The organism is Hymenobacter sp. BT730 (assembly GCF_030542105.1).
GTDB lineage: Bacteria > Bacteroidota > Bacteroidia > Cytophagales > Hymenobacteraceae > Hymenobacter.
The window spans coordinates 1207035-1264705 of the sequence record NZ_JAUOFB010000001.1 but is presented as its reverse complement, the minus strand read 5'-3'; the positions used below and the strand labels follow the sequence as shown (position 1 = coordinate 1264705).

Sequence of the window (57671 nt, the reverse complement as noted above, 5' to 3'; positions counted from 1 at the left end):
CGGCAGCCCGGGGCTTTCCCCATAGATTCTTTGGTACTGGGTAGCGCCGCCTTGCTGGGCTCGGTGCCTCGGCTGGTGTTGGTCCTTGCCATAGCGGCGGTATTGCCATTATCGTTTATTTCGATGCCCCTGCTGCTGGGTCTTACGTGCTGGCCAGGCATGATGCGCCTGGTACGGGCAGAAGTGCTGCGCATTCGGCAGTTGCCCTACATAGAGGCGGCGCGGGCGCTGGGCCTGCCTAACCGGCGGATTCTTGCCCGCCATATTCTGCCCGGGCTCTGGCCGGTAGTGCGCGCTGCTTTCCCTTTTTACCTCACCCTCATTGTCACAACGGAGACAACTATATCCTTCCTGGGAGTAGGCCTACCTGCCGAAACGGCCAGTTGGGGACACTTGCTGAGTACGGCACGGCTGGCACCCACTAACTGGTGGCTCATTGTATTTCCCGGGTTCTGCCTCGTAGGCACCATCATCAGCTTACGTTTTTTGGCGCAGAAGCCGGTTTTTTCAGTCCCAATTTTGAAATAAGCCAGAAACCAATGTCACATTTCACCCGTGTTACTTCACCGCACGGTAGCCTCTAAGGAGGAATTCACTAGTACCCTCCCTTATTCGACCTATATAATTACATTTTTTTTATCATATCGACCGATAACACAGCCGTATTGGCAATATACTCCGCGTCACAAAAGACCCACAAACTTCCTTTCCTGCGGTGAGAGTCTGCCGTATCATTGTACAGCGAATAGGATCAGCCAGCTTAACTAAGCTACTCCGATTCATCTCTTCGCTTACCGTCTTATGCCTGCCCGGTATAAAAACTGCCATCAGGAATTTGTGATGCGCTGCCTGATGCTTCGTCTGCTGAAGCATCATACAGCCTCCTCTCCTTCTGACCAGGCTTATTTTACTCCGGAAGGCGACTTGATAACACGGGAGCAGGGAGATGATGCCTTACGGGATGGAACAGCCATCCTAATAGGAAGCTTACTGGTGGCAGAGCCGGAAGTTCCCCGCTACCATGTCCCGGAAAGGTGAATTTTTAAAGTGAATTAAAAAAATTGGTTCTTCTCTTACTGGTTAAGACAGAACTAGAATTGTTGCAATAGGTGTGTAGAAAAGCCGTGGATAATGTCCACGGCTTTTCTGCGTTTTAACCCTTTTCTAAGCAGTAAAAAAGCTCCTAAAACCTGCCCTAGGACAGGTTTTAGGAGCTTTTTTACTGCTTAGGATACGGCTATCTATTTCTCCAGTACCTTAAACTCGGTGCGGCGGTTGAGCTGCCGGCCCTGCTTGGTAGTGTTGGGCGCTACCGGCTGCGTCATGCCGTAACCGGCAAAGGTCAGACGACCTTTCTCAATGCCTTTGGTCACCAGGTAGTCTACTACCACCTTGGCGCGGTTCTGCGAGAGCTGCTGGTTATAGGCGGCATTACCTACATTATCGGTGTGGCCGGAAATTTCGATGCGGAGCTTCGGCGTTTCGTTCAATAGCGCAACCAGGCGCTCCAGCTCACCAGTACTTTCCTTGCGCAGCGTCGATTTATCGGTATCGAAGAAGATATTGTTCAGTACCACTTTCACGCCCACATCCAGGCGTTGCAGGGCAATATCTTTCACTACTTCGGAATAAGCCGCGCCGGCCGGCACGTCAAAGTTTTCGGAGTGAAAGAGGTAGCCGTCCTGCCGTACTACAATGCCGTAGTTGATGCCGGAGGGCAGGGAAACCAGATAGCGGCCTGACTGCGAGTTGGAGCGGAAAGAAGCAATAACCAGGTTTTTCTCATTATCCACCACATCAATGGCAGCTTCCAGCGGCTGCTTGGTTTCGGCATCCGTTACCACACCTTTCAGAATAGTAACCTGCGTGGTGGAGATAGGCACAGCAGCGGCCAGCACCGTTTCTTTCACCGGTGCTACCCGCGAGGCTAGCAGTTGGTCTTCGGTGCTTAGCATGGGCGGCTTTTCGGGGCCCAGGAAGGTAATTTGGTAGATGTCTTTGCCACCTTGTCCATCTTCCCGGATGGAGGAATAGTAGCCGTGGCGCCCAGAGGCGGAAATTACGAAGAACACATCATCATCGGGCGTATTAATGGGCCAGCCCAGGTTCTCGGGCTTGCTCCACTTGCCATTTTCGTACACCGATTTAAAGATGTCGTAACCGCCCATGGAGTTGTGGCCTTCTGAGCTGAAGTACATGGTTTTGCCATCGGGGTGCATAAACACGCCTTCCTCGCCGTAGGGGGTATTAATGCCCGGGCCCAGGTTCACGGCCTTACCCTTACCTTCAATCTCCACCTTATAAATATCCCGGCTGCCCAGGCTACCCTCGGGCTGGTCGCTCACAAAATACAGGAAGCGGCCATCGGGCGAGTACGAGGCAGAGGACTCATGGGCGTTGGAATTGATGCGCCGGCCCAGCGTTTGTGGCTTACTCCATTTGGTACCGCGCAGGTCACACTCATATAAGTCGCCGCCATTATTTTCCACGTAAATCAGCATACGCTGACCATCAGGCGCCAAGCCGACAGTGGCATCGTGGCCATCCGTATTCACCGGCTCATTCAGTGCACGAGCCGCACCCCACTGCTTGCCGGAACGTGAGGACTGGTAAATATCCTCGTAAAAGCCGCCGCTTTCGGGCTCTGTTTGCCCGCCCGTGGAATTATCGCGCCGCGAGGTAAACAAGATGACGGATTCATCAGCGGAGATTACCGGGCTGTAATCCGGGAAAGACGAGTTTACTCCTGGGCCGGCATTATCAATGAATACCCGCGCGGGCTTTTTCATCAATGCCAGCCCCGATTCACACTCCGCAATTTTCTTGCGTAGCTCCTGTTGTAGCCCCAAAGCATTTTTAGCTCCGGCCGGCGGCATAGCTTTTTTGTATTCGGCAATGGCTTCCGCCCATTTAGCGTTCAGGTGCAAACCTCGGCCCAGCAGGTAGTGCATGCGCGGGTCTACCTCGGCATCCAGCTCAAATGCTTTTTGCAGATAGCTCAGGCTGCGGGACTTAAAACCGGAGTTCAGATAACAGTCGCCGATTTTAAGGTTAAGCTGAGCGTTGTTGGGGTTAAATTTCTGGGCCTCGAGGTAGTTTGGCAGGGCTCGCTCATACTTAGGCGGATCGGCATTGTACCACTGGTCACCGGCTTTGATGTCGCGCAGAGCCTCCTTCAGGCCTTCTTTGTTATCGCCAAAACGGTCTTTGCTGAACTCCACACTTTGCGCCAGCGCATTAGGAGAAAGTGCTAACAGCGAGAGCACAAGGGCTGCAGGCAACATAAGCCTGGAAAGCCACGAGAAACCACGGGAAGACACGGAGGCGGAGAACGTAGAGTTAGTTTTCATTAGTAACAGGGCAAAGCGGCGCTTATTCACAGGAGGCATTGGCGTAGGCCGTACCACTTTCCAGACCTAGGTCGGCAGCTTTGCGCCAGTCCTGACAGGCACCATCGGCGTCGCGGAGCATTTCGCGGGCGTGGCCACGGTTCAGGTAAGCCTCCGCATAGCTGCCGTTCAGTTTAATGGCCCGGCTGGCATCTTCCGCTGCCTGCTTATAGTTCTCCAGCTTGAGGTAGGCCGCTGCCCGGTTGTTGAAGGCAAAGGCATATTCCGGATTGAGGCTAATGGCCTGGCTGAAATCCTCTACTGCCCCTTTATAGTTTCCGGCCTCGAAGCGGGCACTCCCGCGGTTGTTATAAGCCACGGCGTTATCCGTGCGCTTGGCCAGGTAGGCTGAGTAATCGGCCAGAGCGCCTTTCAAATCCCCTAGCCGCCGCTTGGCGCTGGCGCGGTTTAAGAGGGCCGAAAGTAGTTCGGGCTGCAGCTTCAGGGCCTGATCATAGTCCTGCACGGCGGCGGCAAAGTTGCCCATCTGGCGCTGTGTACTGGCGCGGTCGTGGTAGGCATAGGCGTAGTTGGGGTCAGCTTTTACGGCAGCCGTGAAATCGGCCAGCGCGGCTTTAAAGTCGCCTTTCTCAAAGCGCAGGTCGCCGCGGTAGTACCAGCTGGGCGCGTAGTCCGGCTTTGCTTCAGCCGCTTTGGTATAATCCTGCTCGGCAGCATCGGGCTGGTTGAGTGCCTGCCGGGCCTGGCCACGCCCAAAATAGGAGGTAAAACCGTTGGGCTCCAGCTTAATGGCCTGGTCGTAGTCCTGCACGGCCTGCTCGTACTCCTTTAGCTCGTAGCGAGTGGTGGCGCGGTTGTAATAGGCTTTGGCGAAATCGGGTTTGGCAGCCAGGGCTTTATCGAACTCCTGAATGGCCGAGCGGTAGCTTTTGTCAGCGAATTTGGCTACCCCGCTGTTGTAGTATTTCTCGGCCAGCTGAGCCGGTGGCAGGGTGCTGGCCCGCACGGTATCTACCTGGGCCTGGGCAGGTGTGGCGGCCAACCAGCCGGCACCTGCTACAAGCAATAAAGCAGTAAATCTTGTTATCATAGCCCATCTGCCGTGCTGGTGCCACGGCAAGGTTAAATGTACTTTCCTTTCCCAACACTGCCAACATCTACTCAAAGCTTTCCATAAAATTGAATTATATCTATAAGCGTCAGTATTTTATAGCTTAAAATCGGTCATCAGCAACCGGAAATTTAAAAAGCAGCCAGCCTCTGCTACCACACAAAACTTTTTGCCCGCTTTGGCGCTTTTACTTTCCGTATTTTTGCATCATTCTTTTCGCTCGAATTTTCTCACTTCAGCCTTTTTAGAAAAATGGCAACATATCCTGAATACATGGTGGCTCCTATCCGGCAAGACCTGGTAGAAGCTGGCTTTGAACAACTGATGACCCCCGAAGCGGTAGACCAGGCACTGATTCCCGCCGAGGGCACTGTGCTGGTAGCTGTTAACTCAGTATGCGGCTGCGCAGCGGCCAAAGCCCGTCCTGCGCTGAAAATGGCTCTGGCCAGCGCCGATAAGAAGCCTGCCAAGCTGGTGACTGTGTTTGCCGGTATGGAAACGGAAGCGGTAGCAAAAGCTCGGGAGCATATGCTGCCTTATCCTCCTTCGTCTCCCTGCATTGCCCTGTTTAAAGATGGTGAGCTGGTGCATATGATTGAGCGCTACCACATCGAAGGCAACGACATGATGCGCATTGTAGACAACCTGCAGGGCGCTTTCGCGGAGTTTTGCTAGTCTGCCTTCCGGTATAAACAGTATGTAGGTCACGCCTCAGCGCCTACACCAGCAAAACCCTTAGCACATTGCTAGGGGTTTTGCTTTTCTGTATATTCCAGATACCGTCCTTCTTCTCCCCTATTGCTATGTCAACCAATATCCTGCCGCTGCCGTGGGACTCCAGTTTTCTGGGCTTTCCGGTAGGGCGCTTACAGGGAAGTCACCTTTCCACCACTGAGCTGCGCGATACGTTGCAGGCAGCGCATGATGATGGTTGGGCCCTGCTTTATTGGATGGCTGACCCGAGCGATACGGCGTCAATGGAAGCAGCCCACAACAACCGCCTGAGTGTGACGGATAGACGCGGGCATTATGAGCTTACTTTTCCGGAAGGCTCTCCACAACCCTTGCCCTTAGGCGTATCTTCCACAGTCCAGCTTTCGCCCGCCCTTATGGAGCTGGCCCTGCAAAGCGGACATCAGTCGCGCTTCCGGATGGATCCGCACTTTGCCAAAGGCGTGTATGAGCGGCTATATGCGCACTGGATTGCCAACTCTCTCAGCGGTGAAATGGCCCACGATGTGCTCGTTTTCCGCACCACGCCCGAAAGCCCTGAAACCGGTATGCTCACCCTTTGTCGGCGCCCGGAGCATGTAGAAATCGGGCTGATTGCCGTGGACGCCAATGCGCAGAATCAAGGTATTGGCTCCTTATTGGTGGCAGGCGCCCAGCAGCGGGCGCTGGCCTGGGGCCGCACCAAGCTAGTGGCCGTTACCCAGCTCGATAACGACGGAGCCTGCCGGTTCTATGAGCGACAGGGGTTTCAGCTGGCGCGAGAAGAACATCTGTACCATTTGTGGCTGCAAGAAATCCAAAACTCATAAAAAGGCCCGTGCCTGATCAGGAACGGGCCTTCTATTAGTAGTCCGGGCTGCTTAGTTAGCGTACTCGCTTAGGAATTTAATGCGCATCAGGCGCAGGTCCTCTTCCGTGTAGTCATCCGTACCTAGCTCTTTGAGGGCTACCGCAATATTGTCGGTGCTGGAACTCATGAAGTAGTCGGTAATTTCCTCCTGGCGCTCCTGGTCCAGTACCGAGTCGATGTAGTAATCGAGGTTAAGCTTGGTACCGGAGTAGCAGATGTGCTCAATCTCTTCCATTAGCTCCCGCATTTCAATGCCCTTGGAAGAGGCTATTTCCTCCAGGTCCATCTTTTTATCGATCTGCTGAATGATGTAGATTTTGATTTTCGACTTGTTAACGGCTGATTTTACCACCACGTCGGCGGCCGTCATAATGTCGTTTTCCTCTACGTACTTCTTAATCAGGTCCAGGAATGGGGTGCCAAACTTCTGCGCCTTACCGTGTCCCACGCCCGAAACATGGGCCAGGTCCTCCATCTTTGTGGGGAAGGTGGTGGCCATTTCCTTCAGGGAAGGGTCCTGAAAGAGTACGTAGGGCGGCAGGTTTTTCTGGTGGGCCAGCTTCTTGCGCAGGGCCTTCAGCATATCAAACAGCGCGGCATCGTGGCCGGCGGCTTGCTGCACTTCCTCCTTCTCCTCCTTCTGCTGCACCTCCTTCTCGTAGTCGTGGTCTTTGGAGAGCTTGATGCTGTAGGGAGCCTGGAGAAATTCTTCGCCCTTGGGGCAAATTTTAATTACGCCAAAGTTCTCAATGTCTTTGCCCAGGAAGCCGGCAATCATGCACTGACGTACCACGGAGTGCCAGAAGGCAATATCATGGTCTTTGCCTTTGCCGTACACCGGCAGCTTGAAGTGGCCATAGCTTTCCACGTGTGGGTTGGTGAGACCAGTCAGCACAGTGGTCAGGTGGTCGATGCCAAAACGCTCCTCGGTCTGCACCACCGCTTCCAGTGCCAGCTGCACAAATTCTTTGCCTTCAAACTTTTCCCGGGGGTGGCGGCAGTTGTCGCAGAAGCCGCAGTCTTTCTCGAACTCCTCGCCAAAGTAGTGCAGCAGCTGTTTGCGGCGGCACACAGCAGAATCGGCGTAGTTCGCCATTTCCTGCAGGAGTTGCTTGCTGTTGTCACGCTCCGTTACGGGCTTGTCCTTGTTGAATTTCTCCAGCTTCACGATGTCATCGTAGCTGTAGAACATCAAACAGTCTCCTTCCATCCCGTCGCGGCCACCGCGGCCGGTTTCCTGGTAGTAGCCTTCTATGCTCTTAGGCGTGTCGTAGTGAATTACGAAGCGTACGTCGGGTTTGTCAATGCCCATGCCGAAGGCAATGGTGGCTACAATGACGTCGCAATCCTCATTCAAAAACGCATCCTGGTTGGCCATACGCACAGAGGCATCCAGACCAGCATGGTAAGGCAGGGCACGCACATCGTTTACGCGCAACAGCTCGGCTATTTCCTCCACCTTCTTGCGCGACAGGCAGTATACAATGCCACCCAGGCCTTTGCGCTGCTTCACGTATTGAATCAGCTGCTTTTTGGTCTGGTGCTTGGGCCGTACTTCGTAGTATAGGTTGGTGCGGTTGAAGGAGGTTTTGAAAACTGAGGCCTCATCCATCTGCAGGTTTTTCTGAATATCCTGCTGCACCTTAGGCGTAGCCGTAGCGGTGAGGGCAATAATGGGCACCTGCACGCCCAAACCATCTATAATGCTGCGAATTTTGCGGTATTCCGGCCGGAAGTCATGCCCCCACTCCGAAATACAGTGTGCTTCATCAATCGCCACAAAAGAAATGGTGGCCTTGTTGAGAAACTCAATCGTCTCATCTTTAGTCAGGGATTCGGGCGCCACGTACAGCAGGCGCACTTCGCCGCTGATGACATCTTTCTTCACCTTGTTCATTTCTGATTTTGACAGCGTCGAGTTCAGAAATGCCGCGTTAACCCCAAACGCATTCAGCTGATCTACCTGATTTTTCATCAAGGCAATCAGCGGGGAAATAACAATTGCGGTGCCGGGCAGCACCAACGCTGGCAACTGGTAGCACAAGGACTTACCAGCGCCCGTGGGCATAATCACAAACGTGTTGTGCCCCTCGATGACGTTCTGAATGATGGCCTCCTGGGTGCCGCGAAACTGGCCGTACCCGAAAACTTCCTTTAACTTGCCCTTCAGATCAGCCTGCTGTGTGACAACGGCTTTTTTTACGGCTGGCATGGACTTCCTCACTTCTCGGTTGGGGGATTGCAGACTTGAGCAGCAACACCACGTGTTGTCTACTCAATCTAGACAAATTTAGATTGAAACCGCTGAACGATACCAACTCGCTGGCAAAAAAAGTGCTTCTCGAAGAAGCCGATGCCATTCGGGGCGTGGCGGAAGCCATTGCCCTGACACCTGATTTTGCGCTCTGTGTTGCCGCCATCCTTTCCCTTCGTGGGCGTGTGGTCGTCACCGGAATCGGCAAAAGTGCACATATTGCCGGAAAGATCGTAGCTACGCTAAACTCAACAGGCACGCCTGCGCTGTTTATGCACGCTGCAGATGCCATTCACGGCGACCTGGGCATGATTCAGGCCGAAGATTTTGTTATTGCCATTAGTAAGAGTGGTGATACGCCGGAGATAAAAGTGCTGGTACCCTTGCTCAAGCGCAAAGGTGTACCGCTGGCCGCCTTGGTCAGCAACGCCGACTCTTATCTGGCGGTGCAGGCCGACTACGTGCTGCACGCACCGGTAGACCGGGAAGCCTGCCCGCACAACCTGGCTCCTACTACCTCCACCACTGCCGCGCTGGCCCTGGGCGATGCGCTGGCTGTGTGTTTGCTGGAGTCCCGGGAGTTCACTTCCGCCGATTTTGCCCGCCTGCACCCCGGTGGCACGTTGGGCAAAAAACTCTACCTGAAAGTAGGCGACCTAAGCCGGCAAAACCAGCAGCCCCAGGTACTGGCTGATGCACAGCTGAAGGAGATTATTCTGGAAATATCCGGTAAGCGCCTGGGAGCCACCGCCGTGCTGCAAGCCGCAGAGGGCCCGTTGCTGGGCATTATTACCGACGGCGACCTACGCCGCATGCTTACCACCTTTGCCGGCCGCCTGGAAGACGTCCGCGCCCGCGACATCATGACGCCTTCGCCCATGACCATTGAAACCGATGATTTTGCGGCTGAGGCACTAGTCCGGATGCAGAACCGCAACATTACGCAGCTGGTAGTTACAGAAAACGGCCAGTTCAGCGGCTTTATTCACCTGCACGACTTACTGCGCGAAGGCCTGGTCTAATCTCATGGTTTAGTCGGCGGGAAAAGCAGCTTCTTTCTTAGCTTGTTCACCGGAGCCGACAATTTCCTATCTTACTATCCGGTGTAAGTCTCTTTCCACTGCTCACGCTCGCAGCCAGTCTGCTTATGAACTCTAATACTTTCCTTGTGGTAATGGCGGGCGGCATTGGCAGCCGCTTTTGGCCATTCAGCCGAACCCAGCATCCCAAGCAGTTTCACGATGTGCTGGGGGTGGGCCGCTCCATGCTGCAGCTCACCGTAGACCGGTTCAAGGGCATCTGCCCCATGGAAAATGTGCTGGTGGTCACCAACCGCGACTACATCCCCTTGGTGCAGCAGCACTTACCGGATTTGCTCCCCGAGCAGATTCTGGGGGAGCCCATTGGCCGGAACACAGCCCCCTGCATTGCTTATGCCAGCTACCGCATTGCGCAGCGCAGCCCCAATGCCGTGATTATGGTAACGCCCGCCGACCACGCCGTGCTGCACGAGGACGAGTTCCGGCGCGTGATCCGGCAGGCCGTGGAGGCCGCCCGCCAGCATGATATTCTCATTACACTGGGCATTCAGCCCTCCCGCCCCGATACCGGCTACGGCTACATCCAGTTTCTGGATGAGGACGCCACTTCCATTGGTCCCCTGAAAAAGGTAAAAACCTTCACCGAGAAGCCGAATCTGGAGCTGGCCCGCATGTTTGTGGACAGCGGCGACTTCCTCTGGAACTCTGGACTCTTTGTGTGGCGGGCCGATGTCATCATTAAAGCCTTTCATCAGTACCTGAGCGACATTGCCGAAGTCTTTGATGAGGGCAGTACCATGCTGAATACGGTGCTGGAGGAAAACTTCATTTCCCGGGCTTATACCCGCTGCCGCAACATCAGCATCGACTACGGGGTGATGGAAAAGGCCGACAACGTGTTTGTACTCCCCGCTGACTTTGGCTGGAGCGACCTGGGCACCTGGGATTCCCTGCACCGCATGGGCCACCACGACGCCGAAGACAATGTAGTGGACGGCAATGCCCTGCTCTACGATACCCGGGAGTGTGTCATCAAAACGCCTTCTGAGCGCCTGGTAGTAGTCCAGGGCCTAGATGGGTATATTGTGGCCGAGTACGATAATGTGCTCCTCATCTGCAAACGCACGGAAGAGCAACGCGTGAAGGACTTCGTGGCTGACGTGAAGTCGAAAAAAGGCAACGGGTACAACTAGAAAAGAAAGAACAGGTCAATACCGATGCTTCATACAAGCAAAGAAAAGCCCCTATTGCATATGCAATAGGGGCTTTTCTTTGATAAAAGGATGGGCAGCGAAATCCGCGCCTTATCTATTTCTCAGTGTGCCTCAGGCGCTGGCGCAGTACTTCAAATAGCATGATGCCGCTGGCTACCGATACGTTGAGCGAGCTGATTTGTCCGGCCATAGGAATGCGCACCTTTTGATCAGCGAGGCGCAAGTATTCCGGCGAAATGCCGTCTTCTTCGCTGCCCATCAGGATAGCCACTGGCCCGGTTAGGTCCACTGATTCCGTTTCCAGGCTGGCATCGGCTTTCTCGGTACAGGCTACTACCTGCACACCGGACTGCTTCAGGAAGTCAATGGTTTCTTTCAGATTCGGCTCGCGGCACACCGGAATCAGGTTCAGGGCGCCGGCGGAGGTTTTCAGCGCGTCGCCGTTGATCTGGGCGGCACCGCGGCTGGGCACCACAATGGCGTGTACACCCATACACTCGGCGTTCCGGGCAATAGAACCGAAGTTACGTACGTCAGTAATACGGTCCAGGATAAGGAGGAGCGGGTTTTTACCTTCCTCATACAAGCCAGCCAGAATACTATCCAGGGGTTGGTAGTCGATGGGAGATACGAAGGCTACTGCACCCTGGTGGTTTTTGCGCGTAATGCCGTCCAGCTTTTCCAGGGGCACTAACGACACCGGAATGTTAGCCGCTTTGGCCAGGGCAGTAATATCCTGGGTGATGCTGTTTTTGGTAGTGCGCAGCAAATAAATTTTCTCCAGCGTACGGCCTGCGTTCAGGGCTTCCAGAATGGGGCGCAGGCCAAAGAGCATGTCAATGCTACGGTCGGCGGCCGGGCGGTGCGGGTAGCGGGGTTTGAAGTCGCCGCGCGACTCACGGCCTTCGCCCCGGTCCCCTTCCGGGCGACGGACAGGCCGATTATCGCCGCCTACGGGGCGGTTTTCGGCATCGTAATAGGTGCGGCGCTCATTCTGCGGCCGTTCGGGGCGGTCAGTCCTTTTCTCCATTGCTCCACGGCGGCCAGGCGGAGTGATTTATACACGAGCCGGCGCACCTGTTCTTATAGGGTTCAAATACAAAGGTACTGGGTTTACGGCAGCTTACGAGGCTGGTTCGCTGCTGGCAGTTTATAAGCCGAGAGTACCGCAATAAAAAAGCGGCTCCTGATGGAGCCGCTTTTTTATAATAAGTCAGCCGGATGTTTTACTGGCCCTGCTGCGGATAGTACTGCTGCAGAATCTGCATGGCCTTGGTGGCCCGCACCTGATCCTGCACACTATCAGCGGCGCGGTACACGCTCTGCAGCGCTACCAGATTTAGCTGCATATCTTGGTCGTGCAAGGCGGGATTATGCGTACTATAGTAAGCCAGTGCCTGCTGGGCGCGGTTGGTCATTACATCCATAATCTGATTGGCCCGGTTTGTTTCGCCGGCCTTCACCAGGGTTTCCACCAGTTGGGGCGTGTAGTAGTCGTAGGGTATTGACTTGTCTGGCATCACGGCCAGCGCTTTGTCGGCTACTTCCTTGGCTTTGGCTAGGTTGCCCGCTTTCAGGTACTCATTGGCCAGCCGCCCAAACTTATCCCGGTAATTGGCCGGGAAGCGCAGATTATTCTCGTCATAGAATACGCTGGGGTTGTCGAGGTTGCGGTAGGCAAATTTGTGCATCATGATGTCGTACATCTGATCCTTTACCACGTAGCCGTCGTCGCCGCTGCGGGGATTGTAGTTGGGGTCGCGGGCAGGCAGCACGCGGTAGGCCATTCCTTCCAGCTGGAAGTAAGGCTGCAGGCCCATATAGTCCTGGCTATTTACGGTGCTGGAGAAGTAAATAGGCCGCTCCCAGTTATTGCTGGCCAGCATATCCAGAATGGCCAGGTTCTTCTTTTCAATGGCGCCTTTGCCCATATCCCACTCCATGCGAGAAACCACCTGATTACGGCGCTCTGGTGCAATAATGCCAGTTTTTAGCACGGCGGCCGTATCAATAGGCAGGTAGAATTTGGTGGTGGGGAATGAGAGCAGGCTGGGCCCGCCTTCGCCGTAGCTTACCTGCAACAAGGGGCTGTTCTGCTTCACCAGCGAAACGAATTCCTTCAGGTTTACTTCCTTCACCGCCGGATTGGCGACATAAGGCAAATAATCATTGGTGCCTTCTACATAGTTCGCGCGCTCCATTGAAATAGGCAACGGCTGGGATTTATAAGCCCGGCGCTTCATCTGGTCGATGTACCAGTCAGTGTTCATGTAGCTTAGTACGGCCACGCGCACGTCGGTTCGCACGCCTTCCACTTCCTGGGCATACCAGAGTGGGAAGGTGTCGTTGTCGCCGTTAGTGAACAGCACAGCGTTGGGAGCCAAAGAGTTCAACAGGTTTTTAGCCGAGTCAGTGGAGTTGTACCGGTTGGAGCGGTTGTGGTCGTCCCAACCCTGAGCGGCCATAATGCCGGGCACTACTAAGCAGATAAGTGTAGCCACTGCGGCCCGCGTACCATCTGCTTTCACCACGTTGCGCAGCGCATCAGATAGGGCCAGTACCCCCAGGCCAATCCAGATGGAGAAGGCAAAGAAGGCGCCGGTGAAAGTGTAGTCCCGCTCGCGGGGCTCAATGGGCGGCTGATTGAGGTAGAAGGTAATAGCCAGACCGGTGAACAGGAACAGCAAACCCACAATGAGGGCGTTGCGGCTGTCTTTACGCACCTGAAAGAACAGACCTACCAGACCCAGGATCAGCGGCAGTGCCAGGAAGTTGTTGTAAGCCTTGCTTTCGGCAATACGCTCGGGCAGGCCATTTTTGCTATCCACGGGCCATACTACGCCGGCCTGCTGAATGTCACTTTCCCGGCCCACAAAGTTCCACATGAAATAGCGCCAGAACATGTGCCCAAACTGGTAGCGGAACATAAACGACAGGTTTTGCCCCATCGTTGGCTTCTTATCCTCGCGGATATCTACCCACTTTTTGTATTGATACACGTGCTCGGGCTGGGCACTGTAGATGCGCGGCAACAGCATTTTGTCGGCGTCATCATATTCATACTCAATACGCGCCGGGCCTTTCACATATTTGTCGCCTTTGCGCACGTAGCGGGCTGCTCCTTCCTTAGACCCGGTGGGCCGGGCATTGAACTGTGGTCCATAGAGAAGGGGCCGGTCGCCGTACTGCTCCCGCTTCAGGTAGCTCACGAAGGAAAGCACATCCTCCGGATTGTTTTCATTGATGGTAGGCTGGTAGCTGGAGCGAATAGGTACAATCAGATACGAGGAGTACCCAATCAGAATAAACATGAGGCTGAGAACAGCCGTGTTTAAGGCCCGGTTACCGGTACGGAAAGAATGGCGGAACACCAGCCAGATCAGTCCGCCAAACAGCAATAGGAAGATGATGATACCCCAGTTGAAGGGAAGGCCGATGCTGTTCACGAAGAACACCTCAAAGCCCCCCGCCAGCGAAGGCAACCCAGGAATAATACCCACCAGAATAACGCCTACAATCAGGCTGCTGATGGCCAGCGTAAGAACGGCACCCCAAAACGTGGGCTGCTGGGTTTTGCGGTAGTAGTAAATCAGGCCCAGTGCCGGAATGGTGAGCAGATTCAGCAAGTGTACCCCAATAGATAACCCAATGGCGTAGGCAATCAGAATCAGCCATTTATCGGCATCAGGGCCATCGGCGCGGTTTTCCCACTTCAGCATGGCCCATACCACAAAGGCAGTGCCCAGCGCCGACATGGCATATACCTCGGCCTCCACGGCATTAAACCAGAAGGAATCAGAGAAGGCGAAGGCTAGAGCCCCCACCAAACCGCTGCCCAGAATCTGCAGGGCCTCCCCGCGGGTAGGCTCTACGGTACGGTGGCGGTGCGGGTGTCCGGCCTGGTGCAGCACAATGCGCTTGGCCAGCATGGTAATAATCCAGAACAGGAACAGCACGGTAAACGAGCTGCTCAGTGCCGACAGCATATTCACCAGAACAGGCACCTTGGTTGCATCGCCAAACGAGAGCAGCGACATAATGCGGCCCAGCAGCAGGAAAGTAGGTGCTCCGGGAGGGTGCGGTACCAGCAGCTTGTAGGAGCAGGCAATAAACTCGCCGCAGTCCCAGAAGCTGGCTGTAGGCTCCAGCGTGAGCAGGTAAGTAATAGTGGCCACGGCAAATACCAGCCAACCCACCAGATTATTTAAGCTTTTGTAACTACGCATAGAAACGAAATCAGAGAAGGGCCAAAAGTAGAGAATAAATCCGGCCGCACCGCACCCCATAGTACCGGCCCGCAGAGGCACAGATGCAAAAAAAGCAGCCGGGGTTGCCGGCTGCTTTCGAAAGAGCTAGAAAGAAGAAATATGGACTAATTCCGCAGAACCAGCCGCTTGGTGCCCACTACTTTATCATTCTGCACCAGATTGCAGATATACATCCCGGCAGGCAAATCAGAAAGATTCAGCGGAAGGCCAGCCTCAGTTAGCTGGGGCTTCAGCGTAATGGCACGCACTTCCCGGCCAATGATGTTGGAGATTCTCAACGTATAGTCAGCACTGGATTTCTGATTAACGGTCAGCATCACCATGCCCCGGGAAGGGTTCGGATACAGTGTGAGGGCTGGTGGCAGCAATTTGGCGCCCAGTACCGGCGTGGCGGCATTTACAGTAATGGTACCAAACATGCCGTTTCCGGGGGTGCCGTGCAGCGTGCAGTGGTAGGGGAAGCTTCCGGCCGTAGCAAAGGTGCGGGAGGCAGTAGGAGTGGCCGCCGCCATGGTAAAGGCAGCAAACGCATTATTATCTGACACCACAGGATGGGTACCATTCTCCCACTGAAAGTTTACTATGTCGCCGGCATTAATGGTCAGAGACTGAGGATCAAACACAAAGTTCCTCACCTTCACAATATGGGTAGCCGCCGCAGCCGTCAGCTGCGCCAGTACCAGGGTAGCGGCAAAACAAAACCGAGTAAAAGTTTTCATGGCTTAGAGATAGAGGATGAAAGAGTAGTTTAACCGGCCCCATTCCTGGCAGGAAACAGCGCCGCATATAGTTGTATTGACAAGCACCGTGCCTGACTTTACAGGCAGGCGTCTTCCTACCAGATACCATCGGGCAAGAAACCGTTGCACCAGAGACACAGCATCTTTATAGAGATGTGCTCTATTAAAGTAATCGAATATATCGGCAAAAGGGTTGCTTTGCCCAGCAAAAAATTTTCAGCTAAATACAGAATTTAATTTCCTGCATTCCAAAGCTTTGCCGTTGCCCATTTATTTCCACAAGTAGCCGCCCGGTTTCCTCTATGCCCGCTATCTGCCCTGTTACTTGTTGGCCATTTACTTCAAAATAATTCCATTCCTGAAAGCGGTAAAGTACCTGTAAATAGGCGTGGCGAAGGGCCTCAGTCTGGCCAGCGCGCAGTTGCAGATACCGACGCTCCAGGCACTCCAGCAGGCGCTCGGCCAGCGCAGGCAAGGCATAGCGCCGCCCTGTAAGGCAGGCCAGCGAAGTGGCCGTAGGCACCCCAAACTCCAACTGGTTAACATTTATTCCAATCCCTACAATGCTGGATTGAATTCCTAGGCTGCTAAGTGTGTTCTCAATTAAAATGCCGCCCAGCTTTTGGTCGTGGTAATACACATCATTAGGCCACTTCAGCCGTAGGGCCGGGTCGGGTCCCAGCACGGTGCCGGCCCAGTCCAGTACAGCCAGCGCTACAGCCATACTCAGCTGGAACTGGTGCGAGGCAGCTAAAAACGTAGGCCGCCATACCACCGACAAGGTTAAATTCTCGCCGGGGGCGGCTTCCCAACTATTGCCTCGCTGCCCGCGGCCGGCGGTCTGTTTGTCTGTTATGACGGTACAGCCCTCCGTGGCGCGGCTTTTGAGAAGTAATTGTTGTGCCTCCGTGTTCGTGGAGGCACATTCGGCCAGCCAAATCACTTGCTGGCCCGTGAAGAGGGTTTTGGGGGTTAGTGCCTCCACCTGATTTTCGCTACTTTGTACATTCAAACCTAATAATACCACATGAAAAGTACCCTGATTCGGCAGGATTCGGACAGATTGGCAGAAGTAGTAGTACGCGGCATGCAGGAAAAGAAAGCGGCCGATATCGTGGTACTGGACCTGAAAGACCTTAAGAATGCGGTAGCTGATTACTTCGTGATTTGCTCCGCCTCCTCCGATACACAGCTTGATGCTATTGCCCGCTCAGTAGAAGAAGAAGTAGAAAAGCTCACTGGCCAAAGCCCCTGGCAAACGGAAGGCCGCATGCAGCGCGAATGGGTGCTGCTGGACTACGTGGACGTGGTAGTGCACATTTTCCTGCGTGACCGGCGCCAGTTCTACGCGTTGGAAGAGCTCTGGGGCGATGCCGACATTAAATACATTGAAGAAGCTGCCTCCGCCGTTTAAAGTAAAAGGCAGCCGGCTGCGTCTCTGCAACAAACCCGCCAGCGGTGGGTTTAGCCTTTGATTTTTGTTTTAGCCTATTTTCTTATCCATGTCTGATAAGACTCCCTTAAAAAAGAAAAAACCACTGTTGCCTACCCCACCCCCGCGGCCAGGTATGCAGCTTTGGGTATTAGCCGGGCTGGTTGTTTTCATCTTCGGGCTGCTGTATTTCAACCGAAGCAATTCGGCCATTGAAACCACGCAGCAGAAGTTTGAGCAAATGCTGCTGGCCGGTGACGTAAGCCGCCTTACACTGGTAAACGACCGCGCCGTAGAGGTAACGCTTAAACCCGAGGCCATGCGCAAGCCGGCGTACCTGCCGGAGTTGCAGCGCCGCGGCATGCTGGCTATGAATACCGGTCCGCAATACACCTTCCGGGTTATCGATGGCAAGTCTTTCAAAGAAGACTATGACAAGCTGCGCGCGACGATTCCGCGTGAGCTGCAGGTGGGCCTGGAAGTAGATACCCGCCAGGGATATGGTGATTTTATCACCAGTTGGGGCTTTCTGCTTATTCTGATAGTGGCTTTCTGGTTCCTGATGCGCCGTATGGGCGGTGGAGCCGGGCCAGGTGGTCAGATCTTCAACATCGGTAAAAGCCGCGCAGCCCTCTTTGAAGGGGGTGATAAAGTGAAGGTGACGTTTAAAGACGTGGCCGGCCTGGAAGAAGCCAAGGAAGAAGTAGAAGAAATTGTAGAGTTCCTGCGGAACCCTTCCAAGTTCACAGTCCTCGGGGGTAAAATTCCGAAAGGCGCTTTGCTGGTAGGCCCTCCCGGCACCGGTAAAACCCTGATGGCTAAAGCCGTAGCCGGCGAAGCCGACGTACCCTTTTTCTCCTTGTCGGGTTCCGACTTTGTAGAGATGTTTGTGGGCGTAGGTGCGGCCCGGGTACGTGACTTGTTTAAGCAGGCCAAAGCCAAGGCGCCTTGTATCATTTTCATTGACGAGATTGACGCCATTGGCCGTAGCCGTAGCCGGGGTAACATGCCTGGCGGCAACGACGAGCGGGAAAACACCCTGAACTCGTTGCTGGTGGAGATGGATGGTTTCGGTACTGACTCCGGAGTAATCATTCTGGCCGCTACCAACCGCCCCGATACCCTGGACTCAGCCCTGCTCCGTCCCGGCCGTTTCGACCGTCAGATCAGCATCGACAAGCCCGACATTAACGGCCGCACGCAGATTTTCACCGTGCACTTAAAGCCTTTGACGCTGGGTCCTGATGTAGATGCCCGTAAGTTGGCCGCCCAAACCCCTGGGTTTGCCGGCGCCGAAATTGCCAACGTCTGCAACGAAGCTGCCCTTATTGCCGCCCGCCGCGACAAGAAGATGGTGACCATGCAGGACTTCACCGATGCCGTGGACCGCGTAATCGGAGGCCTCGAGAAGAAAAATAAAATCATCAGCCCCGGTGAGAAGCGCATTGTGGCTTACCACGAAGCAGGCCACGCTATTGCGGGCTGGTTCCTGGAGCACGCTGACCCATTGGTGAAGGTGAGCATTGTACCCCGTGGCGTGGCCGCGCTGGGCTACGCGCAGTATCTCCCCCGCGAGCAGTTCCTGTATAACACGGAGCAGCTAACTGATGAAATGTGCATGGCCTTAGGTGGCCGTGCTGCGGAGGAGCTGGTGTTTGGCAAAATCTCAACGGGTGCCCTCTCCGATTTGGAGCGGATTACCAAGATGGCCTACAGCATTGTCACCATGTATGGCATGAACGCCAAGCTGGGCAACGTTTCCTTCTATGATTCTAAGGGGCAGAATGAATATGGCTTCTCCAAGCCTTATTCAGAAGCTACCTCCCAGATGATTGACGAGGAAGTGCGCACCATCATCGAGAATGCCTACATCCGCACCAAGGACCTGCTTACCGAGCGTCGGCACGAGTTGGAAATTATAGCCAAAGAGCTATTGGAGAAAGAAGTGCTACTGCAGGATGATCTGGAGCGTCTGGTGGGCAAGCGTCCCTACGACACCCAGACCAGCTACCAGGCCCACATGGCCGGCACTGACCGCTCCGAGACGCTGAGCGAAGTGAAAGAAGAGCACCCGGTTGCGCTAGGCAATGATTTGCCCGAGAACAACCTGCCGGGTGTGGATGACACTAACTCACCTAGCTCGAATGAGCCTTCTGGTGTACAAAGTGGTACCACTGTCTCGCCAGTGTAAAGCTACTAAGCTTATTTAATTGAAAAGCCAGTCCGTAAGGGCTGGCTTTTTTGTGGGCGTGCGCAGTGAAAAACAGACCTGAGTTAGTCCAGGCCTTTAATGCTGATATATTGCTTTTCATTGCGACGTCCTACACGCACAATGCTCCGCTCGAAATCTTTGGGATTGTTCAGCGTCTCATAAAACTCGTCTAAAAACCGGATAGCAAACATTTTTTCATCTTTGCTGAGGTAGTCACACGAGAGGTACACATTATTAAAGGCTGGCCTCCGCGCATTAAAAAGAGTGCGCATTTCGGTGTATAGCTCGTCGGGGAAGTTGTAGCCTCGGAAAAGACGCTGCCGTACGGAGGTAATCCCCAGTTGCTCGGGAGGCGTCGCATAAGGCGTCATCACCAGGCCGCTGTAATCAAAATCATGCGGTACGGGTATGCAGGGGGCGCGTTGGTCTACGGAAAGCAGGCGGATATTGTGGCGGTAGGGCACCGACCAGTCTGTATTGCCAATCATATATTGAAACAGCGCTACCCGGGCCATAGCTTCCTGGTTGGTGTACTGCATGCCAATAACCAGACGGCTGGGTACCACAACTGCCTGGTTGCGTTTGGCCATGGCCTTGGCATCTTCCAGCAAAAAAGCCCTATGTACAGTGGCTTTGCGCTTACCGTTGGCATCCTGGTAAGTTACACGGCACAGCCTGGCCCGGAAGCTCATGTCCGTTAGCACGTTGTAGAGTTTATACACTAAGTACTCGCGGAGTACATAACTATCCTCCAGGCAGTGTGTGGTTAGCTTTAGCTCTTCTACCGGGCCGAAGATGCTGGTTTGCGCGGCTCCCCGCGGAAACCGGATAAGCAACGGCGGAAACTCACAAACTGCCGGGTCTTTCCGCCGATGCCCGCGCACCCTGACTTGCACAGCCAGGGATTTAGTAATGCCACCTTCTTCCTGATACAGAATGGTAGCGGCGTGAAAAGCAGGCTTGTCGCCTCTATCTTTCAGCACGCTTTCCAGCGGTAGCACTAGCGTAAAGGGCTGCTCTTTCTCATTGAGAAAAAAAGGATTGCCGTTGGCACCTGTCTGCGCGTTTCGGCCGGAAAATACTTTCTCTTCGCCAGCCTGTACCAGCACGGACGTCCCCAGCAAAAAGCTGAGGCTAACTAGTAAAGTGAGCACCCGTACCATGAACTGGTGGTAGGCTTGGGCCGGTTCTACGCCGGTTTACTCCGTTAGCAACCTATGAGGTTGCGCAAAACATCACTGCGCCTTCACAGGGCGCGAGGCCAGAACCACTTGGTTCTTAAACAGGCTCTGTATTATGTTTCCCTCTCCTTGTGGAAAAGGGAAGCCTAGCAAATAAGCTACGGTAGGCGGAATATCGACCAGGGTATGTTGCTCGGCTATGGTTCGGCCAACTTTAAAATCAGGTCCCAGGCCCAGCAGACTGATGTGGCGGCAGCCTTCACAGTTGTCGCCATGGTCTACAAAGCCCGTGCTGATGCCGTTGAGGTGGCGGCCATGGTCGCTGGTAATGAGCAGGGTGGTGTTGTTTTTATAGGCCTTGGTCTTGCGCAGGAAATCATACAACTGCATTACGTACAAATCGTCCCGTGAAATTCCGCGCAGATAATAGGCCCAGTTGCCGGCATGGGCAAAGCCATCGGGCTCCATAAAATTGATGAGCACCAGATTAGGCTTGTATTGGGTGAGGATGCGCTTTACGGCTACCAGGGTCAGGGAATCGGAGCGGTAGCCGCTACCGGGGCCGCTTACGCCGCAATCCATAGAGGGCAGAAACTGGTCTTTCCACTCGGGGTTCAGCGTATTGCCCAGGATGTGCAGCTTGTCTTTACTGGTGATAAGCCAGGCCGCTGTGGCGGGTTTACCCGTGGCCTTGCGCCAGTATTGAAAAATAGAGGGCTGCTGCGGAAATTCGTCCCCGTAATTATCAATCGGCTGATTAATGCCCGTGGTAATGGCCGCGTGCCCGGAGTTGGTGTAGGTGAAGGCGTTATTGTAGAAGTTCGGCAGGAACACACCCCGGGGCTTTAGCCGGGTGGCCATATTCGGAATCATGCTGGTGCTGTCCCAGGTTTCGGAGTACCGCGGCCCATCAATAACCACAATAATAACGTTGCGGGTTTTGAGGTTCTTTTTGGGTGCCTCCGGAGGTACCGGCGCAAAAGAGAAGAGTAGCAACAGCAGAAAGCTGCCGGCATAGTTTAGCCAACCGGTGCCAGAAAGAAGGCGGCCCCGCCGCCCGAAGGTTGCTAGAAAGGGCATGGTACTGAGCTGAATAGAAAGCAGTTCTTGCTTTCAAGCGTTTACGTTACCAAATTGACGATGGACGTTAAATTCCTAACTATCAATCTATAAAATATTAGTGCCGGCCAACTCCACTATTCGCTAAGGGGTGTAGGTCTTACTCTGTTACCTTTGCGCTATGTCTCAGACCTCCCGCGACATTATGCTGCGCCGTATTCGCGAGTCATTGGCCAAGCCGGCTCCCCTGCCGGCCGCGCCTGACTTCACGGCGCCCCTGCACCCCACCACCGACGAAGACCTGGCCGTAGCCTTTGCCCAAAGCTTCCGGCGGGTGGGCGGCGCGTTTTATTACTGCGAGTCCGTGGAGCATTTTTATGACCAGCTCTTCCTTTATAAAAAGGAGAAGGGCCTGGAGAATTTGTATGTGTGGGAGCCGGAGCTGAAAAAGCTTCTCCACGCCGGTGGCCTCGTGTTTAATGGCGACGAAGCCGACTTCCTGCAGAAAGCCGATGCTGCCCTCACTACCTGCGAAGCTCTGGTGGCGCGCACTGGCAGTGTGCTGGTGAGCGGCGCTACCAGCAGTGGCCGCCGCCTGAGTATTTACCCCGAGCAGCACCTGGTTTTTGCCCGCACCTCGCAGGTAGTAACCGATATTGGCGATGCTCTGCAAGGGATGCGCGCCCGCTACGGCGCCGACAAGCTGCCTTCTATGTTTTCCCTGACCACCGGCCCCAGCCGCACGGCCGATATTGAAAAAACCTTGGTTCTTGGGGCGCACGGCCCCCGCGCCATTGCCCTGTTTTTACTGGATGACGCCCCCGAACCGACTGTCTGACCTGGCGCTGCCGCCCGGCCGCAAGGTGTACTTTGCTTCCGATTTTCACCTGGGTGCCCCCGATGCCGCCCGCTCCCTGGAGCGGGAACGGCGCATTGTGCGCTGGCTGGATATGGCCGCTCAGGACGCCGCCGCCATTTACCTGCTGGGGGACATTTTCGATTTCTGGTTTGAGTACAAGCACGCCATTCCGCGGGGCTTTATCCGGCTGCAGGGCAAGCTGGCCGAGCTAACCGATGCCGGCCTGCCCGTCACGTTTTTCACCGGCAACCACGATATGTGGATGTTCGACTACTTCACCAAGGAGCTGAACATTCCTATTCTGCGTCACCCCGTCAGCCAGCGCATAGGCGGGCAGGAGTTTCATATCGGGCATGGGGATGGACTGGGGCCGAAGGACCACACCTACAAAATGCTGAAGCGGGTATTTTCCTCGCCGGTAGCCCAGTGGCTGTTTGCGCGGCTGCACCCCAACCTGGGTATTGGGCTGGCCAACCGTTGGAGCCGCCACAGCCGCCTGCAAAACGCAGAGGCCGATGAGAAGTATTTCGGCGACGAAGAGTGGCTGCTGGTGTACTGCCGGGAGCTGGAGCAGCGCTACCACCACGATTATTACGTATTTGGTCACCGGCACTTGCCCTTGGATGTGCCCGTTACGCCCCGGAGCCGCTACGTGAACCTGGGCGAATGGGTCAATTATTGCTCCTACGCGGTATATGATGGCAATGAACTGGCGCTGCAGCATTTTGAGCAGGCATAGCATCCGGCGCACAGTAGGTAAAACCTGCTGGCTGCTGCTGTTTTCTTGCTTGCTTCTGAATGCCGGCTATGCCCAGACTGGCGTGCCGGCCGCGGCTTCTGTTTCGCCACCCTCGAAAACAGCCCCGGTAGTCAGTAAACCCCTGCCAACCACTCCCGATAGTCTGGGCTGGACGCTGGTGCGTACCATTCCGCTGGTGGCTCCTGCCCATGCCTCCCTGGACCGGCGCGGCACGCTCTACGTGGCCGATGGACAGAACAACATTCATCAGTACGCTGCCGATGGGCAGCCGCTCAACACCTACTCTCCTGCCCTGCCCGGCCACATTGCCCAGCTGGAAGCCTGGAACCTTACCAAGATCCTGGCTTTCTACGATGACCAGCAGCAGATCCTCCTCCTCGACCGTTTCCTGGCTCCCATCACCCAGGTGCGCCTCACCGATTACATTGATGGCCAGATCCGTACTGCCACGCTGGCCCCCGACAACAAAATCTGGCTGCTCAATGAGAGTGACCTCACCCTGCGGCAGTTTGATCCTACGCCGCAACGGCTGGTAGCCTCTACCCCGCTGGATGTGCTGCTGGGCCGCACCAAGCCCGACTTCCGGTTTATGCGCCACTATCAGAATAACCTCTATCTGATAGATTATACCAGTGGTATCTACGTGTTCGACAACCTGGGCACCTACCGCAAGAAGCTACCCTTTACCGGCCTTAGCCATGTGGGCTTCCGGGGCGACGAGCTATACTATGTAGCGAACGGAACCCTGCATTTCTTCCAGCTATATACTTTGGCAGAGCGAACCGTACCTATGCCCGCCACACTAGCCAAGACTACAACCCAGGTACTGTTTGGGGAGCAATTCCTTTATCTGCTGCTGCCCAACAGTGTGCAGGTGTATCGGCTATAGCCCGCCTTTCTTCTCATCCTTACTAAGTAAAAAGCATGGACCAGCATCGGCGGTACATGTAAAGACCTGCACAGCGACAGGTCTTTTCATGTACTGCCGATGCTGCCTGAATTCCTTAAGCCACTGCAGCGCAAGACAAGGCATTTGGCTACATTTGAGATGCATGCCCTGAGCTACCAGGCTGCTGTCTTTGCCCATTACCATTCCCTGCTTTATGCGCCTATCCTCTCTCTGCTCCGCTCTATCATTTTGGCTATTGATGCTGCTATGGAATGGAACGAGCTTGGGCCAGAGCAACTCGGCAAAGCCACAGCAAAAACAAGTGGCGCAAAAGCTGGCGCCGGGCTTACGCGCAAACATCCTCCAGTTTGAGAGCTGGCGGGTAAGCGTACGAGAGGGGCAGCAATTCCGTGGGTGGCTGCGGCAGCATCTGCCCCAGGCCCAACTCAAAACATTGGGAACCAGCGGCCGGCTTTTTCAAATATCCGGGTTGAAAGCAGACCAACTGGCCACGCTGGCTGATTGCCCCTGGGTGGAGTTCGTGGACGTGCCCAACCGCCGCGCCCGTGCCGAAAGTCTCATTCCCTCCTCCGACCTTACGCTCAATACCCTGTCGGCTGTGTGGTACCAGTTTCCGGAGCTAACGGGAGCAGGCCTAACGGCTTCTATTAAGGAAGAGGCGTTTGATACTACTGACCTCGACCTTCGCGGCCGGGCCCTCCCGTTTTCACTGGAAGGGCGTTTTGTCTCGCGGCACGCTACCGAAATGGCCACCATGATGGCTGGTGCCGGTAACACCGGCCCTCAGGGGCGTGGTGCGGCGCGGGCTGCCCGGCTTTCATCTTCTGATTTTGCTAACCTGCTCCCTGATGAACTTGCCGGCCTGCGGGCCGATAACGTATCGGTACAAAACCACTCCTATGGCGTGGGCGTGGAAAGCTACTACGGACTGGAGGCCAAGGCCTATGATGAGCAGGCGCGCGAACTGCCCTCCTTACTGCATGTTTTTTCTTCCGGCAATAGCGGCGACCAGACACCCACTGATGGGCCTTATGCCGGTTTGGCTGGCGTAGCTAACCTGACGGGGCAATTCAAGCAGTCAAAAAACACGCTTAGTGTAGGCGCTACTAACGGCATCAGTGAGCTAACGCCCCGCAGCTCCCGCGGCCCCGCCTACGATGGCCGCCTGAAGCCGGAGCTGGTGGCCTATGGCGCCGGCGGCACCTCCGATGCAGCAGCCTTGGTATCAGGAGCATCCTTGCTGGTACAACAGGCCTACCGCGAGCAATATGCCGGCCAGCTGCCTTCCTCTGCGCTGGTCAAGGCAGTTCTGATCAACTCCTCGGATGATGTGGATGCCGTCGGGCCCGATTTTCGCACCGGCTACGGCCAACTGGATGCTCTAGGGGCCGTGCAGACTGTGCAAGCAAAATCTCTGTTTAGTGGTAGTGCTGGCCAAGCTACCAGCAGCACCTTCACGCTGAATGTGCCGGCCGGCACCTCCCAGCTCAAATGCACCCTTGCCTGGCTGGACCCAGCCGCAGCTGCTAATGCCACTCAGGCTCTACTCAACGACCTGGATCTGGAACTGGTGGAAACTGCCACCGGTAAGAAGTGGCGGCCATGGGTACTGAGCACCACTCCTCGTCTGGACTCCCTTAACGTCCTTGCCCGCCGAGGGGCCGACCACTTGAATAATGTGGAGCAGATTACTCTGGCGGCACCACCCGCCGGGCAGTATCAAGTTCTGGTCCGGGGCTATGCTGTGCCTGATGGTCCGCAGGAATTTCACCTGGCCTATGAGTTGGAACCAAGCTTTAGGTGGACGTGGCCTGTGCAGGGCAGTCAGGTAGAAGCCGGCCAGCCTGCTTATGTGCGTTGGCAATGGTTAGGCAGCGCTACGCCTGCTACCCTACAATACCGCTACGAAGGGGCTACTACCTGGAATACTGTGGCTACCAACATCAATCTGCAGCAGCGCAGCTATGCCTGGGCCCCGCCAGATACTGCAGCGCATATTTATCTGCGCCTACAGGCCGGCAACCTTACCATGCCTACCAAGCCGTTTATCATCAGCCCCGAGGTGAAGGCCCGTACCGTGTACTACTGCGCACCGGAGGCGCTACTGGCCTGGCCGGCACAACCGGGCGTCATCGACTATCAGCTATACACGCTTCGTGGCCCGTACTTACAACCCTGGCGCGTAGTATCGGATACCACGCTACTGCTCTCCGATACCGATGCCCCAGGCCCTTACTTGGCAGTTGCGCCCCTGGTACAAGGGAAACCAGGTTTGCACAGCCAGCTCCTCAACTACCAGCAAGGCAGCAGCTGCTACTTCATTTCTTTTCTTCCCAGCCAGCTGGTAGCACCACAGCAAATTGATTTTGACGTATTACTGGCCAGCACCTACCAGCTGGTATCAGCTACGCTGGAGCGCCAGGATGCCTCAGGCCAATATGTAGCTCTCCAAACTCTTTCCCCGGTTACCCAGACGCAGTTTCACTTCACCGATGCTTCTCCCAATCAGGGTAGCAGTTTGTACCGCGTGCGCCTCATTACTACCTCAGGTCAGAGCTTTTTCAGCCAGCCGGAACGGGTATACTCGCTGGCGGAAGGAGACCTGGCCGTATTTCCGAATCCTGTGCAGGTGGGCCAAGTTCTAAAGGTAGCGGCCTCTGACGCAGCCCCGCTTCATTTATGGCTTTACGACGGTGTTGGTAAGCTACAGCGGGAAATAACAGCTGATGGTGTCATCAATGAATTAAACACTCATGGCTTAAAGCCCGGGCATTACATATTGCGGATAGAGACCGATAACGGCCGGCATTGGAACCGCCACCTATCTATTTTTTAACAGCAAAGGCACTACAGCTTAATAGCTGCAGTGCCTTTGCTGTTACCTATTAAGGTTTTCGGATCTTAGTAGAGGTAGTTGAGTGCTGTTTTATCATTGGTATTGAAGTAGCGATTCTGACCGCTGCCAATGCAGGCCAGCATCCAAGAGTTTGGATCGGCTGTAGTAGGCGTACCTTGAATGTGGATAGCGCCTACCGTGCTGGCACCTTCATTAGCGTATGCTCCATTACAGCTGTAGCTCCGATCCATATAGTCGGTGTGGCGGAAACCGATGCAGTGACCCACTTCGTGGGCGATGATAGTAGCCGCGTAGTTGATCTGGGCAGTGGTGGACACTGTGCCGATAGCACGCGTGTTCACTTTCACTGAGTTGTAAGGAGCACCACCGGAGGGGAAACCAGCTGAGGCTAAATAGCTGCCACTAGCCGTATTTAGAACAATGTTACCACCGGAAGCCACACGCGAGAAAGTCAGGCTTAGGTTCTGTGCGTTGTAGCGGCTCACTACTTCGTTGATTACGGCGACATACGAAGCCGGCATTTTGCTCGACAGCGAAATGGTGATGTTACGTGGAGCGGCTACCAGATTGGTAGTACGATACTGCTCGGCTTGGCCTACACGCAGCAGCTTGCCATTGCTGTAAGTACCAGCCAGGTCACGGTCGGTCAAACGAATGTCACCCTCTATTATATAAGCATCACCGTCACGTTGCACGTTATGGGTGCTGAAGCCTAAGGCTTGGATTTTAGCAATAGCCTCTGGTGAAACCTGATCTTTGGCTACTTCGGTCTTCTCAGAGCACGATGTGAGCAGTATTGCTGAGAGGGCCAGCGAACCAAGAGCGGAGGTAAAAGCAGATGTCTTCATAAACACAGAAATGAGTTGGGGTGGTTGAAACATTAAATTCGTATCAACTATTTACCATTATATGATATTAAAACAAAATAAATTTGCATTATTATAATAAAGTGCAATGTAATTACTTCTGTGCAATTCAAATTATTCAGGCAGGATTCTAACCGAATAAAAGGCACAAAAAAATACCCTGACCTAAGGCCAGGGTATTCTTTATTTGTTCCCGTTACTAAAGCCGGGATGCGGCTTAGTAGAGGTAGTTAAGAGCGGTTACGTCGTTCGCATTGAAGTAACGGTTCTGACCGCTGCCAATGCAGGCCAGCATCCAAGAGTTTGGATCCTGAGTTGAAGGCGTACCGGGAATCAGGATAGCACCCACCGTGCTGGCACCTTCGTTGGATACCGAACCACCACAGCTGTAGCTCCGATCCATATAGTCGGTGTGGCGGAAACCGATGCAATGACCCACTTCGTGGGCAATGATGGTAGCCGCGTAGTTGATCTGGGCAGTGGTGGACACCGTGCCGATAGCGCGGGTGTTTACATTCACCTGGTTGTAAGGATTACCGCCGGTGGGGAAGCCAGCCGAAGCCAGGTAGCTACCGCTAGCAGTCGTCAGAACAATGTTACCACCCGAAGCGACACGTGAGAATGTCAGGCTCAGGCCTTGGGCGTTGTAGCGAGCTGCTACTTCGTCCAGAACGGCAGCATACGAAGCCGGCATTTTGCTCGACAGGGAAAGGGTGATGGCACGAGGAGCAGCCACTAAGTTGGTGGTACGATACTGCTCAGCTTCACCTACACGCAGCAGTTTGCCGTTGCTGTTAGCACCAGCCAGGTCACGGTCGGTCAGGCGGATATCACCTTCTACAATATAAGCATCACCATCACGCGAAATATTCTGCGTGCTGAAACCCAGAGCCTGAATCTTGGCTACGGCTTCTGGGGATACACGGTCTTTAGCTACTTCGGTTTTCTCGGAGCACGAAGCAAAGACAGTTGCGGCCAGCGCCAGAGCGCCCAGTTTAGTGGAGAGGAAAGAAACTTTCATTAAAATAAAATGGGGTGATGGTGGAAAAATGTGAAAGAGTGTCAAAATGTAGGCATTCGGTATAGTACAACAAAATTAAATAGGTCCATTTTTACGAAAATGACAAAATCCTATTCAAAACATTGCCATTTTGCCATTTCTGCACTCGTCCTATTTCCCTTTTAACTGTAGGATGATGAAGAACTAAGAATACTGTGGCAACCCATTTAGCTGGATGATTTCAGGAGGCGCACTGCCCTCCTGAAATGCTTATCTTTGTTGAAACCGATTTCGTGCGGCTTCGGGCCGCCTCACTATATATAGTCTCAAGCCGTGGCTTGTTCCTCATGTTCTTCTGGTGGAGGTTGCTCTACCACTGCCGCCGGCTGTGGCTCCAAAGGGAGTTGCAGCTCGGGCGGGTGTAACCGCCTCAACGTATTCGACTGGCTGCAGGACCTAGACCTGCCAGTTGACTTTAAGGGTTTCGATATTGTGGAAATCCGCTTTAAGGGTGGCCGCAAAGAGTTTTTCCGCAATGCGCAGCATTTGCCCCTGGTTACCGGCGACGCCGTGGTGGTGGAAGCCGCCGGCAATGGCTGGCACCTGGGTCATGTCTCGCTGAAAGGCGAATTGGTGCGTCTACAGATGCGCAAAAAGAAAGTCCCGCTCGACTCCAAGGACATCCGCCCTATTCTCCGTGTGGCTTCGCCTCAGGATGTGGAGCGCTGGGAAGCCGTGCGCGACCTGGAAACCGGCACCATGTTCCGGGCGCGCTCAGTAGTAGATGAGCTGCGCCTGAAAATGAAGCTTTCTGATGTAGAATATCAGGCTGACCGCTCGCGCGCTACCTTTTTCTATTCTGCCGAGGACCGGGTTGATTTCCGGGACCTGATTAAGCGCCTGGCCGAGGAGTTTCGGGTGCGGGTAGAGATGCGCCAGATTTCGCTGCGTCATGAGGCTGGCCGCCTGGGCGGTATTGGCTCCTGCGGCCGCGAATTGTGCTGCTCTACCTGGCTCACGGAGTTTAAGAGCGTCAGCACCACTGCGGCCCGCTACCAGAACCTGAGCCTGAATCCGGCCAAGCTTTCCGGACAGTGCGGGCGCCTGAAGTGCTGCCTGAACTATGAGCTCGATACCTATCTGCAGGCCCTGAAAGATATTCCGCAGGTGCAGCGGGCTCTGCAAACGGAAAAAGGTGACGCCTTTCTGCAGAAGACCGACATCTTTAAAAAGAAGATGTGGTTTGCATTCCGGGGCGACAATAACTGGGTGATGCTGCCTACTGAGCGGGTGCGCGAAATTCAGGAAATGAACAAGCGCGGTGAAAAGCCGGAGTCACTGTTGCCCCCGGTAACGGAAGAGGAGCGCCAGCCTGAAGTGTCGGCCATTGTGGAAGGCAGCCTCGACCGCCTCGACGATAAGATAAAGGCCAACAAACGCGCCAAGCGGAAAAAGAAAAGACCCGAAGCCTCTGCCGAAGCTCCGGTCAGCACCCCGCGCCGGGAGCAGGCGCCGGAAGCACCTAATGCCCCGGCGGCCCCTTCTGCCCGGGCCGATGGACGGCCCCGGGGAGCGGCGGCTAAGCCGGCTAACCGGCGGCACCGCCCCCCACGCCCCACAGGCGAGGCGGGGGAAACCCGCCCGCCCCGACCCGAAGGCGGAACGCCTTCTGCCGGCAATGGCACCGAAAACCGCTCCGAACGTCAGGGCCGTAATGGCCGCCGTGGTGGGGGTCGCCGCAATGGCGGCGGTCAGGACGCTACCACTCCACCTGCTGTATGAAGCTAAAACTCTCTGCGCTGCCGATCAGCCTGTTTCTGTTATTGGGCCTTGCTGCCTGTGACCCCAATCAGGTATTTGAAAAGAACATTGACCTAAAGGATACTGCCGGCCAGCCTTATGTGTGGGTAGTACAGGAAAAGCCCACGTTTGAGTTTACCATCACGGATACCACGCAGCGGTATGATGTGTATTTCAATGTGCGCAATGCTTCTTCCTACGGGTACTATAATCTGTATATGAAGCACACGCTTACCGCCCCCAATGGTCAGGTGCTATCTACCCTACTGCACCAGGCGCTGCTGATGGATCCTAAAACCGGTGAGCCGCGCGGAAAAGGTGCCGGGGATATTTTTGATCATCAGTTTCTGGCCTTACCAGCCCAGCGTTTCCACCAGGCTGGACTTTATAAGATTACACTGGAGCAGTACATGCGCCAGGATGCGCTGCCGGGTATTATGTCCGTTGGCGTGCGGGTAGCAAAGCATACTACCGCAGAATAGCCTGCCTTTTTCTCCAGCCTGGCTTGGCTGTTTTAAAAGCCCCTCTCCTTTTAGTTGGAGAGGGGCTTTTTGCGTCTGGATAGGGATAAAAAATCCCGCTTCCTGAATGACAGGAAGCGGGATTAGGCAATAGGCGTATCAGATCCTGGAAGCTAGATGCGCTCCACTTTCACGGCATTCAAGCCCTTCTTGCCATCAATGACATCAAAGGTAACCCGGTCGTTTTCCCGGATTTCGTGCACCAGACCGGTCTGGTGAACAAAGATTTCCTGCGAGTTCTCATCCTGAATGATGAATCCAAACCCTTTGGACTCATTAAAGAATTTCACTTTGCCCGTTTTCATAATGGCGTTGGTTGTGAGGTAAATTAGGCGGTAAAGCTACTGTTTATTATGAGTTAAGTTCAAGTCTAGCGAGAATTATACAGTTCCTAGCGTGCTTGTTGAAAGCAATATTATCCACAAACTCCTATATAGTCAAGCTTTTATCCCAAGAAGTTATACAGTTTTTACAGTGGCATACCTAAACAAGGGCTTATGCAGAGCGTATAGATATAGTATTATAATTTCTTTTTCCCACCCTAAAAGTTAGAATTATGAATAACGACCCAAAAAATCAGAATAGCAGTTCATCTTCGCCCGACTCGTCGGCAAAAGGCTCCTCGGGTGTTGGTAGCAACACTGGTATGAGTGGTATAGGGACTGGCTCTTCTGCTGGCAATAACCCCTCTAATCCTGGCTCCTCTTCTATGGGCTCTATGTCTGGTGCAGGATCTTCTTCCGGCAGCATGGGCGCAGGTAGTGGCAGTATGCAGTCAGGCAACATAGGCCAGGCTTCGGGCACTTCTGCCTCGAGCCCAGGCAGCACCGATAAAAACAAGACCGGAGGCCAGGCTTCCAAGTCCGCTTCTTCAGCCAAAGCTACTGATGCCAAGCGTAGCACCAGCAGCAGTAAGCCTACAGGCTCGGCCAGTACCGCTACCTCTTCGCGCAGTGGCACTTCTGGCTCTACAGCAGCTAAGAAAAGCTCTTCCTCTTCTTCCCGCTCCTCCAAAGGCTCGCAAGATATGATGGGCAAGCAGGCTGACAACCAGAATAGCAGCAACTACGGCGGCAACTTTGGCAACAGCATGGAAGGCAGCTATCAGGACCGCGACCGGAACGAGAACATGCAAAGCGGCGCCAGTCGGGGCGAATTTGGCAGCCACGGTTATGGTAGTACCCAAGGTGGCTATGGCAATCAGTATCGTGAAAACGACCGTAACTACGGCGACAACCGTGGCGGCTACTATGGCAGCAACCAGCCAGCGGGTGGCTACAGCCAGCACTCCAGTTCTTACCAGGATTATGATGGGCGCGGAAACTACAACCAGGGCAATATGCACCAGGGTGGTATGAACCAGGGCCAGATGAATCAGAGTAACATGAACCAGGGCAACATGCAGGGTGGCTATGGCCAGCGTGACAGCTACGGCTATCAGGAGCGCGGCTATCAGCAGGACCAAAACCGCCAGGGTAACTACCGCCAGGACAACTTTGGTAACCGCATGCAGGATGATGACCAGCGCTGGGGTGGCAGCAATAGCTACCAGAACGATAATGGCTCCCGCATTGGCCGCGACCGGGGCTATAGCGAGGACTATGGTCGTTCTTCCATGAACAGTGGTATGAGCAGCAGTATGAATCGGGGTAGCAACTGGATGAGCGACCAGGACCGTCATAGCCAGGGCATGAACCATGGATATGACCAAGGCCGTAGCAGCTTTGGCAACCAGTACCGTAACCAGAACGAGGATTACCGGCCCATGCAGGGCAGCGGAGGCCGCCAGAACGAGTGGGGCTCGCAGGGTCAGCAACGGAATGATTCTGGCAACCGTGACCGGAACGAGCGCAACTACCAAGGCTATTCCGACCGGCCCAGCGACCATTTTGACTCGCGTAGCGGCTACAGCAATTCCAATTTCGGTGGCAGCTCGCGGGAAGGCTTCGGCTCCCGGGGTGGCTCCTACAATGATGAATACTCCTCCGGAAACCGCGACACGCGCGGTGGCTCTCCTTCCCGCGGCGACTATGATAGCTACAGCCAGGGCCGCAACTACGGCTCAGAGCGTCGCTCTCAGTATCGCAGTCAGCATGAGGATGATAGTGACTATGGCTCTGCCCCGCGCCGCAACCGCGGCCGCGACGATGAAGACCGTTAAGCGGCCATTAGCTGCTTAGAAAAAAGGCTCCTCATATGCTGTGAGGAGCCTTTTTTATTGGGTGCGTTAGCCTAGGCTGGAGAGAACTGCGGGTGAAAGTCCTGCGCAAACTGCTGAAATGTGTGAGGAGCGCGCCCGGTTAACTCCTGAATGGTATTCGTAATAGCCGCCGCGTACCCCGCCTTACCCAAAGCATTTAGCTCCATCATGGCATCGGTCATCCAATCAGGCATGTGGGCCGCGAGCATAGCCTGGCGGGCAGCGTCTTCGGGCACATCTACATATTCAATGGGCCGGCCAGTGGCATGACTAAGGGACTGGGCCACTTCCGCAACGGTCAGGGCCTGTGGCCCGGTCAGCGCATAGGCTTTGCCATAATGCTGAGTTTCCTCCTCGGCCGTGAGAATGGTGGCACACACGGCTGCAATATCACGCACATCCACATAGCTGATTTTCCCGGCGCCCAATGGCAGGTAAATACGGCTCTCATGGCGGATAGCGTGGCCGTGGTACACCAGGAAGTTCTGCATAAAGCTATTGGGGCGCAGCAGCGTGTAGGCTATACCGCTCTGCTCAAGGTACTGCTCTGCGGCGCGGTGCCAACGCCCCAGCTGAATTCCGGGGTCCTGGTCAGCACCTAGTACCGACAGCCGAATGATATGCCGGACACCGGCTGTACGCGCAGCATCCACCACGTGCTTTGCCTCTGCTACCTGGTGCTCATCGAGGGGGGTAATTAAAACCACCTTATCTACCCCCGTCAGGGCCACAGCCAGGGTCTGTGGGCGGGCAAAATCCATTTCTACCAGCTGCACGGTGGGGTTTAGCTTCTTCAGCCGGTCGCCTTTAATAAGGGAATGCACCCCGGCGCGCACAGTAACCCCACAATTAGACAGGGCCTTCACAACTTCGGAGCCTACGGTGCCGGTAGCGCCGGTAACCAGAATGGTGTGTGACATGATAGAGCTGGACTAAGGATGGACAGATGTTTTGGGTTTCAGCATAACAGCTGAACCACCCATTAAGATATGCCGGGTTACGGCATAGCTACTTCAGGCCGCCGCTTGACGTGATACAGCCGGCCTTTCTCATTGCTGATAACAAAATCCTGATTGTTGAGGTAGACCAAGCCCTCCGCCTGGCCGGTTTTCTCTACCGGCAGGCAGTATTTTTTACCCCGAAAGAGCTTGCGGCCTGGCTCTCCTTCAAACAGGTACACGTTACCATAGCCTAATAGCGCTACCTGGTGGCCATCGGGACTGATATCAGCGGCCGTAATCCAGCTATTGATGCGGATGCTGTCGGCAAGCGAAGCCACGTAATTTCCGGGCTGAGCCGGCAGCACGTATTCTTTCACCCACTTACCCTCGCCGCGGTTTTTCGTGAACAGGTACAGGGAGTCGTTGTGATAGAAAAAGGCCTCGCAGTCGAAGTTGCGGGCAGGCTTTTTCGGAGGGAACAGCTTTTGGTCGGGGTACCGAAACGCAATGGTATCTACTTTCTTGAAGTCGGAGGTGTGCAGGCGGTAGATGCGCAGGTCGCGGCGCTTGTTGCCATTGTTGCCAAAATCACCAATGAACAGGTAGCCACGCTTCCGGTCCTGGGCCAGGTCTTCCCAGTCTATGTTATTGGCATCGGGCACGCGTTGGCGCTCCAACAGGTCACCCTGCGCAGTTACTTTATACAGAATGGAGGTATTGCCCCCGTCGCCATGAGTCCATAAGTCACCATTATCATTTACCAGAGCCAGGCCGGAGCTTTCCACTACATCGTCCCGGTGCATAAGGCCCGCCTTTTTAACCTCGTAGGCCGCCGTCACTTTCTCGAAGTTGCCGTGCCCGGTATCGGAACTACAGCCACAAACCAAAGCATGCAGGAAAAAGGCCAGCGGAGCCAGCCGGTCGCGCAGATAAAAGAAGAGCATAAACGGGGTATTAGTCTCACCATACAAGAGGCGGGCTTCGCGCCCGTCTCTCCTCGCCTGACCATACGCAGCTAGCCGGATTTGGTCACGTTTTGTACACTCAAAACCATCATTCCATTTTATCTACGGCAGCTTCCCCATTCCGCCAGCGGCTCCCGGTTCAGTAAAACCGGTTTGCTGCTAACTAATTACGCAGGTCCCAACACAGAATCATCAATTTTAAAACCCCTATAGAAGCAGGCCGCTGCCTAGCCGATTTTCCTCAAAAACGCAGGTATGGGCGTAGCTTTTCCAGCGTAGCAGCATCCAGGATGCGGATAGGCCGCAAATCTTCGGGTTGCCGGAATGGGCCATGCTGCTCCCGGTAGGAAATAAGCACGCGCCCCAGCCGGGCACCCACGTAAGGATGGTCCCGCAGTTCTGCCAAGTCTGCCTGATTAATGTATAAGGAAGCAGGTACGTAGCCCTCTTTCACAAACGTGTACTTGCGCAGGCTATCTACCAGGTCGGGCGCCAGGTTGAATATCTCGCCTAGCTGCTCTTCCCGCACAAAGCCGCCCAGCCGCTCGCGGTAGGCCACTACCCGCGCTGCCAGCCGCCGCCCCACACCCCGAATTTGCTGGAGCTGCGTTGTATCGGCCGCATTCAAATCAAAGGGCGCCAGGTTCCGGGGTTTGCGTGGAAAGCGCGAAGCTGTTGTGAACCCGGCTTTATTAGCTTCTGAATGGGCTTTCCAGTCTGGACTTCCCGGGCGGGCAGCCCAAGCCGTTTTAGCGCGAGGCGGCTCTTGGTCCGGGAGCTGTATGTAGGGGGCCAGCCGCGCATACACTGCCGGCTCCAGGCCGTAAGCTTTCTGAATCTGAGATTTAGCTTTGAAGCCGCCCACCACGTCGCGGTAGCGCACCAACCGGGTGGCTACAAAGCGCGGTACGCCGCGGGCTTCCCAATCGGGAGCGGTCAGAGTGTTGGGGTTAAAGGGTTCCAGCGCCACCTGTGCAACTGCTGAGCGTTCAAACCGTGCCCGTTGCGGCCAGGTCTTCCGAAATTGGGGCTGCCGGTTAGCCGTTAGTTCGGCCGCTACCCGGTTAAGCTCTTGCTGGTCAGCAGCAGCATCGTAAGCAGGCAGCGCAGGCTGCAACAGATACGGCAGAGCCAGCCACAACCCCATCAACCCCAGCAGAAATACAAACCCGTTAGTTTCAGCACGGGAAAAGCCGAAATACCGGCGGATAGCCCGTAGTAGGGCAATAGGGCGCTTATCAGCCACAACACAGTAATAATAATAGTAAACAATAAAACACCTGCTGACAGGTGTGAGGAATCAGCAGCAATAGAGAAATAGCGCGAGGCAAGATAAAAAACGAGTAGGGCAAACCAAGGTTCTCACCCTGACTTTGCTTTCTCCCCTCTCCGGCTAGTAGAACTTGATTTAAGCTGTTTGCAGGGCCAGCAGCGCAATTCCGTCTTCAAAAGTATGCGGTTGATAGCCCAGTTCCCGGCGTGCTTTGGTAATAATGAAGCCCGTACGTGGCGGGCGGCGCGCCGGCTGGGTAAACATGCTGGCGTCTACCTTTTGAATGAGCGACTTATCCAGTTGGAAATAATCGGCCACACGGATGGCCATCTGGTAAGGGGTCAGAAGTTCGTCGCTGCTGATGTGGTAGATACCGGTGGCATTGTGTTTGGCCGCCAGCCAGCAGCCCTGCGCCAGATCTTCTGCCAGGGTGGGAGTACGGAACTGGTCATCGACCACCTGAATGGTTTTGCCGGCCCGCAACGAGTCGCGCACCCAGAGCACAATGTTGGTACGGCCGTAGTCGTGGGCGGTGCCATACACCAGTACGGTGCGCAGAATAGCCCACGGCCCGAGGCTGGCCTGTACTGCTTTTTCCGCGGCTAGCTTGCTTTGCCCGTAAAAATTGATGGGCGCCGGCAAGGCGTCTTCCGCCAGCGGCCCTTCTTCGCCGCTGAAAATAAAATCGGTACTAACGTGCAGCAGATGAATACCGAGTTGCGCGCAGGCTTCTACCAGGTATTCTACGGCCGTCACGTTTTGCAGCCAGCAGGCCTTCTGGTTCAGTTCGCACTCATCCACGTTAGTCATGGCCGCGGTATGGATCAGGTGCGTGGGCTGCTCCCGGGCCAGGACCTGCTGCACCTGCTCCCGGTTGGTTACGTCCAACGGCACAAAGCGCACCTCCGGATACAGACCGGCCAGTTTATTGGTCCCGCGTGAGGTAGCAATTAATTCTACCTCACGCTGCTGCCGGAGCAGGGCAACCAGCTTTTGCCCCAGCAAGCCATTAGAACCGGTCAGAAGGATGCGCATAGAGGTAGCTAAGGTCTTTTTATTGATACTGATAGCCGTAGAGCTCTGTGATTTTCTTCTTTTTAAGCTTCTCTACTTTCACCTTCATTTTCACATCCGTCAGTGGCCGGTCACGCTCGTCTTTGGGCTGCTGCGCAATTTTATCAACTACATCCAGGCCACTGATTACCTGCCCATACACGGTATAATTGCCATCCAGATGGGGCGTGCCGTTGTGGTTCTGCACAATGTAGAACTGCGAGGCACTGCTGGCTTTGGTGGGGTTTACGAAGTCGCCCTGGCGGGCAGCGGCTACGGCACCGTATTTATGGTGTAGCTCGGGCCGGATTTCGGCGGGAATGGTTTTCTCGCCGGCTGGGCCCATGCCGTCGTTGCTGGGGTCACTGTCCTTGGTGTTCGGGTCGCCGCCCTGCACCATGAATTGTGGGATGATGCGGTGAAAGGTGGTGCCATCATAAAAGCCGCTTTTCGCCAGCTTCAGGAAGTTGGCTTTGTGGCCGGGCGTCAAGTCAAAGAGAATAAGCCGGATGTCACCCTGCGGCGTGCTGATAGTGACCAGCTCATCTTTTTTACTGCGTTTAGGTACTTTGGCAGCCTGCAATGCAGAAACCACCATCAGAAGAAACAACCCTATCAGCAGGGCCCGGCGAAAAACATGGTTCATATAACAAAGTAAAGAGGTACGCTTGACAAAGACCTACGGGGCCTAGAACGGTGCGGTTCCGGCCGGTGGAAGTACTGTCGCGGGATTCAGCAGGCCGCAAACGACGGAATCGGTGAGCTGCCCGGTGCCGCTCCGGAAGTTGCCCCGCAGCAGTCCTTCCGTTTGAAACCCCAGCCGCTTAGCCAAAGCCAGGCTGCGGGCATTTTGAGGCTTGATATAGCAGAACACCCGCGCTAGCCCTAACTCTTCAAAGCCCCATTGCAGAGTTGCCAGCCCGGCTTCCGTCATCAAGCCGCGCCCTTCGTACCCGGCCGCCACCAAATACGCCAACTCCGATTTCGGCACTGACCAATCAACGGGCTTAAAGCTGATGAAACCCAGCAGCTGCTCGGTTTCGCGCAGCCAAATGCTGAGCTGAAAGGCCTGGTGCTGCTCCCACTCCTGCCGTTTCCTGCTGATGAACTCGTCTGCCGACGACAGGTCCTGTACCGCCGCGGTGGTATTGGGAAAATCAGCCAGAATGCGGGGCCGCTCGGCATCTATAAGTGCCAACAGGGCCTGCCCATCTGTAGGCTGCCAGGGGCGCAGCAGCAGGCGGGAAGTAACCAGAGGCATCAACATAGAGTAAAGGGCTGAAATCAGGCGACAAGATATCAGCTTTCCCTTCCGGACGCACGCTTACTTCGCTTTCTCACCACCTTCCACCTATGGACCACGTCCTACCCGCTTCCACTGCCGTGCCTAACCCTTCCTGGTTTCCCAAGCTGCTGCTCGCCATATACCTCATAGAGTTTGTGTTGCTGGGGATTACGCCTGCCGAGCGCGGCACCTGGTGGGCTGAAAACCTGCCCATTTTTCTGATTGTGGTGGCGCTGGTGGTACTCTACGTGCGCGGGGTGCAGTTCTCTAATCTGGCTTACGCGCTGATGAGCGTGCTCATTTTCATGCATACCATCGGTGGCCATTATACCTTCGAAAAAGTGCCTTTCGATTGGTTCAGCAACTTATTCGGCTTTAAGCGGAACATGTACGACCGGGTGGCGCACGTTTCCGTGGGCTTCTTCGCCTACGCCCTCATTGAGTATACTGACCAGCGCAACCTGATCCGCAGCCGCGTAATCAGCTACCTATTTCCGCTCTGCGTAATTGGCACGGTGGCTATGGCCTACGAAATCATTGAATGGATTTATGCCGTAACGGCCGGTGGCACGGCCGGTGCAGCTTTCCTCGGCAGCCAGGGCGACATTTGGGACGCGCAGAAAGATATGCTGGCTGATACCAGTGGGGCTGTGTTGGCGCTGATTTTATACGCGCTGCTGGGCAGAAACAAAAAGGGGTAAGGCCACTTGGCCTTACCCCTTTTTGTTCTTTATTGGCTTTACTGCCGTTCCTGCCGGATTGCAGCCAGAATTTCCTGGCCGCCGCGACTCAGCACGCTTTCTGCCACCTGTACGCCCAGGTCTTCGGCGTGTTGGGCATTAGCAGTAGTGAGCTTTTCATCGATATAATGCTCGCCATTGAGGCTGATGAGGCCGCCATGCAGCTGTAGCACACCTTGTAGCTCAAAGGTAGCCAAGGCAAAGGAGGGGATGCTGCAACCACCTTCCATGGTGCGCAGAAAAGCACGCTCAGCCAGCAGACAGATGTGGGTGGCCTGATGGTCGAGCACGTCTTTAATTTGTGCTTTCAGATCAGCATCCAGGTTGCGGGCACACTCAATAGCGACACTCCCCTGGCCGGTAGCCGGTACAAACTGCGTTTCAGGCAGCACGTGCCGGATCAGGCTATCGTATTCCATGCGGTGTACACCGGCGTAGGCTAGTACCAGGGCGTGATACTGGCCTTCTTCCAGCTTGCGCAGGCGGGTTTGCAGGTTGCCACGGGACTCGGCGGTGGTGGCGTTAGGATAAAAGCGCTGCAGCATAGCCTTACGGCGCGTGCTGCTGGTACCCAGCACCAGGTCGGGACGATGGATATCGAAGGTGGTATCAAAGCTGACCACCACATCATTCACCCGCTCGCGGCGCATAAAGGCCAATAGCTCCAGGTCTTCAGGAATGCTACTCTGCACATCTTTGGCGCTGTGCACTGCAATATCTACGTGGCCGGTGCGCAGGCCTACTTCTAACTCCTCGGTGAACACGCCTTTCGCCCCTATTTTATCCAGGGAGCGGTCCAGCACTACGTCGCCTTTGGTAGTGATGATGACAATTTCGGTGGCAAGCCCGGCTTGCTGCAGCTCGTCGGCTACGTGGTTAGCCTGCCACAGCGCCAGCTTGCTACCACGGGTACCTATGCGGATGGGCTTCATTTGTTACTTACTAACAGGTTGGCAAACCAGCGGCGGCCGGAATTAAGGAGGAAAGCGGCCGCTGTATTTTCTAAAAGTTACGCATGCAATGGCCACCGAAACCCGATTTTCATTTTCTTGCGCCTAACAAAGGTACAATACGCATTTTCCAGGTACTGCCTATAGCTGATTTAGCAGTAGCTATATCTATTTAGCAACCTATACTTTCTGCCTTTGAAACCTTAGGAGGCCGTTTTTAACAGCTCGCCTACTCGCAGCGAGGTATCCAGGAACACCATTTTAGGGTTGGCATTTCGCTCGATGTGGTAGTGCGCATCGTTCAGTTCGCGCGTGAGCAGGTCGGCGTTGCGGGGCGTGACGAAGCGGCTAAAGCCTTTCATGAATTGCTCTTCCTTAGCCGCCAGGTGAGGTACCAGCTGCACATCAATACCAAAGAGCAAAACTTTGCGCAGCACCACCAAGGCATAGTGCAGGAACTCCTTCTGGTTTTCGCGGCCCAGCTTCTGAAACTCTTCTCCTTTGGCCAGCATGTCATTCACTTTAAAGCTGAAGCACATGCGCATCCACGCCACAAAAAACTCGAAGTAGTCGTGGTCAGTGGCGGCTTCGCGCAGGGCCAGTGCCATGCCGGGACGCCCTTCAGCCAGCTGGGCAATCTGCCGGGCTTTCACCTCGGGCACCTGGTGCACGTCGCGCAGCCAGGTGGTCAGCTCGTCCTCTGCCAAGGCACGCACCACCACGGGCTGCACCCGACTGATGATGGTAGGCAGCAACTGTTCCGGCGCAGAGCTTACCAGCAGGAACACCGTGGCGGGTGGTGGCTCTTCCAGCAGCTTCAGCACGGCATTGGCCGCGGCCGGGTGCATCAGTTCTGGTAGCCAGATAATGACGATTTTAAATTTGGCCTCGAAAGCTTTCAGCGACACCAGCTTCAGCAGCTGTAAACTTTCTTCTTTGGAAATACTGCCCTGCTTGTTTTCGGCCCCAATGTGCTGCATCCAGTCGTTGAGGCTCTGGTAGGGATTCTCCAGCACAAATGCGCGCCAATCCCCCGCAAACCTGCTGCTCACGGCATCCTTAGCCACCGTTTTGGTGGTAGTGACGGGAAAAATGAAGTTCAGGTCAGGGTGAATCAGCTTGTCGATTTTCTGACAGCTGGGGCACCGGCCGCAGGAATCCTCCGGCTGCTGATTCTCGCAGTTCAGGTACGTAGCATAGGCCAAAGCCAGTGCCAGCGCCGCCGAGCCCTCGTCCCCGCGAAACAGCTGCGCGTGGGCTACGTGCTGGCGCTGCACACTCTGCAACAATAATTGCTTGACGCTCTGCTGACCAGGGATTTCGGAAAAACGCATTGTTTAATTCTGCTCTTGAAATCTAAAGCTTGCTTAAGTCGCGGGCGGTTAGGCGGAAATGTTTGCGACGCAGCCTACTGCGGATGTCAGCCGGAATCGACCAACCTTCTTGGTAGCTTTTAATAACGACTGCTTCCCGCTCGGCGCTAAAGCGCAGCATCTGCCAAGTACCTACAACCATTGGTACACCGCCATGTACTATGGCCGCTGTGGCCTTCTCCGATTTTGACCCAATGGCCCGCCAACCCACACTTGCATCGTAAGCCACTTCTGCGCCGGTAGTTACCCAACCCGCACCGCTGCCGCGCTTCTGCGCAAACAGCTTATGCACTGCAAACACTGTGTCCCGCCCTTGTCCGAAGCCAGGAAGCCCGCAGAATAGCAGTAAGCAAACGAGTCCGTATTGTTTCATAGCAAATCACCACTGGTGTTTATACTGACTTGGGAATACACTGATAAGAGTCCACTGTTGCGGCCCGCGCACACTACCTGTTTTACAGTTCCACGTTGGTTTGCGGCTCAGTAGGTAGTACTGCCCGCTCCCATACCCGGTCTTTGGCCGTGGCGGCGTACACTTCCAGCATAATAGCCTGCTCGGTAGCATCGTAGTCCATCTGGCGGCGCGCCATTACACGTTCCGCTACTTCGGTCACTTTGGGGAGCTTAAAGGTTTCGAAACCGGAGGCCCCGCCCCAGCTAAAGCTCGGGATAAACGTGCGGGGAAAACCGGCCCCAAAAATATTGGCCGCCACGCCCACCACCGTGCCGGTGTTGAACATGGTGTTGATACCGCACTTGCTATGGTCGCCCATCATCAGCCCGCAAAACTGCTGGCCTGTGTTCACGAAACGGCCCGCCGCATGACTCCAGATTTTAACCGGGGCGTAGTTATTCTTCAGATTAGAAGTGTTCGTATCGGCACCCAGGTTGCACCATTCGCCAATCACGGAATTGCCGAGGTAGCCATCGTGGCCTTTGTTGGAGTAGCCCAGCAGAATGCTGTTCCCTACTTCGCCGCCTACTTTACAATGTGGGCCTACGGTGTTGTCGCCGCGCATTTTGGCGCCGGGGTTAATGTGGGACCCTTCGCAAAGTGCCATGGGGCCGCTAATGATGGCCCCTTCATGCACCTGCGAGTTTTTGCCCAGGTAAATCGGGCCATGTTCGGCATTCAGAATAGCCGCCCTGATTTTTACCCCTTCCTCAATGAAGATATTTTCCGCCCCGTACACAATGGTATGGGCATCACCCACGGGCTGCGACTGGCGGCCTTCCGTCAGCAGAGCAAAGTCGCGGCGGATTTCGCTGCCGTTGCGCAGGAAAAGGTGCCAGGGGTAGCGCAGCACCGTTACGGGTTCCAGGGCATTTACCACATTGGCAAAACCATTCGCATACAAGTCGCTCAGGGAGGTACTGTTCTCTACGCAGGCGGCTACCAGCGTATCGTCGCACATGAGCGCCTGGCCGGGCTGCAGAGTTTGCACCTGCTTTGCCAGCACGTCATCGGGACACACGGCCCCGTTGATGAGCAGCGCCTGCCCATCGGTGACGGGGGCGGCGGGAAACTTAGCTTGCAGGTAGGCTTCGGTGAGGTAATAGATTTCTTCCAGCTGCAGGCGACGCTGCCATTTTTCGGCTACTGTGAGAATGCCGCAGCGCAACGCGGCCACCGGGCGCGTAAAGGTGAAGGGCAGCAGGTGCGGCCGAATAGCAGGATCGTCGAAGAACAGAACAGTCATAACAGAATCTGATTGCGGTTGGCTGATAGCGGATAGTTGAATTTCCGCCTGAGTAGCCCTCCGGGGAGTGGCGGCCGCCGCAAAATTGGCAAATAAAAAACTCCCTTCCGTACAGGAAGGGAGTTTCTCAAATTTTCTCAACAAAACCACTGCTCCAGGCCAGGGGCCAGCGGCAGTCTGTTTCGTTAGGCTTTCTTCTGGTAGCGGTTGCGGAACTTCTCAACGCGGCCAGCGGTGTCGATAAACACGTTTTTGCCGGTGTAGAAGGGGTGCGAGGCCGAGCTAACTTCCACCTTGATGACGGGGTACGTCTTGCCATCTTCCATCGTGATGGTCTCGTTCGAAGTCATCGTCGAACGGGTGATGAATTTGAAGTCGCTCGACGTGTCCTGAAACACCACTTCGCGATACTGGGGGTGGATGTCTTTTTTCATGATGGGTATACCCGTTAAAACCTTGTCTGCCTGCCGATTTTGCGGAAGGGAGTGCAAAGGTACATTCTAACGGCGGATTTCAAAACCAAAGACTTGCTTTTTCCGGTTTTTGCGCAGGTTTACACCTTCTACTTCCCTAATTAGGCGTTTTACCCTGAAACCCAATTGAAAGTAGCGGCATAAACCACGGCTAGTTTCTGTGGTTTAGAGGTCTTTTTGCCTAAAAATCGGCATTGGTCCTACCTTCGCCCCTCGCCTTTTACCTTCTCCCTTTATTCATATCACTGCCATGCGTCTCTGTTTTGCTTCCAACAATGCTCACAAACTGGATGAAATCCGGCCGTTGCTGCCTGCAGGCATCGAGCTACTCAGCCTGGCCGACATTGGCTGCGAGGAGGAACTGCCGGAAACTCAGGAAACGCTGGAAGGCAACGCCCGCCAGAAGGCCGAGCATGTGTGGGAGCACTACGGTGTGGCCTGTTTTGCCGATGATACCGGCCTGGAGGTAGAAGCTCTGAATGGCGCGCCTGGCGTATACTCGGCCCGTTATGCCGGCCCTCAGCGCAATCCGGCCGATAACGTAGCGCTGCTGCTGCAGGAACTGCAGGGCCAGACCAACCGCCGGGCGCAATTTCGCACGGTTGTAGCCCTGGTGCTGCCTGATGGCCGCCGGCCGATATTTGAAGGCGCCGTAGAAGGCCAGATTACGGAGGAACTGCACGGTGAAGGTGGTTTTGGCTACGACCCGGTGTTCCGGCCGGAACAGCACACGCGCACCTTCGCAGAGATGCCGCTGGCCGAAAAAAATACCATGAGCCATCGGGCCAGGGCCGTAGAAAAGCTGGTTACCTTCCTTCAGCATGAATTATAAACCTCTGACCTACAAGGCCAGAAAGGCTGCGTGTAGAGGTAATCTTTCGGGAGGCTGCCGGGGCTAAGCGGCAAAATGCCTACTTTTGCAGGGTTGGCCCTGCCGGTACGGGCCTCCAACCCACCCCATGCAACATCCTTATATTGTCGGTATCACGGGCGGTAGCGCCTCCGGCAAAACCACCTTTCTGCGTCGCCTGCTGGCGGCTTTTCCTAAAGAGGAAATCTGCCTCATTTCGCAGGACAACTACTACCACCCGCGCGAAACGCAGACGGTAGACAGCAACGGCGTCACCAACTTCGACCTGCCTTCCTCCATTGACTCGGCAGCTTATGCGGCCGATGTGCTGCAAATCAGCAAGGGGCTGGAAGTGCGGCGCCCGGAGTACACCTTCAACAACCCCGGTGTCGAGCCGAAAGAGCTGGTATTTAAGCCGGCTCCTATTGTGGTGGTAGAAGGCATTTTCGTGTTCTACTTTGAGGAAGTAGCCAAGCTGCTAGATCTAAAAGTATACATCGATGCCGAAGAACACGTGAAAGTGCTGCGCCGCATTGTGCGCGACCGGGACGAGCGGGGCTATGATCTGGAAGACGTGCTCTACCGCTACACGCACCACGTGGCGCCCACCTACGAGAAGTACATTAAGCCCTTCAAGCAGGACGCCGACATCATCATTCCCAACAACCGCCACTTTGATAAGGGCCTGGATGTGTTGGTTTCCTTCCTAAAAACCAAGGTAGCTACCGACGCCAAGTCCGCTTAAGCGTTATTTTCCTTTTCTACCTAAATCCGAGCAGTTCTCACCGGGCTGCTCGGTTTTTTTATGGCGCATAGAGGCTACGGCTGAAGCCAAATTCGGGTAGGCATGGCAGGAATTGCGGGCTTGTTTTCGCGGCGGCTTTCGTCAAGCGGCTGATTTGGCTATATTTGCACTCCTGATTTTCTGATGACGCTGACTATCACCACGTTTGTACCGCGCTTGCGCTTGCAGTTGCTCGCCCTCACCCTGCTTTGGGTGCTGGGCCTGAACAACCAGGCCGTAGCTATGCTCCGCCTGCCGGAGCCGGCAGCGGCACGTGCAACCCACATTGGGGCTACGCCCCGGGCAGCCGTGGTGAAACAGAAAGTAAGCTTTGAAGCAACGGCTCCCCTGGGCGTTTGGCTGGCTCCGGCTACCGATGCTTGGCTGCCGGTTGTGCGCCCCCTGGTGGGCTGGCCCCTGGCAGCAGCCTCCTTACTTCCTGTTCCTGCGCGTGACCCGGCTAGCAGCAGCACGTTCTGCACCCGGCTGCTTGGCACGTCGGTTTCGCCGCACGCGCCCTAGCGGCCCTGGCTTCCGCTGCTGTGTCTGGCGGCCTGATGCTTGTTTTTTAACAGGCGAAGGCTGATACTAGACCCTTCCCCTCGTTTTTCAGACTATTTTTCTTCTTGGTTAATGCGTAATAAAGGACTCATTATCACGCTCACGGTTATTGTATCCGTGCTGTGTGCCTATTTTTTGATGCTCACGTATGTCTCGCGCAACGTGCAGCAGAAAGCAGTGAACTATGCTACCCGTAACGGCAACGTAGATCAGCAGCTGCGTCAGCACTACCTGGACTCGGTTTGGCGGGCACCCGTATTCGGCCCCCTCACCTACCGGGATGTTCGGGAAAAGGAACTGGGCCTGGGTCTTGACCTGAAAGGCGGTATGCACGTCACGCTGGAAGTATCGCCGGTGGAGATTGTGCGTGCTATGTCCAACAACTCCAAAGACCCTAAGTTCAACCAAGCTATTCAGCGCGCTCAGCAGCTGCAGAAGGGTAATCCTACTACGCCCTTCACGGCCCTGTTTGCTCAAAGCTTCCGGGAGGTAGCCCCCGGCGACCGGTTGGCCCGCATTTTCGCTAACACCATCAACAAGAGCCGCGGCATTGATTTCAACTCCTCTGATGAAAAGGTAATTGCTGCCATCGACAAGGAAGAGGAAGAAGCCATTGACCGCTCCTTCAATATCCTGCGTACCCGCGTCGATAAGTTCGGCGTAAACCAGCCCAGCATTCAGCGGGTGAAAGGTACCGGCCGCATTCAGATTGAATTGCCCGGCGTAGATAACCCCGAGCGGATCCGCAAGCTCCTCCAGGGTCAGGCCAAGCTGGAGTTCTGGGAAGTATGGCGTACTGATGAGTTTGCTCCTTACTTCAACCAGCTGAACGAAGTACTGACCGCGCAGGAAGCTGCCGGCAAAACCTCCGCTACTACCTCTACCGCTGCTACCGTAACAGACAGCACCTCGGCTAAAGCCGCCGCTGGCGACTCTACCTCCCTGGCTAGCCAGCTGGCCAAGAAGAAGGACACGAAAGCTACTACTGACACCGCTGCCGCGCAGCAGAGCAGCCAGTTGGCCCGCCTGTTTACCATGCCCGGCGCCCTGGGCTCAAACGTGCGTGACACTGCCCGCGTGAATGCCCTGATGCGCAGCCCTGAAGTACGGGCTGTATTGCCCGCTAACCTCACCTTCCTGTGGGATGTGAAGCCCAGCGTTATCGACGGTCAGGAATACCTGCAGCTGTATGCTATCCGCAAAACCCGCGAGGCTACGGCCCCGCTGGGTGGCGACGTGGTATCGGATGCCCGCCAGGACTACGACCAAGGCGGCCGCCCCGAGGTGTCGATGCAGATGAACCCCTCGGGCGCCAAGAAGTGGCAGCGTCTTACGGCCAGCAACATTGGTCGTCAGGTAGCCATTGTGCTCGATGACAACGTGTATTCGGCACCGGTGGTGCAGTCGGAAATTGCCGGTGGCAACTCCAGCATTTCGGGCAACTTTACTATTGAAGAAGCGCAGGATTTGGCCAACGTACTGAAGGCCGGTAAACTGCCCGCTCCTACCCGCATTGTGGAAGAAGCCGTAGTAGGCCCGTCTTTGGGTCAGGAGGCTATCAACCAGGGTCTGTTCTCGTCGCTGGCTGGTCTGGCTATCATCATGATTTTCATGGCCGCTTACTATGGTCGTGCAGGTCTGGTAGCTGATGCGGCTTTGCTGTTCAACGGCTTCCTGATTATGGGGGTGCTGGCGCAGTTTGGTACTGCCCTTACCCTGCCCGGTATTGCCGGTCTGGTGCTCACCTTCGGTATGTCGGTTGATGCCAACGTACTGATCTTCGAGCGGATTCGGGAAGAATTGAACCACGGTCTGCATCTGAAGGATGCCATTAACAAAGGCTACGCCCGCGCTTTCTCGGCCATCTTCGACTCCAACGTGACGACGATGCTGATTGCGGTGATTCTGGGCTTCTTCGGTACGGGTCCGGTACAGAGCTTCGCGGTAACGCTGGGTATTGGCGTACTTACTTCGTTCCTGTCGGCGGTATTCGTGTCACGTCTGATCATTGAATATCTGACCAAAGGCAAAGACACCAGCAAGATTCAGTTCACCACGGCGCTGTCGCGCAACCTGTTCCAGAACCTGAAGTTTGACATTGTGGGCAAGCGCAAGTATGCTTACCTCTTCTCTACGGTATTCATTGTTATCGGCTTTGTGCTGATGTACTTCCAGGGTGGTCCTAACCTGGGCGTTGACTTCCGTGGTGGCCGTTCGTACATCGTTGACTTCAACAAAGCTGAGGTTGCTTCGGATGTGCGGATTGCCTTGGAGAAAGACTTCCAGGGTGCCGGCACCGAGGTAAAAACCTTTGGCTCGCCCAACCGTCTGCGCATCACCACCGGCTACCTGGCCGATGACGAAAGCGTAGCAGCGGACAAGAAAGTAGAGCAGGCACTGCTGAACGGCCTGAAGAAATACGGCGCCGACCAGCCCCAGATCAAGAGCACTTCGAAAGTGGGCGCTACCATTGCCGACGACATCAAGAAGACCTCAATTCTGAGCCTGGGCCTCACGCTGCTCGGTATCTTCGTGTACGTGCTGTTCCGCTTTGAAAAGTGGCAGTACTCCATGGCGGCCGTAGTGGCCCTGTTCCACGATGCCCTGCTGGTAATTGCGGCCTTCCCCATTGCCCGTCTGTTTGGTCTGAACTATGAGATGGACCAGATTTTCGTGGCGGCGGTGCTGACGGTTATCGGCTTCTCCATGAACGACACGGTGGTTATCTACGACCGTATCCGGGAGTACCTGCACGAGAACAAGCACCTCACGTTTGCCCAGGTGGTAAACCCGGCGCTGAACAGCACCTTCTCCCGTACCATGATTACCTTCACTACGGTATTCCTGGTGGTATTGGTACTGTACATCTTCGGCGGTGAAACGCTGCGCTCCTTCTCCTTCGCCATGATTGTGGGGGTAATTTTCGGCACGTACTCGTCGCTGTTCATTGCCACACCTATTATCCTGGACACGTATGGTCGTAAGGAAGCCCGTCAGCGGGGTGTGGAACACACCACGGAAATTGCCGGTGTAGATGCTCCTAAGCTCTCAACGACGGTTCAATAGTCTGTTGATACTCTAATTTGGGAAAAGCCCGGCCCTATGGCCGGGCTTTTTTGCTTTCCGGATATCAGCTCCTCCGCAGGCATTACCCTGATTTTCTGGTAACTTATCTGATGAAGGCAACCATCTGAAGGCTTTCTGCGAGCTTACTAAAAAAGCCCCTCCCCGTGACTGCGCAACCCCATCCGGACCCTGAGCAACTGCCTGCCCTGCTGGCAGGCTGCCAGCGTATGGAGCGCCGCAGTCAGCAGCAGCTCTACACCCGGTACTACAGCTATGCGCTCAGCATTTGTCTGCGCTATGCCCGCCACCGGGAAGAAGCCCTGGAAGTGGTAAACGATGGATTTATGAAGCTTTTCCGGGACATCAGGCGCTTTGACCCTACCCGTTACGAACTGCAAAGCTCGTTTCAGGGCTGGCTGAAAAGCATTATGATTCATACGGCTATTGATTATTACCGGGCCCATGTGAAGCATCAGCAGCAGTTGGCGCTGGAGGAAGCAGCTTTTACTTACCCGGATGCTGCCCCCACGCCACTGGATGCCCTGGCCTATGAAGACCTCACAGCGTTGATTCAACGCCTTTCTCCGGCTTACCGCACAGTATTTAACCTGTATGTACTGGATGGGTTTACGCACGAGGAAATTGCCCGGCAGCTGGGCATTTCAGTAGGCGCTTCCAAGTCAAACCTTTCCAAAGCCCGGGGCCATTTACGCGAGTTTTTGCAACGCACCAATCAATATGCCCACGCCGAATCTATCGGATGAAGAGCTGGATGCTCTGTTTCGGCGAAATGCCGGATCCTACCCTTCCGTGGATGCCACCGAGGGCTGGCACCGCATGGAGCTGCAGCTCAATAGCCTGGAGCGCTATCAACTGGCCATGCGCCGCGTGCTACGCTGGTTTGTGGTGGAGCTGGGGCTGGTGGCGCTGCTGCTCATAGGGTGGTTTACTTATTTGCCGAGCCTGCAGGAACTAGCCCCGGGCGAAACCGCCGCGCGCAGGGTACGCCAACCGGCCGTTGCCGCCGCAGAAGGGTTTAGCCTTTCGCAAGCTGTGCCCCGCACTTTACCGCGCCTTGCGCATCCTAAAGAGCCTTCTGACGTCCAAGCTCCGACCTACTTTTTGCGGAGAAAAGCAGCGGAAGCGCCAGCAACGGCAGTGGTGGTACCCTTGGAAAAACCAGCGCCACAGACGGCTATTACTCCTCGTGGAAAGCGCTTCTTGGTGCTGGTTCCTACGGCTAGAAAACGAGCTAAACCGACCAAGTACCCCACAGAAACTCCTGAGGCATCTTCCTCCCTGGCGGCTAACAGGACTGTTCTTTCCGCTATACAGTTTAGCCCTTCGCCAGCTAGCTCGGCTATTGCGGACAAGCCGGCGCCTGAGTTGGCTAGTGGCGCTGTCACGCTGTTGCCTCCTGCTAAACAGGACCAGACTTCCCCTTCTGCTTTAACAGCAGCAGTGGATACTTCTTCCGTTCCCTCCTCTCCTGATTCTACGGCAGTAGCTTACGCACCTGGGGTAGCGGCTGCAGAGCCTGTGGATACTTCCAGTAGCCCGAAAAAGAAGCGCCAAATTCCTGCCTACCGCTTGGGCGTGGCCCTGCAATATGCGCCGGAAGTAAGTGCCGTACGCATGTCTGATGTAGAGAGAGCCGGCCGCGACGTGGGCGTGCAGCTCGAATACTTTTTCACGCCCCGGCTGAGTTTGAACACGGGAATATTGCACGCGGTGAAGCGCTATGAGACCCGCGGCTCTGACTACCACGTGCAATATGGCAAAACGCCCCTGGACCGGGTATATGCTGTGTGCGGCATGCTGGATATTCCGCTGAACCTACGCTATGCGCTGCTTTACCGGCCTACTTACCAGGTATTTGCCAGCGCAGGCCTATCGTCGCTGCTCATGCGCGACGAGCAGTACGAGCTTTGGTATACCTATTACAACCAGCCGGTGCGCCGCACAAAGCAGGTAGTAAATGGTAGCAACCACCCGCTGAGCGTGTTGAATTTCTCAGCCGGGTATGAGCGGCAGTTGCAGGCCCGGTGGGGCGTGCGTGCCGAGCCTTTTGTGAAAGTTCCGCTGGGTGGCGTGGGCTATGGCAAGGTGAAGCTGAGCAGCGCCGGGGTGTTTTTCTCGGTACAATACCGGCTATTACCTTCTGTACTGGCGTCCAAATAAGGTATACGTCACACTGAAAACCTGTTTTCTATGTTACGCCGACTGCTCATGCTAGCCGGGCCACTGTGCCTGGCTACAGGGTGCGCCTACGATAATGCCGAAGAGCTGTTTCCGGCCCCGGTCTGCAATACCTCCGCCGTTACCTACCAGGGTACCATTGCCCCTATTCTGCAGGCCAACTGCCTTTCCTGCCACAGCAGCGCTATAGCCGAAAGCGGCATTGTCTTGGAGGATGTGCATGAGGTCCAGCACCTGGCTGAGCATGGCACCCTGTTGGGCGTAGTCACACACTCGCCGGGCTTTCCGGCCATGCCCAAGGATGCCCCGCAGCTCAGCGCCTGCGATATAGCTGCCATTCGGGCCTGGGTAGAAGCCGGCGCTCCGGATAACTGAGTTCTCACCCCGATTTCTTACTGATGATGAAACTGCTCCGGTTGATTTTCCTAGCGCTCCTGCTGCATACAGCGGCCTTCGGGCAGAGCCGGTACATGACGCATAGTGGGCGCATCAGCTTTTACTCCGCTGCGCCGCTGGAAGATATTGAGGCAAAAAGCGAAAAGGCCGGCGGCATCATTGACCTGGGCACCGGTCAGCTGGCTTTTAATGTGCCCATGAAATCCTTCGTATTCCCCAATGGGCTGATGCAGGAGCATTTTAACGAAAACTACGTGGAATCGGACCGGTACCCGAAATCCACATTTGTAGGAAAGGTCTTAGGGCTGAACACCAACGCTTTGCAGGCAGGCGGTCCACAACCGGTACAAGCCGAGGGCGACTTGACCATTCACGGCGTAACGCACCGGGTGCGGGTGCCCGGCACCCTGGAGCTGCGCAGCAACGGTCTGCAGCTTAATGCTAAGTTCAACGTGGCTCCGGCCGATTACAATATTGTGATTCCCCGGCTGGTGCGCGACCATATTGCCAAGTCAGTGGGCGTGACCGTGAATATGCTGTGCCCGCCTGTTCCCCAACCCTAAGCTTAGCTGCATATGCGTTGCCGGCGTCTGTTTCTCTTTCTTCTGCTGCTCACTGCCGGAATACTCCCGCGGCTTAGTCCGGCACAGGATACACCTGGCCAGGACCTGCTTCAGCAGCTAAACCAGCAGGTGCCGGCTGATAGCGCCGCGCCGGTATCGGCTACCTTCAAAGGTACGCGGGTTATTAATGGCCAATCCGTAGAAACGCCCAAGGCGCAGGTGTTGCTGTTTTTGATTTCGCACCGCTTTGGGCCGCTGAATAGCGGGGCTTATAACTTTTTTGGGCTGGATGCTGCCACTATTCGCTTAGGGCTGGAATATGGTCTTACGGACCGGCTGGCTGTAGGCATTGGGCGCAGCTCGCTGGAAAAAACCTTTGATGCCTTTGCGAAATACCGCCTGTTGCAACAGCAAATCGGTGCTGGAGCCGTGCCAGTGTCGGTAACGCTGCTGGGAACCACCGCGCTTACCAGCCTGCGTTACAGTGGCCCCGAGCGACCTTTTCGTACACGCGTTGCCTATACGGCTCAGGCATTGGTGGCCCGCAAGGTATCAGAGCGGCTTTCTTTGCAAGTCATGCCCACCTTCATTCACCGTAACCTGGTAAACACCCCCCATGACCAGAATGATGTGTGGGCGCTGGGCGTGGCTGGTCGCCAGAAACTGACGCAGCGCGTGGCACTTACCGCCGAGTATTACTATGTACTACCCGGTGCCACCGCCGACGATTTCCGCAATTCCGTGGGCTTGGGCTTCGATATAGAAACCGGCGGCCACGTATTTCAGCTGCACGTGACCAATGCGCAAGCCATGATTGAGCCGCTGTTTATTCCACGCACCTCCGGCGACTTCTTCGATGGGGATATCTACTTTGGCTTTAATATTTCCCGGGCTTTTTCATTTGCCGGGGAGAAAACCCGCAAATGGTAGTGTATGCGGCCCAGCATCTTGCTAAAACTATACCTGCCATTAGCCTTATGAGAACTTCCTTGTATGCTTTCGGCTTATTGCTTGCGCTGGCAGCTGCCCCCGCGTGCGACGATGATGAGGACGATACGCTGGCTAACAATACCGTGCAGCTGCAGGCCACGCTCAATGGGGCACAGGAGGTACCTGCCACTACCTCCACCGCTACTGGCAGCTTTACGGGCACTTATAATACCAATACCCGCCTGATTAGCTACACCGTAACCTACCAGGGCCTGACGCCTACAGCCGGCCACATTCACCAGGCAGCACCGGGAGTCAACGGCCCCATTATTGTCCCGTTTGCCAACGTCAGCACCTCCCCCATCACGGGCTCCGAAACCCTTTCAGAAGAAAATGGAGCGAAACTGCTAGCGGGCGAAACCTATACCAACCTGCACACAACTGCCTTACCGGGTGGTGAAATTCGTGGCAACATTACGGTGCAGTAATAGCACCCAGAAACAAGAAAAGCCCGGCTAGCTAGCCGGGCTTTTCTTGTTTCTGGTGTATGAGATTAGTGGGCAATAATGCCTTCCGCTACAACTTCAGTTACTTCGGGGACCATACGCTTCAACAGGTTTTCAATGCCTGATTTCAGCGTAACGGTGGCAGAGGGACAGCCGGAGCAGGAGCCCTGCAGGTTTACAGTTACCACGCCGTCTTTATAGCTGCGGAAGGTGATGTTGCCACCATCCTGCTCCACGGCGGGGCGCACGTAGTTTTCCAGCAGGTCGATGATTTTCTGGCTGGTTTGCTGATCCTGCTCCGACGAGTCGCCGGCGGCGGCAGTCTGGGCGGCTTTGTGCTCGGCAGTAGGATCTACGGTGAAGATGGGACCACCGGCTTCCACGTACGACTTCAGGAAGGTGCGCAGTTCCGGAATCAGCTGCGTCCACTGATGCTCGGAGGTTTTGGTGATGGTTACGAAGTTCTGCGCAATGAACACGCGGCCTACATAATCAAAGTTAAATAGCTCCTGAGCCAGCGGCGAGTTGGCGGCGGCCTCCACGTTCGGGTAGTCTACGCTTACACCTTCGCTTACCAGCGTGGCGTTGAGCACAAACTTCATGGACTCAGGGTTGGGCGAGGCTTCGGCGTAGATGGAAACCGGCGCGGTAGGGGAAGTAGTATTCATAAGAAATGAAGGGCTTAGGAATCAGCGGGAACTGGAGAATCCGGCAGTACAACAAGGAACCGGCGGCATATGTTACAAAGGTACGCAGCAAGAGCTTATACCCGGTTAGCGCGGGCGCGCAACAGCATATCGGCCAGCACCAGATTGGTCATGGCATCTACAATGGGAACGGCGCGCGGTAACACGCAGGGGTCGTGGCGCCCCCGGCCGGCCAGAGTAATTTCCTCGCCCTGGTCATTAATGGTGGCCTGGGGCTGCAGAATGGTGGCTACGGGCTTAAACGCTACCCGAAAATAAATTTCCTGCCCGTTGCTGATGCCGCCCTGAATGCCTCCGCTATGATTGGTGCGGGTGCGCACCGCGCCATTTTCATCGGTGTAAAACTGGTCGTTGTGCTCAGAGCCGAATAGCAGCGTGCCGGCAAAACCGGAGCCGTATTCAAAAGCCTTCACTGCATTGATGCTCAGCATGGCTTTGCCCAACTCGGCGTGCAGCTTATCAAACACCGGCTCGCCCAGGCCGGCGGGCACGCCGTGCACCACGCCCGTTACTATGCCACCCACCGTATCGTGCCGGTCACGGGTCTGGCGGATGAGCTCGGCCATGCGCTCGGCCGTTTCCGGGTGCGGGCAGCGTACGGGGTTCGTATCAATCAGCCCCCAATCCAACTGTTCATGACCTACGGGCACCTGCACGGCCCCTACCTGCGACACGTAGCTTTGGGCCAAAATACCGTGTTGGCGCAGAAAAGCGGCGGCAATAGCACCGGCGGCTACGCGGGCCGCTGTTTCGCGGGCCGAGCTGCGGCCTCCACCACGGTAGTCGCGGCGGCCATATTTCTGGTCGTAGGTATAGTCGGCGTGGGAGGGGCGGTAGGCATGCTCGATGTGGGAATAGTCATGGCTGGCCTGGTCCTGGTTGCGGATGAGCAGGCTGATGGGCGTGCCCGTGGTATAGCCACCGAATAACCCCGACAGCACTTCTACCTGGTCGGCCTCTTTGCGGGGCGTGGTTAGGTCGCTCTGCCCTGGACGGCGGCGGTCCAGAGCAGCCTGAATTTCTTCGGTGGTCACGGCCAGACCTGCCGGGCACCCATCCAGAATAACACCAATGCCGGGCCCATGCGACTCGCCGAATGTGGTAATGCGAAACAGGCGGCCGTAGGTATTGCTCATAAAAATTCAGGCTGAGCCTGTACTGTGGTCAAAATAAAAGTCACCATAACGCTGACTGGAGCGCTGGTGCTAAAACCTGGCGCAAGCTAGCTCCGGGGGCCGGCATTCCCACGCCACCAGCCCACTACCGTCAACAGAAACAGGGCAACCAGCAGCAGGTTGGCATAGCGGCGCACAAAGTCCGGCGTATGCAGGGGCCGCAGGGTATTATCGTAATTAAAAAGGCGCTGCTCATAATACGGGTCGGAAGTGCGGGCGCTGAGGGTGCGCAGCATCCGCGGGGCACCACTTACTACCACGTGTAGTTCGGGGCGCAAGGTAACGTAGCGCGCTGCCACCGGATCAAACGTCAGAATAGAAAACAGACTATCCAGCGGCACGGTGCCGGGCTGGCGGGCTATCAGGCGGTAGCGAAAAGTTTTGCGCCCACCTACGCGGCCACTGGCGCGGGTGGTTTCCTGCTGTACTTCCGGCCCGTAGATTTCCAAGCCGGGGTGAGGCGCTGGCACAGGTGCCTGCAGGGCGGTGAGGTTGCCTTCACCCTCAATCCGCAGGGTATAGGTGAAGGCCTGGCCCGTTAGGAAATTGGTGCGGTCAATGGACTCCAGCAGGCGGTAAGAGCCCACCACGGCTTCGTCGCGGCGCGGGTGCGACGGCAGAGGCTTTACGGCTATGGTGCGCGGGAGGGAGAAGTATGTTTTCAGGCCTTCCATCCGGTTATCGAGGCCGGGCTCAGGCTTTTTAGCCACTTTGTATTTCACCATTTGCAGCGCTACCGCGGGCAGCTGCAGGGTACGGGGCGTCAGCGGATAATACTCGGCGGCATACAGGCGGTAGCGCAAATAGGGCTTACCACCTACTACCGTGGCTTCAGGCAATACTTCCTGTTCATCAAACGGTTCCTCCCACACGGTGGGCTGCCGTAGCTGCCGCAGAATTCCGGGTAGTTGACTGGAAAAATTGTAGAAGTTCAGCAGGCCCTGGTCGGTGGGTGTCAAGTAGAAATACAGGCCCACATTCACACCTTCGCCCACATATACGCTGGTTTTATCGGGCGCTACGGCTAGAAAGGCATTATCACGCGGCTCAACAAAATCCTGGGGCTTAGGCTTGCCGAAAAGCTGATCCAGCAGGCCGATGCCAGGCGCCACCCCTCCGGCCGGGGGCGCAGTAGCCGCCTGCTGGGGTAATACTTTCAGCGAAGCTCCTGCCGAACGCGCGGTAAGCCCATTGATAGTGAGCGTAAAGGGCTTCAGCACAAACTCTCCTTCCTTAAAGGCAGCGTAGCGCTGAGTAATAGTCAGTTCCGTGGTGGTCTGGCCATTGGTAATGCGCGTGGTAGTGGTGCTGGATTTGCCGCTTTTTTTGAAGCCCTCGATATCCGGAAAAGCGGAGTACCGCTCCAGGGGGGCTCCGGTTAGCCGGAAAGCTATGGTGAAGTACTCATTGATAGGAAATGCCGTTGGCCCGAGCACAATGGCCACACTACCGGTTGGGGTAGCAGGAGCCGCCGGAGCGGGGGTAGCCGGAGTTGGGGTGGCCGCTGGAGGTACGACTATCTGCGCTGCTGCCGAAACGTGCAGCAACAAGCCCATACTCAACCAAAACCAACGAAAGCCGGATATCATAGCGCGCCAACAAAGCAGAAAGCCAAAACTACACAAAAGCCTGTTGAACGTTCTCGCTTACTATCAATCAGCATTTTACAGGAGAATCACAAGCAAATATTAGATTATCTCGCAGTTATTATGTGCATAATTCCGGCCTTGGCAATCCGCTTTTCTGCCAAGGGCGTAAGTGAGGTCAGATTCAGGATTTTTCCGGGTTCAGCACTGAAAAACAAGCTTTTAGCCTGTGCTGGCTTTGTATTGCCTGAAGTTTCCTATTCATCATCCAAATTTCTAGCTCTCATGTCAAAAGTACTCCATTCCGGTGAGGAGGAAGCAGGTTTTGCCGCTCCCCTGACCGCGCCAATCCAGCGCCGATCCTTCATGATGTATACCG

The 57671-nt window shown here is 55.3% G+C and carries 54 protein-coding genes (2 of these 54 cut by a window edge); 28 read left to right on the top strand and 26 right to left on the bottom strand.

Going from position 1 to position 57671, the window contains the following annotated elements:
* Together Q4G72_RS05530 and Q4G72_RS05525 are read left to right on the top strand one after the other, a co-directional pair.
* A protein-coding gene (locus Q4G72_RS05530) for an ABC transporter permease (RefSeq protein ID WP_303310407.1) crosses the window boundary here: on the top strand, positions 1-528 show its 3' portion. 501 nt of this gene lie to the left of the window's left edge; only the last 528 of its 1029 coding nucleotides appear in the window; its start codon lies off the left edge, out of view; it ends in the stop codon at positions 526-528.
* A gap of 273 nt (positions 529-801) precedes the next feature.
* Positions 802-1038 (top strand): hypothetical protein, encoded by a 237-nt coding sequence (locus tag Q4G72_RS05525; protein ID WP_303310406.1) that lies wholly within the window; start codon positions 802-804, stop codon positions 1036-1038.
* A 203-nt stretch (positions 1039-1241) separates the two neighbouring features.
* On the opposite strand, the gene Q4G72_RS05520 is transcribed toward Q4G72_RS05525, so the two are convergent.
* Together Q4G72_RS05520 and Q4G72_RS05515 are read right to left on the bottom strand one after the other, a co-directional pair.
* Positions 1242-3350 carry an OmpA family protein gene (locus Q4G72_RS05520; RefSeq protein ID WP_303310405.1) on the bottom strand — a complete coding sequence of 703 codons (2109 nt, stop codon included), beginning with the start codon at positions 3348-3350 and terminating at the stop codon, positions 1242-1244.
* A 22-nt stretch (positions 3351-3372) separates the two neighbouring features.
* Complete coding sequence (locus Q4G72_RS05515; RefSeq protein WP_303310404.1) at positions 3373-4416, bottom strand: tetratricopeptide repeat protein; 1044 nt, start codon at positions 4414-4416, stop codon at positions 3373-3375.
* A 297-nt stretch (positions 4417-4713) separates the two neighbouring features.
* Between Q4G72_RS05515 and Q4G72_RS05510 the strand changes: the two genes are divergently transcribed.
* Together Q4G72_RS05510 and Q4G72_RS05505 are read left to right on the top strand one after the other, a co-directional pair.
* A complete protein-coding gene (locus Q4G72_RS05510; protein WP_303310403.1) occupies positions 4714-5136 on the top strand; it encodes a BrxA/BrxB family bacilliredoxin in 423 nt (140 codons plus the stop codon).
* 128 nt (positions 5137-5264) lie between these two features.
* Positions 5265-6002 (top strand): GNAT family N-acetyltransferase, encoded by a 738-nt coding sequence (locus Q4G72_RS05505; RefSeq protein WP_303310402.1) that lies wholly within the window; start codon positions 5265-5267, stop codon positions 6000-6002.
* A 51-nt stretch (positions 6003-6053) separates the two neighbouring features.
* Here the strand turns inward: Q4G72_RS05505 and recQ are convergent, their stop codons facing one another.
* A complete protein-coding gene (recQ, locus tag Q4G72_RS05500; protein ID WP_303310401.1) occupies positions 6054-8255 on the bottom strand; it encodes a DNA helicase RecQ in 2202 nt (733 codons plus the stop codon).
* A gap of 83 nt (positions 8256-8338) precedes the next feature.
* On the opposite strand from recQ, the gene Q4G72_RS05495 reads away from it, so the two are divergent.
* Both Q4G72_RS05495 and Q4G72_RS05490 read left to right on the top strand, forming a co-directional pair.
* Positions 8339-9319: a KpsF/GutQ family sugar-phosphate isomerase gene (locus tag Q4G72_RS05495; RefSeq protein ID WP_303310400.1), complete on the top strand. Its 981-nt coding sequence runs from the start codon at positions 8339-8341 to the stop codon at positions 9317-9319.
* Positions 9320-9444: 125 nt separating this feature from the next.
* Positions 9445-10530 carry a mannose-1-phosphate guanylyltransferase gene (locus tag Q4G72_RS05490; protein WP_303310399.1) on the top strand — a complete coding sequence of 362 codons (1086 nt, stop codon included), beginning with the start codon at positions 9445-9447 and terminating at the stop codon, positions 10528-10530.
* 115 nt (positions 10531-10645) lie between these two features.
* Here the strand turns inward: Q4G72_RS05490 and rlmB are convergent, their stop codons facing one another.
* The 4 genes from rlmB to Q4G72_RS05470 form a co-directional block, all read right to left on the bottom strand.
* Complete coding sequence (rlmB, locus tag Q4G72_RS05485; RefSeq protein ID WP_303310398.1) at positions 10646-11581, bottom strand: 23S rRNA (guanosine(2251)-2'-O)-methyltransferase RlmB; 936 nt, start codon at positions 11579-11581, stop codon at positions 10646-10648.
* Between the two features lie 196 nt (positions 11582-11777).
* Entirely contained in the window at positions 11778-14777 is a 3000-nt protein-coding gene (locus tag Q4G72_RS05480; RefSeq protein ID WP_303310397.1) for a glycosyltransferase family 117 protein, read from the bottom strand.
* Between the two features lie 146 nt (positions 14778-14923).
* Positions 14924-15538 carry a T9SS type A sorting domain-containing protein gene (locus tag Q4G72_RS05475; RefSeq protein WP_303310396.1) on the bottom strand — a complete coding sequence of 205 codons (615 nt, stop codon included), beginning with the start codon at positions 15536-15538 and terminating at the stop codon, positions 14924-14926.
* A gap of 241 nt (positions 15539-15779) precedes the next feature.
* Entirely contained in the window at positions 15780-16544 is a 765-nt protein-coding gene (locus Q4G72_RS05470; RefSeq protein ID WP_303310395.1) for a biotin--[acetyl-CoA-carboxylase] ligase, read from the bottom strand.
* 42 nt (positions 16545-16586) lie between these two features.
* On the opposite strand from Q4G72_RS05470, the gene rsfS reads away from it, so the two are divergent.
* Positions 16587-16973 (top strand): ribosome silencing factor, encoded by a 387-nt coding sequence (rsfS, locus tag Q4G72_RS05465; protein WP_303310394.1) that lies wholly within the window; start codon positions 16587-16589, stop codon positions 16971-16973.
* Between the two features lie 88 nt (positions 16974-17061).
* The gene (ftsH, locus tag Q4G72_RS05460) at positions 17062-19182 is read left to right on the top strand and encodes an ATP-dependent zinc metalloprotease FtsH (RefSeq protein ID WP_303310393.1); all 2121 of its coding nucleotides are present in this window, start codon (positions 17062-17064) and stop codon (positions 19180-19182) included.
* Between the two features lie 83 nt (positions 19183-19265).
* On the opposite strand, the gene Q4G72_RS05455 is transcribed toward ftsH, so the two are convergent.
* Together Q4G72_RS05455 and Q4G72_RS05450 are read right to left on the bottom strand one after the other, a co-directional pair.
* The gene (locus tag Q4G72_RS05455) at positions 19266-20327 is read right to left on the bottom strand and encodes a hypothetical protein (protein WP_303310392.1); all 1062 of its coding nucleotides are present in this window, start codon (positions 20325-20327) and stop codon (positions 19266-19268) included.
* A gap of 111 nt (positions 20328-20438) precedes the next feature.
* Positions 20439-21464, bottom strand: a complete 1026-nt coding sequence (locus Q4G72_RS05450; RefSeq protein ID WP_303310391.1) for a sulfatase-like hydrolase/transferase — start codon at positions 21462-21464, stop codon at positions 20439-20441.
* 160 nt (positions 21465-21624) lie between these two features.
* Here Q4G72_RS05450 and Q4G72_RS05445 point away from each other — a divergent pair, with 160 nt between their 5' ends.
* From Q4G72_RS05445 to Q4G72_RS05425, 5 genes are all read left to right on the top strand, one after another.
* On the top strand, positions 21625-22281 hold the full coding sequence (locus tag Q4G72_RS05445) for a LutC/YkgG family protein (RefSeq protein WP_303310390.1): 657 nt from the start codon (positions 21625-21627) through the stop codon (positions 22279-22281).
* Positions 22256-23041, top strand: a complete 786-nt coding sequence (locus tag Q4G72_RS05440; RefSeq protein WP_303310389.1) for a UDP-2,3-diacylglucosamine diphosphatase — start codon at positions 22256-22258, stop codon at positions 23039-23041. The genes Q4G72_RS05445 and Q4G72_RS05440 overlap by 26 nt, the downstream gene beginning before the upstream one ends.
* Positions 23042-23090: 49 nt before the next feature.
* Positions 23091-23951 (top strand): hypothetical protein, encoded by an 861-nt coding sequence (locus tag Q4G72_RS05435; RefSeq protein WP_303310388.1) that lies wholly within the window; start codon positions 23091-23093, stop codon positions 23949-23951.
* Between the two features lie 99 nt (positions 23952-24050).
* Positions 24051-24323 carry a hypothetical protein gene (locus tag Q4G72_RS05430; protein WP_303310387.1) on the top strand — a complete coding sequence of 91 codons (273 nt, stop codon included), beginning with the start codon at positions 24051-24053 and terminating at the stop codon, positions 24321-24323.
* A gap of 118 nt (positions 24324-24441) precedes the next feature.
* Entirely contained in the window at positions 24442-26808 is a 2367-nt protein-coding gene (locus Q4G72_RS05425; protein WP_303310386.1) for a S8 family serine peptidase, read from the top strand.
* Positions 26809-26873: 65 nt separating this feature from the next.
* Here Q4G72_RS05425 and Q4G72_RS05420 read toward each other — a convergent pair whose 3' ends face one another.
* Positions 26874-27677 (bottom strand): M57 family metalloprotease, encoded by an 804-nt coding sequence (locus Q4G72_RS05420; protein WP_303310385.1) that lies wholly within the window; start codon positions 27675-27677, stop codon positions 26874-26876.
* A 235-nt stretch (positions 27678-27912) separates the two neighbouring features.
* The gene (locus tag Q4G72_RS05415; protein WP_303310384.1) at positions 27913-28716 is read right to left on the bottom strand and encodes a M57 family metalloprotease; all 804 of its coding nucleotides are present in this window, start codon (positions 28714-28716) and stop codon (positions 27913-27915) included.
* Positions 28717-29028: 312 nt separating this feature from the next.
* Here Q4G72_RS05415 and Q4G72_RS05410 point away from each other — a divergent pair, with 312 nt between their 5' ends.
* Together Q4G72_RS05410 and Q4G72_RS05405 are read left to right on the top strand one after the other, a co-directional pair.
* Entirely contained in the window at positions 29029-30477 is a 1449-nt protein-coding gene (locus tag Q4G72_RS05410; RefSeq protein ID WP_502213668.1) for a PSP1 domain-containing protein, read from the top strand.
* On the top strand, positions 30474-30977 hold the full coding sequence (locus Q4G72_RS05405) for a gliding motility lipoprotein GldH (protein WP_303310383.1): 504 nt from the start codon (positions 30474-30476) through the stop codon (positions 30975-30977). The genes Q4G72_RS05410 and Q4G72_RS05405 overlap by 4 nt, the downstream gene beginning before the upstream one ends.
* A gap of 152 nt (positions 30978-31129) precedes the next feature.
* Here the strand turns inward: Q4G72_RS05405 and Q4G72_RS05400 are convergent, their stop codons facing one another.
* Positions 31130-31321 carry a cold-shock protein gene (locus Q4G72_RS05400; protein ID WP_303310382.1) on the bottom strand — a complete coding sequence of 64 codons (192 nt, stop codon included), beginning with the start codon at positions 31319-31321 and terminating at the stop codon, positions 31130-31132.
* Between the two features lie 251 nt (positions 31322-31572).
* Here Q4G72_RS05400 and Q4G72_RS05395 point away from each other — a divergent pair, with 251 nt between their 5' ends.
* Entirely contained in the window at positions 31573-33177 is a 1605-nt protein-coding gene (locus Q4G72_RS05395) for a hypothetical protein (protein WP_303310381.1), read from the top strand.
* Positions 33178-33248: 71 nt separating this feature from the next.
* Here Q4G72_RS05395 and Q4G72_RS05390 read toward each other — a convergent pair whose 3' ends face one another.
* From Q4G72_RS05390 to Q4G72_RS05365, 6 genes are all read right to left on the bottom strand, one after another.
* Positions 33249-34136, bottom strand: coding sequence for an SDR family oxidoreductase (locus Q4G72_RS05390; RefSeq protein WP_303310380.1), 888 nt, complete (start codon positions 34134-34136; stop codon positions 33249-33251).
* A 77-nt stretch (positions 34137-34213) separates the two neighbouring features.
* On the bottom strand, positions 34214-35101 hold the full coding sequence (locus tag Q4G72_RS05385) for a hypothetical protein (protein ID WP_303310379.1): 888 nt from the start codon (positions 35099-35101) through the stop codon (positions 34214-34216).
* 262 nt (positions 35102-35363) lie between these two features.
* A complete protein-coding gene (locus tag Q4G72_RS05380) occupies positions 35364-36368 on the bottom strand; it encodes a ComEA family DNA-binding protein (protein ID WP_303310378.1) in 1005 nt (334 codons plus the stop codon).
* A gap of 162 nt (positions 36369-36530) precedes the next feature.
* On the bottom strand, positions 36531-37430 hold the full coding sequence (locus Q4G72_RS05375) for an SDR family oxidoreductase (RefSeq protein WP_303310377.1): 900 nt from the start codon (positions 37428-37430) through the stop codon (positions 36531-36533).
* A gap of 19 nt (positions 37431-37449) precedes the next feature.
* Entirely contained in the window at positions 37450-38094 is a 645-nt protein-coding gene (locus Q4G72_RS05370; protein ID WP_303310376.1) for a peptidylprolyl isomerase, read from the bottom strand.
* Between the two features lie 42 nt (positions 38095-38136).
* Complete coding sequence (locus Q4G72_RS05365; protein ID WP_303310375.1) at positions 38137-38715, bottom strand: GNAT family N-acetyltransferase; 579 nt, start codon at positions 38713-38715, stop codon at positions 38137-38139.
* Positions 38716-38801: 86 nt separating this feature from the next.
* Here Q4G72_RS05365 and Q4G72_RS05360 point away from each other — a divergent pair, with 86 nt between their 5' ends.
* Positions 38802-39434, top strand: coding sequence for a DUF2238 domain-containing protein (locus Q4G72_RS05360; protein WP_303310374.1), 633 nt, complete (start codon positions 38802-38804; stop codon positions 39432-39434).
* Between the two features lie 38 nt (positions 39435-39472).
* On the opposite strand, the gene hemC is transcribed toward Q4G72_RS05360, so the two are convergent.
* From hemC to Q4G72_RS05335, 5 genes are all read right to left on the bottom strand, one after another.
* Positions 39473-40405, bottom strand: coding sequence for a hydroxymethylbilane synthase (hemC, locus tag Q4G72_RS05355; protein ID WP_303310373.1), 933 nt, complete (start codon positions 40403-40405; stop codon positions 39473-39475).
* A gap of 221 nt (positions 40406-40626) precedes the next feature.
* Positions 40627-41757: a DNA polymerase III subunit gene (locus Q4G72_RS05350; RefSeq protein ID WP_303310372.1), complete on the bottom strand. Its 1131-nt coding sequence runs from the start codon at positions 41755-41757 to the stop codon at positions 40627-40629.
* 22 nt (positions 41758-41779) lie between these two features.
* A complete protein-coding gene (locus Q4G72_RS05345) occupies positions 41780-42169 on the bottom strand; it encodes a hypothetical protein (protein ID WP_303310371.1) in 390 nt (129 codons plus the stop codon).
* Between the two features lie 82 nt (positions 42170-42251).
* Positions 42252-43496 (bottom strand): GlmU family protein, encoded by a 1245-nt coding sequence (locus Q4G72_RS05340; protein WP_303310370.1) that lies wholly within the window; start codon positions 43494-43496, stop codon positions 42252-42254.
* Positions 43497-43681: 185 nt separating this feature from the next.
* Positions 43682-43930, bottom strand: a complete 249-nt coding sequence (locus Q4G72_RS05335; protein ID WP_121235733.1) for a type B 50S ribosomal protein L31 — start codon at positions 43928-43930, stop codon at positions 43682-43684.
* A 289-nt stretch (positions 43931-44219) separates the two neighbouring features.
* Here Q4G72_RS05335 and Q4G72_RS05330 point away from each other — a divergent pair, with 289 nt between their 5' ends.
* The 10 genes from Q4G72_RS05330 (at position 44220) to Q4G72_RS05285 (ending at position 53806) form a co-directional block, all read left to right on the top strand.
* Positions 44220-44801 carry a non-canonical purine NTP diphosphatase gene (locus Q4G72_RS05330; protein WP_303310369.1) on the top strand — a complete coding sequence of 194 codons (582 nt, stop codon included), beginning with the start codon at positions 44220-44222 and terminating at the stop codon, positions 44799-44801.
* A 127-nt stretch (positions 44802-44928) separates the two neighbouring features.
* Positions 44929-45564 carry a uridine kinase gene (gene udk, locus Q4G72_RS05325; RefSeq protein WP_303310368.1) on the top strand — a complete coding sequence of 212 codons (636 nt, stop codon included), beginning with the start codon at positions 44929-44931 and terminating at the stop codon, positions 45562-45564.
* A gap of 183 nt (positions 45565-45747) precedes the next feature.
* A complete protein-coding gene (locus Q4G72_RS05320) occupies positions 45748-46125 on the top strand; it encodes a hypothetical protein (protein ID WP_303310367.1) in 378 nt (125 codons plus the stop codon).
* 111 nt (positions 46126-46236) lie between these two features.
* Entirely contained in the window at positions 46237-49230 is a 2994-nt protein-coding gene (gene secDF / locus Q4G72_RS05315; RefSeq protein WP_303310366.1) for a protein translocase subunit SecDF, read from the top strand.
* Positions 49231-49394: 164 nt separating this feature from the next.
* Entirely contained in the window at positions 49395-49994 is a 600-nt protein-coding gene (locus Q4G72_RS05310) for an RNA polymerase sigma factor (protein ID WP_303310365.1), read from the top strand.
* Positions 49969-51411 carry a porin family protein gene (locus Q4G72_RS05305; protein ID WP_303310364.1) on the top strand — a complete coding sequence of 481 codons (1443 nt, stop codon included), beginning with the start codon at positions 49969-49971 and terminating at the stop codon, positions 51409-51411. The genes Q4G72_RS05310 and Q4G72_RS05305 overlap by 26 nt, the downstream gene beginning before the upstream one ends.
* A gap of 30 nt (positions 51412-51441) precedes the next feature.
* Entirely contained in the window at positions 51442-51804 is a 363-nt protein-coding gene (locus Q4G72_RS05300; RefSeq protein WP_303310363.1) for a c-type cytochrome, read from the top strand.
* A gap of 23 nt (positions 51805-51827) precedes the next feature.
* The gene (locus Q4G72_RS05295; RefSeq protein ID WP_303310362.1) at positions 51828-52388 is read left to right on the top strand and encodes a YceI family protein; all 561 of its coding nucleotides are present in this window, start codon (positions 51828-51830) and stop codon (positions 52386-52388) included.
* A gap of 12 nt (positions 52389-52400) precedes the next feature.
* On the top strand, positions 52401-53318 hold the full coding sequence (locus Q4G72_RS05290) for a DUF5777 family beta-barrel protein (RefSeq protein ID WP_303310361.1): 918 nt from the start codon (positions 52401-52403) through the stop codon (positions 53316-53318).
* 47 nt (positions 53319-53365) lie between these two features.
* Positions 53366-53806 carry a CHRD domain-containing protein gene (locus Q4G72_RS05285; RefSeq protein ID WP_303310360.1) on the top strand — a complete coding sequence of 147 codons (441 nt, stop codon included), beginning with the start codon at positions 53366-53368 and terminating at the stop codon, positions 53804-53806.
* Positions 53807-53871: 65 nt separating this feature from the next.
* Here Q4G72_RS05285 and Q4G72_RS05280 read toward each other — a convergent pair whose 3' ends face one another.
* From Q4G72_RS05280 to Q4G72_RS05270, 3 genes are all read right to left on the bottom strand, one after another.
* Complete coding sequence (locus Q4G72_RS05280) at positions 53872-54492, bottom strand: NifU family protein (protein ID WP_303310359.1); 621 nt, start codon at positions 54490-54492, stop codon at positions 53872-53874.
* 95 nt (positions 54493-54587) lie between these two features.
* Positions 54588-55667: a chorismate synthase gene (gene aroC / locus Q4G72_RS05275; protein WP_303310358.1), complete on the bottom strand. Its 1080-nt coding sequence runs from the start codon at positions 55665-55667 to the stop codon at positions 54588-54590.
* Positions 55668-55753: 86 nt separating this feature from the next.
* On the bottom strand, positions 55754-57295 hold the full coding sequence (locus Q4G72_RS05270; protein WP_303310357.1) for a BatD family protein: 1542 nt from the start codon (positions 57293-57295) through the stop codon (positions 55754-55756).
* A 282-nt stretch (positions 57296-57577) separates the two neighbouring features.
* Between Q4G72_RS05270 and Q4G72_RS05265 the strand changes: the two genes are divergently transcribed.
* Positions 57578-57671: the start of a ferritin-like domain-containing protein gene (locus Q4G72_RS05265; protein ID WP_303310356.1), read on the top strand. Its footprint extends 635 nt past the window's final position; only the first 94 of its 729 coding nucleotides appear in the window; its start codon is at positions 57578-57580; its stop codon lies off the right edge, out of view.

Coding starts and splice junctions, on each gene's coding strand:
- Q4G72_RS05300 (WP_303310363.1), top strand. CDS start 51,442: ATGTTACGCCGACTGCTCATGCTAGCCGGGCCACTGTGCCTGGCTACA.
- Q4G72_RS05320 (WP_303310367.1), top strand. CDS start 45,748: ATGACGCTGACTATCACCACGTTTGTACCGCGCTTGCGCTTGCAGTTG.
- Q4G72_RS05360 (WP_303310374.1), top strand. CDS start 38,802: ATGGACCACGTCCTACCCGCTTCCACTGCCGTGCCTAACCCTTCCTGG.
- Q4G72_RS05385 (WP_303310379.1), bottom strand. CDS start 35,101: ATGCTCTTCTTTTATCTGCGCGACCGGCTGGCTCCGCTGGCCTTTTTC.
- Q4G72_RS05510 (WP_303310403.1), top strand. CDS start 4,714: ATGGCAACATATCCTGAATACATGGTGGCTCCTATCCGGCAAGACCTG.
- aroC (WP_303310358.1), bottom strand. CDS start 55,667: ATGAGCAATACCTACGGCCGCCTGTTTCGCATTACCACATTCGGCGAG.
- Q4G72_RS05525 (WP_303310406.1), top strand. CDS start 802: ATGCCTGCCCGGTATAAAAACTGCCATCAGGAATTTGTGATGCGCTGC.
- hemC (WP_303310373.1), bottom strand. CDS start 40,405: ATGAAGCCCATCCGCATAGGTACCCGTGGTAGCAAGCTGGCGCTGTGG.
- Q4G72_RS05330 (WP_303310369.1), top strand. CDS start 44,220: ATGCGTCTCTGTTTTGCTTCCAACAATGCTCACAAACTGGATGAAATC.
- Q4G72_RS05440 (WP_303310389.1), top strand. CDS start 22,256: ATGACGCCCCCGAACCGACTGTCTGACCTGGCGCTGCCGCCCGGCCGC.
- Q4G72_RS05340 (WP_303310370.1), bottom strand. CDS start 43,496: ATGACTGTTCTGTTCTTCGACGATCCTGCTATTCGGCCGCACCTGCTG.
- Q4G72_RS05480 (WP_303310397.1), bottom strand. CDS start 14,777: ATGCGTAGTTACAAAAGCTTAAATAATCTGGTGGGTTGGCTGGTATTT.
- Q4G72_RS05400 (WP_303310382.1), bottom strand. CDS start 31,321: ATGAAAACGGGCAAAGTGAAATTCTTTAATGAGTCCAAAGGGTTTGGA.
- Q4G72_RS05430 (WP_303310387.1), top strand. CDS start 24,051: ATGCTGCCTGAATTCCTTAAGCCACTGCAGCGCAAGACAAGGCATTTG.
- Q4G72_RS05520 (WP_303310405.1), bottom strand. CDS start 3,350: ATGAAAACTAACTCTACGTTCTCCGCCTCCGTGTCTTCCCGTGGTTTC.
- ftsH (WP_303310393.1), top strand. CDS start 17,062: ATGTCTGATAAGACTCCCTTAAAAAAGAAAAAACCACTGTTGCCTACC.
- Q4G72_RS05395 (WP_303310381.1), top strand. CDS start 31,573: ATGAATAACGACCCAAAAAATCAGAATAGCAGTTCATCTTCGCCCGAC.
- rsfS (WP_303310394.1), top strand. CDS start 16,587: ATGAAAAGTACCCTGATTCGGCAGGATTCGGACAGATTGGCAGAAGTA.
- Q4G72_RS05370 (WP_303310376.1), bottom strand. CDS start 38,094: ATGAACCATGTTTTTCGCCGGGCCCTGCTGATAGGGTTGTTTCTTCTG.
- Q4G72_RS05415 (WP_303310384.1), bottom strand. CDS start 28,716: ATGAAAGTTTCTTTCCTCTCCACTAAACTGGGCGCTCTGGCGCTGGCC.
- Q4G72_RS05285 (WP_303310360.1), top strand. CDS start 53,366: ATGAGAACTTCCTTGTATGCTTTCGGCTTATTGCTTGCGCTGGCAGCT.
- Q4G72_RS05350 (WP_303310372.1), bottom strand. CDS start 41,757: ATGCGTTTTTCCGAAATCCCTGGTCAGCAGAGCGTCAAGCAATTATTG.
- Q4G72_RS05475 (WP_303310396.1), bottom strand. CDS start 15,538: ATGAAAACTTTTACTCGGTTTTGTTTTGCCGCTACCCTGGTACTGGCG.
- rlmB (WP_303310398.1), bottom strand. CDS start 11,581: ATGGAGAAAAGGACTGACCGCCCCGAACGGCCGCAGAATGAGCGCCGC.
- Q4G72_RS05375 (WP_303310377.1), bottom strand. CDS start 37,430: ATGCGCATCCTTCTGACCGGTTCTAATGGCTTGCTGGGGCAAAAGCTG.
- Q4G72_RS05490 (WP_303310399.1), top strand. CDS start 9,445: ATGAACTCTAATACTTTCCTTGTGGTAATGGCGGGCGGCATTGGCAGC.
- recQ (WP_303310401.1), bottom strand. CDS start 8,255: ATGCCAGCCGTAAAAAAAGCCGTTGTCACACAGCAGGCTGATCTGAAG.
- Q4G72_RS05305 (WP_303310364.1), top strand. CDS start 49,969: ATGCCCACGCCGAATCTATCGGATGAAGAGCTGGATGCTCTGTTTCGG.
- Q4G72_RS05445 (WP_303310390.1), top strand. CDS start 21,625: ATGTCTCAGACCTCCCGCGACATTATGCTGCGCCGTATTCGCGAGTCA.
- Q4G72_RS05290 (WP_303310361.1), top strand. CDS start 52,401: ATGCGTTGCCGGCGTCTGTTTCTCTTTCTTCTGCTGCTCACTGCCGGA.
- Q4G72_RS05405 (WP_303310383.1), top strand. CDS start 30,474: ATGAAGCTAAAACTCTCTGCGCTGCCGATCAGCCTGTTTCTGTTATTG.
- Q4G72_RS05505 (WP_303310402.1), top strand. CDS start 5,265: ATGTCAACCAATATCCTGCCGCTGCCGTGGGACTCCAGTTTTCTGGGC.
- Q4G72_RS05295 (WP_303310362.1), top strand. CDS start 51,828: ATGATGAAACTGCTCCGGTTGATTTTCCTAGCGCTCCTGCTGCATACA.
- Q4G72_RS05365 (WP_303310375.1), bottom strand. CDS start 38,715: ATGTTGATGCCTCTGGTTACTTCCCGCCTGCTGCTGCGCCCCTGGCAG.
- secDF (WP_303310366.1), top strand. CDS start 46,237: ATGCGTAATAAAGGACTCATTATCACGCTCACGGTTATTGTATCCGTG.
- Q4G72_RS05450 (WP_303310391.1), bottom strand. CDS start 21,464: ATGCCCTTTCTAGCAACCTTCGGGCGGCGGGGCCGCCTTCTTTCTGGC.
- Q4G72_RS05420 (WP_303310385.1), bottom strand. CDS start 27,677: ATGAAGACATCTGCTTTTACCTCCGCTCTTGGTTCGCTGGCCCTCTCA.
- Q4G72_RS05280 (WP_303310359.1), bottom strand. CDS start 54,492: ATGAATACTACTTCCCCTACCGCGCCGGTTTCCATCTACGCCGAAGCC.
- Q4G72_RS05270 (WP_303310357.1), bottom strand. CDS start 57,295: ATGATATCCGGCTTTCGTTGGTTTTGGTTGAGTATGGGCTTGTTGCTG.
- Q4G72_RS05390 (WP_303310380.1), bottom strand. CDS start 34,136: ATGTCACACACCATTCTGGTTACCGGCGCTACCGGCACCGTAGGCTCC.
- Q4G72_RS05345 (WP_303310371.1), bottom strand. CDS start 42,169: ATGAAACAATACGGACTCGTTTGCTTACTGCTATTCTGCGGGCTTCCT.
- udk (WP_303310368.1), top strand. CDS start 44,929: ATGCAACATCCTTATATTGTCGGTATCACGGGCGGTAGCGCCTCCGGC.
- Q4G72_RS05335 (WP_121235733.1), bottom strand. CDS start 43,930: ATGAAAAAAGACATCCACCCCCAGTATCGCGAAGTGGTGTTTCAGGAC.